The sequence below is a fragment of the Methanobrevibacter sp. UBA417 genome, assembly GCF_002508845.1.
Lineage (GTDB): Archaea > Methanobacteriota > Methanobacteria > Methanobacteriales > Methanobacteriaceae > Methanobrevibacter_A > Methanobrevibacter_A acididurans.
Window position 1 is genome coordinate 57672 of the sequence record NZ_DAZC01000027.1, and the last position, 57671, is coordinate 115342.

The 57671-nt window shown below is 26.1% G+C and carries 59 protein-coding genes (2 of these 59 cut by a window edge); 34 read left to right on the forward strand and 25 right to left on the reverse strand.

All coding sequences use genetic code 11. The features are described 5' to 3' along the window. The 5 genes from BP769_RS04845 to tes form a co-directional block, all read right to left on the reverse strand. Nucleotides 1-314 carry the 5' end (the start) of a tRNA (N(6)-L-threonylcarbamoyladenosine(37)-C(2))-methylthiotransferase gene (locus tag BP769_RS04845; protein WP_413825060.1) on the reverse strand. Its footprint begins 964 nt before the window's first position, so 314 of the gene's 1278 nt are visible here — the first part of the coding sequence; its start codon is at nt 312-314; its stop codon lies off the left edge, out of view. A gap of 38 nt (nt 315-352) precedes the next feature. Next, nucleotides 353-979 carry an HVO_0476 family zinc finger protein gene (locus tag BP769_RS04850; RefSeq protein ID WP_413825063.1) on the reverse strand — a complete coding sequence of 209 codons (627 nt, stop codon included), beginning with the start codon at nt 977-979 and terminating at the stop codon, nt 353-355. A gap of 135 nt (nt 980-1114) precedes the next feature. Continuing rightward, nucleotides 1115-1603 (reverse strand): homoaconitase small subunit, encoded by a 489-nt coding sequence (hacB, locus tag BP769_RS04855; RefSeq protein ID WP_413825065.1) that lies wholly within the window; start codon nt 1601-1603, stop codon nt 1115-1117. Between the two features lie 37 nt (nt 1604-1640). Further along, on the reverse strand, nt 1641-2627 hold the full coding sequence (locus tag BP769_RS04860) for a beta-ribofuranosylaminobenzene 5'-phosphate synthase (protein ID WP_413825068.1): 987 nt from the start codon (nt 2625-2627) through the stop codon (nt 1641-1643). 65 nt (nt 2628-2692) lie between these two features. Then, nucleotides 2693-4210, reverse strand: coding sequence for a tetraether lipid synthase Tes (gene tes / locus BP769_RS04865; protein WP_413825070.1), 1518 nt, complete (start codon nt 4208-4210; stop codon nt 2693-2695). A 429-nt stretch (nt 4211-4639) separates the two neighbouring features. Between tes and BP769_RS04870 the strand changes: the two genes are divergently transcribed. Continuing rightward, entirely contained in the window at nt 4640-5206 is a 567-nt protein-coding gene (locus BP769_RS04870) for a CDP-2,3-bis-(O-geranylgeranyl)-sn-glycerol synthase (protein WP_413825073.1), read from the forward strand. 380 nt (nt 5207-5586) lie between these two features. Here the strand turns inward: BP769_RS04870 and BP769_RS04875 are convergent, their stop codons facing one another. The 4 genes from BP769_RS04875 to wecB all read right to left on the reverse strand — a co-directional run bounded on the left by BP769_RS04875 (nt 5587) and on the right by wecB (nt 9838). Beyond that, nucleotides 5587-6282, reverse strand: a complete 696-nt coding sequence (locus BP769_RS04875) for a hypothetical protein (protein WP_413825076.1) — start codon at nt 6280-6282, stop codon at nt 5587-5589. A 28-nt stretch (nt 6283-6310) separates the two neighbouring features. Beyond that, the gene (locus BP769_RS04880; RefSeq protein ID WP_413825078.1) at nt 6311-7333 is read right to left on the reverse strand and encodes a hydantoinase/oxoprolinase family protein; all 1023 of its coding nucleotides are present in this window, start codon (nt 7331-7333) and stop codon (nt 6311-6313) included. A 28-nt stretch (nt 7334-7361) separates the two neighbouring features. Further along, nucleotides 7362-8441 (reverse strand): ATP-grasp domain-containing protein, encoded by a 1080-nt coding sequence (locus tag BP769_RS04885; RefSeq protein ID WP_413825080.1) that lies wholly within the window; start codon nt 8439-8441, stop codon nt 7362-7364. A 71-nt stretch (nt 8442-8512) separates the two neighbouring features. Beyond that, nucleotides 8513-9838, reverse strand: a complete 1326-nt coding sequence (wecB, locus tag BP769_RS04890; protein WP_413825082.1) for a non-hydrolyzing UDP-N-acetylglucosamine 2-epimerase — start codon at nt 9836-9838, stop codon at nt 8513-8515. Nucleotides 9839-10170: 332 nt separating this feature from the next. Here wecB and BP769_RS04895 point away from each other — a divergent pair, with 332 nt between their 5' ends. Beyond that, nucleotides 10171-11292, forward strand: a complete 1122-nt coding sequence (locus BP769_RS04895; RefSeq protein ID WP_413825084.1) for an acyltransferase — start codon at nt 10171-10173, stop codon at nt 11290-11292. Nucleotides 11293-11347: 55 nt separating this feature from the next. Here the strand turns inward: BP769_RS04895 and truA are convergent, their stop codons facing one another. After that, nucleotides 11348-12217: a tRNA pseudouridine(38-40) synthase TruA gene (gene truA, locus BP769_RS04900; RefSeq protein WP_413825086.1), complete on the reverse strand. Its 870-nt coding sequence runs from the start codon at nt 12215-12217 to the stop codon at nt 11348-11350. Between the two features lie 133 nt (nt 12218-12350). Here truA and hisA point away from each other — a divergent pair, with 133 nt between their 5' ends. From hisA to pyrI, 7 genes are all read left to right on the forward strand, one after another. Next, nucleotides 12351-13097, forward strand: coding sequence for a 1-(5-phosphoribosyl)-5-[(5-phosphoribosylamino)methylideneamino]imidazole-4-carboxamide isomerase (gene hisA, locus BP769_RS04905; RefSeq protein WP_413825088.1), 747 nt, complete (start codon nt 12351-12353; stop codon nt 13095-13097). A 10-nt stretch (nt 13098-13107) separates the two neighbouring features. Next, complete coding sequence (locus BP769_RS04910) at nt 13108-13551, forward strand: adenylyltransferase/cytidyltransferase family protein (RefSeq protein WP_413825293.1); 444 nt, start codon at nt 13108-13110, stop codon at nt 13549-13551. A 141-nt stretch (nt 13552-13692) separates the two neighbouring features. Then, a complete protein-coding gene (gene argC / locus BP769_RS04915) occupies nt 13693-14712 on the forward strand; it encodes an N-acetyl-gamma-glutamyl-phosphate reductase (RefSeq protein ID WP_413825091.1) in 1020 nt (339 codons plus the stop codon). 51 nt (nt 14713-14763) lie between these two features. Next, a complete protein-coding gene (locus BP769_RS04920; protein WP_413825296.1) occupies nt 14764-15255 on the forward strand; it encodes a flavodoxin family protein in 492 nt (163 codons plus the stop codon). Nucleotides 15256-15584: 329 nt separating this feature from the next. Then, on the forward strand, nt 15585-16427 hold the full coding sequence (locus BP769_RS04925; RefSeq protein WP_413825094.1) for a protein translocase subunit SecF: 843 nt from the start codon (nt 15585-15587) through the stop codon (nt 16425-16427). After that, the gene (locus BP769_RS04930) at nt 16424-17653 is read left to right on the forward strand and encodes a preprotein translocase subunit SecD (RefSeq protein ID WP_413862175.1); all 1230 of its coding nucleotides are present in this window, start codon (nt 16424-16426) and stop codon (nt 17651-17653) included. Before BP769_RS04925 ends, BP769_RS04930 begins: the two co-directional genes overlap by 4 nt. 114 nt (nt 17654-17767) lie before the next feature. After that, nucleotides 17768-18229, forward strand: a complete 462-nt coding sequence (gene pyrI, locus BP769_RS04935) for an aspartate carbamoyltransferase regulatory subunit (RefSeq protein ID WP_413825099.1) — start codon at nt 17768-17770, stop codon at nt 18227-18229. A 22-nt stretch (nt 18230-18251) separates the two neighbouring features. Here pyrI and BP769_RS04940 read toward each other — a convergent pair whose 3' ends face one another. Beyond that, the gene (locus tag BP769_RS04940) at nt 18252-19466 is read right to left on the reverse strand and encodes a GMC family oxidoreductase N-terminal domain-containing protein (RefSeq protein ID WP_413825102.1); all 1215 of its coding nucleotides are present in this window, start codon (nt 19464-19466) and stop codon (nt 18252-18254) included. A gap of 337 nt (nt 19467-19803) precedes the next feature. Here BP769_RS04940 and BP769_RS04945 point away from each other — a divergent pair, with 337 nt between their 5' ends. The 4 genes from BP769_RS04945 to BP769_RS04960 all read left to right on the forward strand — a co-directional run bounded on the left by BP769_RS04945 (nt 19804) and on the right by BP769_RS04960 (nt 23670). Then, nucleotides 19804-21174: a TldD/PmbA family protein gene (locus BP769_RS04945; RefSeq protein WP_413825105.1), complete on the forward strand. Its 1371-nt coding sequence runs from the start codon at nt 19804-19806 to the stop codon at nt 21172-21174. Between the two features lie 25 nt (nt 21175-21199). After that, the gene (locus BP769_RS04950) at nt 21200-21766 is read left to right on the forward strand and encodes a TIGR00296 family protein (protein WP_413825108.1); all 567 of its coding nucleotides are present in this window, start codon (nt 21200-21202) and stop codon (nt 21764-21766) included. 165 nt (nt 21767-21931) lie between these two features. Next, entirely contained in the window at nt 21932-22954 is a 1023-nt protein-coding gene (locus BP769_RS04955; protein WP_413825110.1) for an NOG1 family protein, read from the forward strand. A gap of 146 nt (nt 22955-23100) precedes the next feature. Then, complete coding sequence (locus tag BP769_RS04960) at nt 23101-23670, forward strand: Hsp20/alpha crystallin family protein (RefSeq protein ID WP_413825113.1); 570 nt, start codon at nt 23101-23103, stop codon at nt 23668-23670. A gap of 124 nt (nt 23671-23794) precedes the next feature. Here BP769_RS04960 and BP769_RS04965 read toward each other — a convergent pair whose 3' ends face one another. Further along, nucleotides 23795-24802: an SIS domain-containing protein gene (locus BP769_RS04965; protein ID WP_413825115.1), complete on the reverse strand. Its 1008-nt coding sequence runs from the start codon at nt 24800-24802 to the stop codon at nt 23795-23797. A gap of 200 nt (nt 24803-25002) precedes the next feature. Between BP769_RS04965 and BP769_RS04970 the strand changes: the two genes are divergently transcribed. After that, nucleotides 25003-25635, forward strand: a complete 633-nt coding sequence (locus BP769_RS04970; RefSeq protein ID WP_413825118.1) for a DUF447 domain-containing protein — start codon at nt 25003-25005, stop codon at nt 25633-25635. An 8-nt stretch (nt 25636-25643) separates the two neighbouring features. On the opposite strand, the gene ade is transcribed toward BP769_RS04970, so the two are convergent. Beyond that, nucleotides 25644-27362 (reverse strand): adenine deaminase, encoded by a 1719-nt coding sequence (gene ade, locus BP769_RS04975; protein WP_413825121.1) that lies wholly within the window; start codon nt 27360-27362, stop codon nt 25644-25646. Nucleotides 27363-27420: 58 nt separating this feature from the next. After that, nucleotides 27421-28668: a TIGR00300 family protein gene (locus BP769_RS04980; protein WP_413825124.1), complete on the reverse strand. Its 1248-nt coding sequence runs from the start codon at nt 28666-28668 to the stop codon at nt 27421-27423. 153 nt (nt 28669-28821) lie between these two features. On the opposite strand from BP769_RS04980, the gene BP769_RS04985 reads away from it, so the two are divergent. Then, complete coding sequence (locus tag BP769_RS04985) at nt 28822-29349, forward strand: nitroreductase family protein (RefSeq protein ID WP_413825127.1); 528 nt, start codon at nt 28822-28824, stop codon at nt 29347-29349. A 19-nt stretch (nt 29350-29368) separates the two neighbouring features. Here the strand turns inward: BP769_RS04985 and speB are convergent, their stop codons facing one another. Continuing rightward, the gene (gene speB, locus BP769_RS04990; protein ID WP_413825130.1) at nt 29369-30280 is read right to left on the reverse strand and encodes an agmatinase; all 912 of its coding nucleotides are present in this window, start codon (nt 30278-30280) and stop codon (nt 29369-29371) included. A 121-nt stretch (nt 30281-30401) separates the two neighbouring features. Next, nucleotides 30402-30809 carry a translation initiation factor IF-5A gene (locus BP769_RS04995; protein ID WP_409198658.1) on the reverse strand — a complete coding sequence of 136 codons (408 nt, stop codon included), beginning with the start codon at nt 30807-30809 and terminating at the stop codon, nt 30402-30404. A gap of 343 nt (nt 30810-31152) precedes the next feature. Here BP769_RS04995 and BP769_RS05000 point away from each other — a divergent pair, with 343 nt between their 5' ends. The 6 genes from BP769_RS05000 (at nt 31153) to BP769_RS05025 (ending at nt 37785) form a co-directional block, all read left to right on the forward strand. After that, entirely contained in the window at nt 31153-31611 is a 459-nt protein-coding gene (locus BP769_RS05000) for a pyruvoyl-dependent arginine decarboxylase (protein WP_413825133.1), read from the forward strand. Between the two features lie 33 nt (nt 31612-31644). Further along, complete coding sequence (locus tag BP769_RS05005) at nt 31645-33519, forward strand: bifunctional NADP phosphatase/NAD kinase (RefSeq protein ID WP_409198656.1); 1875 nt, start codon at nt 31645-31647, stop codon at nt 33517-33519. Nucleotides 33520-33551: 32 nt separating this feature from the next. Then, nucleotides 33552-35042, forward strand: coding sequence for a coenzyme F430 synthase (gene cfbE, locus BP769_RS05010; RefSeq protein WP_409198655.1), 1491 nt, complete (start codon nt 33552-33554; stop codon nt 35040-35042). 56 nt (nt 35043-35098) lie between these two features. Continuing rightward, a complete protein-coding gene (gene hemC / locus BP769_RS05015; RefSeq protein WP_409198654.1) occupies nt 35099-35968 on the forward strand; it encodes a hydroxymethylbilane synthase in 870 nt (289 codons plus the stop codon). Between the two features lie 216 nt (nt 35969-36184). Then, entirely contained in the window at nt 36185-37135 is a 951-nt protein-coding gene (locus BP769_RS05020; RefSeq protein ID WP_409198653.1) for a Gfo/Idh/MocA family protein, read from the forward strand. Nucleotides 37136-37170: 35 nt separating this feature from the next. Continuing rightward, the gene (locus tag BP769_RS05025; protein ID WP_409198652.1) at nt 37171-37785 is read left to right on the forward strand and encodes an orotate phosphoribosyltransferase-like protein; all 615 of its coding nucleotides are present in this window, start codon (nt 37171-37173) and stop codon (nt 37783-37785) included. 61 nt (nt 37786-37846) lie between these two features. On the opposite strand, the gene BP769_RS05030 is transcribed toward BP769_RS05025, so the two are convergent. After that, the gene (locus BP769_RS05030) at nt 37847-38152 is read right to left on the reverse strand and encodes a hypothetical protein (protein ID WP_409198651.1); all 306 of its coding nucleotides are present in this window, start codon (nt 38150-38152) and stop codon (nt 37847-37849) included. A gap of 1105 nt (nt 38153-39257) precedes the next feature. Between BP769_RS05030 and BP769_RS05035 the strand changes: the two genes are divergently transcribed. The 3 genes from BP769_RS05035 (at nt 39258) to BP769_RS05045 (ending at nt 43640) form a co-directional block, all read left to right on the forward strand. Then, nucleotides 39258-39611, forward strand: coding sequence for a hypothetical protein (locus tag BP769_RS05035; protein ID WP_413862177.1), 354 nt, complete (start codon nt 39258-39260; stop codon nt 39609-39611). Nucleotides 39612-39722: 111 nt separating this feature from the next. Continuing rightward, nucleotides 39723-42140 carry a DUF5906 domain-containing protein gene (locus BP769_RS05040; RefSeq protein ID WP_413862179.1) on the forward strand — a complete coding sequence of 806 codons (2418 nt, stop codon included), beginning with the start codon at nt 39723-39725 and terminating at the stop codon, nt 42138-42140. A 315-nt stretch (nt 42141-42455) separates the two neighbouring features. Continuing rightward, entirely contained in the window at nt 42456-43640 is a 1185-nt protein-coding gene (locus BP769_RS05045) for a hypothetical protein (RefSeq protein WP_413862181.1), read from the forward strand. 410 nt (nt 43641-44050) lie between these two features. On the opposite strand, the gene BP769_RS05050 is transcribed toward BP769_RS05045, so the two are convergent. Beyond that, nucleotides 44051-44233 carry a hypothetical protein gene (locus BP769_RS05050; protein ID WP_413862183.1) on the reverse strand — a complete coding sequence of 61 codons (183 nt, stop codon included), beginning with the start codon at nt 44231-44233 and terminating at the stop codon, nt 44051-44053. A gap of 97 nt (nt 44234-44330) precedes the next feature. Between BP769_RS05050 and BP769_RS05055 the strand changes: the two genes are divergently transcribed. Next, on the forward strand, nt 44331-45077 hold the full coding sequence (locus BP769_RS05055) for a hypothetical protein (protein WP_413862185.1): 747 nt from the start codon (nt 44331-44333) through the stop codon (nt 45075-45077). Between the two features lie 2 nt (nt 45078-45079). Beyond that, nucleotides 45080-45853, forward strand: a complete 774-nt coding sequence (locus tag BP769_RS05060) for a hypothetical protein (RefSeq protein WP_413862187.1) — start codon at nt 45080-45082, stop codon at nt 45851-45853. On the opposite strand, the gene BP769_RS05065 is transcribed toward BP769_RS05060, so the two are convergent. After that, nucleotides 45854-46867 carry a DNA cytosine methyltransferase gene (locus tag BP769_RS05065; protein WP_413862189.1) on the reverse strand — a complete coding sequence of 338 codons (1014 nt, stop codon included), beginning with the start codon at nt 46865-46867 and terminating at the stop codon, nt 45854-45856. It lies immediately after the preceding gene. 5 nt (nt 46868-46872) lie between these two features. Beyond that, nucleotides 46873-47970: a DNA cytosine methyltransferase gene (locus BP769_RS05070; RefSeq protein ID WP_413862191.1), complete on the reverse strand. Its 1098-nt coding sequence runs from the start codon at nt 47968-47970 to the stop codon at nt 46873-46875. Between the two features lie 450 nt (nt 47971-48420). Here BP769_RS05070 and BP769_RS05075 point away from each other — a divergent pair, with 450 nt between their 5' ends. From BP769_RS05075 to BP769_RS05090, 4 genes are all read left to right on the forward strand, one after another. Further along, complete coding sequence (locus BP769_RS05075; RefSeq protein ID WP_413862193.1) at nt 48421-48573, forward strand: CopG family transcriptional regulator; 153 nt, start codon at nt 48421-48423, stop codon at nt 48571-48573. Between the two features lie 18 nt (nt 48574-48591). Further along, nucleotides 48592-49521, forward strand: a complete 930-nt coding sequence (locus BP769_RS05080; protein WP_413862195.1) for a restriction endonuclease — start codon at nt 48592-48594, stop codon at nt 49519-49521. Between the two features lie 91 nt (nt 49522-49612). Further along, nucleotides 49613-49837, forward strand: coding sequence for a hypothetical protein (locus BP769_RS05085; RefSeq protein ID WP_413862196.1), 225 nt, complete (start codon nt 49613-49615; stop codon nt 49835-49837). A gap of 10 nt (nt 49838-49847) precedes the next feature. Next, nucleotides 49848-50009: a CopG family transcriptional regulator gene (locus BP769_RS05090; RefSeq protein WP_413862197.1), complete on the forward strand. Its 162-nt coding sequence runs from the start codon at nt 49848-49850 to the stop codon at nt 50007-50009. A gap of 13 nt (nt 50010-50022) precedes the next feature. On the opposite strand, the gene BP769_RS05095 is transcribed toward BP769_RS05090, so the two are convergent. The 4 genes from BP769_RS05095 to prf1 all read right to left on the reverse strand — a co-directional run bounded on the left by BP769_RS05095 (nt 50023) and on the right by prf1 (nt 54818). Then, entirely contained in the window at nt 50023-51624 is a 1602-nt protein-coding gene (locus BP769_RS05095; RefSeq protein WP_413862199.1) for a hypothetical protein, read from the reverse strand. Between the two features lie 41 nt (nt 51625-51665). Further along, entirely contained in the window at nt 51666-53000 is a 1335-nt protein-coding gene (gdhA, locus tag BP769_RS05100; protein WP_409198650.1) for an NADP-specific glutamate dehydrogenase, read from the reverse strand. A gap of 310 nt (nt 53001-53310) precedes the next feature. Continuing rightward, on the reverse strand, nt 53311-53532 hold the full coding sequence (locus tag BP769_RS05105) for a hypothetical protein (protein WP_409198649.1): 222 nt from the start codon (nt 53530-53532) through the stop codon (nt 53311-53313). A gap of 56 nt (nt 53533-53588) precedes the next feature. Further along, nucleotides 53589-54818: a peptide chain release factor aRF-1 gene (gene prf1, locus BP769_RS05110; RefSeq protein WP_409198648.1), complete on the reverse strand. Its 1230-nt coding sequence runs from the start codon at nt 54816-54818 to the stop codon at nt 53589-53591. A gap of 271 nt (nt 54819-55089) precedes the next feature. Here prf1 and pyrH point away from each other — a divergent pair, with 271 nt between their 5' ends. The 4 genes from pyrH to BP769_RS05130 all read left to right on the forward strand — a co-directional run bounded on the left by pyrH (nt 55090) and on the right by BP769_RS05130 (nt 57295). Then, nucleotides 55090-55767, forward strand: a complete 678-nt coding sequence (pyrH, locus tag BP769_RS05115) for a UMP kinase (RefSeq protein ID WP_413825136.1) — start codon at nt 55090-55092, stop codon at nt 55765-55767. 29 nt (nt 55768-55796) lie between these two features. Further along, entirely contained in the window at nt 55797-55988 is a 192-nt protein-coding gene (locus tag BP769_RS05120) for a DUF2116 family Zn-ribbon domain-containing protein (RefSeq protein WP_409198646.1), read from the forward strand. Between the two features lie 92 nt (nt 55989-56080). Then, nucleotides 56081-56404, forward strand: a complete 324-nt coding sequence (locus BP769_RS05125; protein ID WP_413825139.1) for a YbjQ family protein — start codon at nt 56081-56083, stop codon at nt 56402-56404. Between the two features lie 24 nt (nt 56405-56428). After that, nucleotides 56429-57295, forward strand: a complete 867-nt coding sequence (locus tag BP769_RS05130) for a heavy metal-binding domain-containing protein (RefSeq protein WP_413825142.1) — start codon at nt 56429-56431, stop codon at nt 57293-57295. On the opposite strand, the gene BP769_RS05135 is transcribed toward BP769_RS05130, so the two are convergent. Continuing rightward, nucleotides 57292-57671 carry the final stretch of a sulfite exporter TauE/SafE family protein gene (locus tag BP769_RS05135; RefSeq protein ID WP_413825299.1) on the reverse strand. It continues 427 nt past the right edge of the window, so only the last 380 of its 807 coding nucleotides appear in the window; the start codon falls outside the window, past its right edge; the stop codon is at nt 57292-57294. The two genes, BP769_RS05130 and BP769_RS05135, sit on opposite strands and share 4 nt — an antisense overlap.

Below are 57671 nucleotides of genomic sequence, written 5' to 3' on the forward strand. Positions count from 1 at the left end.
ACTGTTTTATTTAATTGATGGGGTCCAATCCATGAACAGTTAGGACCTATATCGTTTAATTTTTTTGGATCTACCTCAACCATACATCCACTAATAATAATTTTTTTATTAGGGAACTTTGTTTGATAATTTTTTATTTTGTTAATTACTTTACTTTCTGTAGGTAATTTCACATAACAAGTATTGATTATAATGACATCTGCTTTTTCAGCGGAGTTTACAATATCAATATTACCTTCTATCAAATTTCCTGCCATAATTTGAGAATCAGCTTGATTAAATGTACATCCATAAGTTTCAATATATACTTTCATTAAGATTCAAACCTCTAAAAAAAGTTTTAAAAATATTTTTATTCTAATGCTTTTTTACTTACAATACTCTCTGTTAAATCATAATCATAACGTTTTAAATTAACTGGCCGACCATAAACACGTTTAATAACTCTTGCCTTAGCAAATCCTTTACTAGTCTTACGATCTTCAGTTTTAATCATATAAACATTTATAATATAATTGTCAATTTTAAATACATCATCAACACTAATTTTAAAGTCACGTACAGTTTCAACTTTAAATGATGCTACTTTACCATGTAAATCAACACTAATTCCAAATCTTGCAGGAATCTCTTTTGAATTCGCCCAAATAGTTTTAACATCCCGAGCTTTAACATGACTTTCTCTTCTTTGAGTAGTTTCTAAAGAAGTAATTTCAACTTTTCCAAAATTTGTTTGTAAATAATCTCCTACATTTAATTCTTGATCAGGGAATAATTCCACTGAAGTTTTAAAAGAATCTTCATGTTCACTTATAACTAACCTATAAGTTTGAGGTTTTTCTTCTATGATTGATTCATTGTATACTTGACCACAATTTTCACATTTTAATAATAATTCACGTCGAGAATTTTTTTTAGAGTTAATTTTTTTAGTTTTTAGTATTGTAGCGGTTTTAGAACCACAAATTGGACACTCCATAATTGGCACCTCCTATTAAATTTTTTTATTATTTATTAATTAATCAATTTATATTCAATTATATTAAAAAAAGAAATTTCTATTTTTTAAGATTTTATAAAAGAATAAGTTAATATTTTCAGAAAAAAGATAAAGTTATTCATTTTTTTCTTTTAAATAATGATTAACAATACCACCATCAGATAATATTTTTAACATGAACTCTTCGAAAGGTTCTATATTAAAGCTTTCATTGGTAGTTTCATTTATTACTTGACCTTTTTCTAGATTTATAGATAAAATATCTTGATCTTTTGCAATTACATTAGCTTTAATAACTGGTAAACCTATATTAATTGCATTACGATAGAATATTCTCGCAAATGATTTAGCTATTATAGCTGTAACACCTGCAGTTTTTATTGCTAAAGGTGCTTGTTCCCTACTGGAACCACAACCAAAATTTTCATTAGCTACAATAATATCTCCTTTTTTAACATTAGCCGTGAATTCAGGTCTTTCACCTTCAAGTACATGTTCTGCTAAATCTTTTGGATTGAATGTTCTAAGATATCTTCCAGGGATAATTACATCAGTATCAATATTATCCCCAAATTCCCAAACTTTACCTTTTAATTCTTTCATAATTTTTCACTTTTTTTGTAAGAAAAAATATTTTATCTTATTTTGTTAACTCATAACCATGATTTTGTGCTTTAGTTGTTATAACTATACCGTCACCATCAAGATATTCTTCAGTTGCTTTAACTATATCTTTATTACTTTTATCATAAATAGTATAAGTTACAGGTCCAAATGAACTCATTCCAACACCATAAGCACCATTATCACGCATAAAATTCATTAAATTTACAAGTTTAGGAGGTTGAAGACTCACTTCTATTTTTTTGAAACCTCTTGTTTGAATCATGTCAATACTAGCACCAAAATTTTCAATATCATGTTCTAATAAATATGGTATAAGATTCATGAAAACAACATGAGAGATTTGTTCCACTTCATTTTTAGGTACAGGACAATAATGTTGAAAAATATTAACTTCTTTATTTCCAGTAACACTATTATCTGCACTAGGAAGGGCTATCAAAATATTCCAATCTTCTGGAAAATCATATTGTCCAATAAGATGTGGAGGTCTAGCTCCAGAAGCGGAAGAAGGTAAAAATGTTGATTTTTCTTTAGAACTATGCCCTCCATCAGCAATGAAACCACCTAAGTCAAAAGAGAAAGTACCAATACCTGAAGTTCCCCCTCTTCCAACAATAGCTCCTAAATTAGGAGATAAAATATTTTGACCAATATGTTCACATATTAATTTTCCAGTAGCAAGAGAAATTTGTGTTCCAGAACCTAAACCAGAATGAGGGAAATATGCTTGTTTAACCTGAAAATGGAAACCAGATTCAATATTAAAATGATTTATAACTCTTTCTGCAGAGTTAGAAATTTTTGTAATACATTCATCTAATATTTCAGGATTTGTTATGTTATCATCAAAGCCTATAGTGATACCTTTTTCAGTTTCCTCACTTTTTAATATAAAATGAGGATTAGCTAGAGTTAATCCTACTCCACCATCAAATCGGCCATATGATCCATTTAAATCTATTAATGTCATATGTAATCTAGAAGGGGTTTTTATCATCATTGAAATCATCAAGTTTTTATTTTTTGTTAAAATATTGAAAAAAATTAAAATTTAAACTTAAAAGATTATTCTTCTTTTGAAGTTTTATCATTATATTGGAGTAATTTTGATTTAAGAGGGGTTGAAAATTCTTTTTCTATTTCTGATCTGTAAATAGAGTTCATTGTACAAAATGGTATTATTCTACCATCAGGAACTGCATAATGAATTATACATTTTCTTACTCTATCTGCATCGAAATTAAATGGATCCATAAAGTGCATACATGAAACAAGTAATGCGTGTTTATGGAATTCTCCAACAGATTCATAAGATCTTTCTTTAAAAATATCTAGTAATATTTTTTTCATATTTAAAATATCAGGTGTCTTATCAGAATCTACTACATTAGGGACATTTTTAATAGCTTTGGCAATAACTCTTTTTTGTTTTCCAAAACCTCCTTCTTCTAGTTCATCAGTATATTTGTTTAATAAATCCATTAATTTTTCTACATCTATAAACCGAGTTACTGGAATAACTTCATCCCCTTGTAAGAATGCATATGTTCCAACACCACAATGTTCATGACAATTTAAGTAAACTGGAGGTTCTGATCCTTGTAATGCTCCTGCAAAACGTGAAATTGGTTGAACAAATGAAGGAGGGTAGAAATCATCAGGTATAATATCATGATTTGTTTGTTCATCCACTAAATTAATGAAATCTGGGATGGTGATTCTTTGTTTTTCTACTTCTTCATGAGGAGTTCTTCCTGAAAATGATACTGGTTGGAAATTAACTCCATGTATGATATCTATATTTTTCATTGCAAATCTTAGGATATCTCCAACTTGATCATCGTTTATGCCTTTAACTAAAGTAGGTACTAGAACTATTCCTAAACCTGCTTCTCTACATTTTTCAATTGCTTCTAATTTAACAGATAATAAGTTTTTGTTTCTAGCAACGAGATAAGGTTCTTCTGTAACACCATCAAATTGTAAGTAAACTGTATTTAAACCAGTTTCACGTAATTCTTTAGCATAACCTTCTTTTTTAGCTAATCGTATACCATTTGTAGCAATTTGAGTATGGGAAAATCCTAAATCAATAGCTAATTTAATTAATTCAGGTAAATCTTTTCTTACAGTTGGTTCTCCACCTGCGAATTGTATAGCTGGACATCCTCTTGGTTCAATGTTTCTTAAATTTTGAAGCATTTCTTTAATTTCATCAAAAGTAGGTTCATATAATGATTTAGAAGCTGCTGCATTTGCAAAGCATATTGGACATCTTAAATTACATCTATTTGTAACATCAATTAATCCTAAAACTGTTGTTGATTCGTGTTGTTCACAAATTCCACAATTATTCGGACAGCCACCTTTTTTTTCGACTTGAGGATTATCTGCTGGTTTTATTAGAGGAGTATATTTTTCTAATTTTCCATAAAGATCAGAAGATCCCCAATAAGTATTATTAAATTCTCCATGTTCTGGACATGTTTTTTTAATAAATATTTTTCCATCTTTTTCATAAACTTCTGCAGGAACAGGTTTAAGACATGTTGGGCATAAACTAACAGTTTGTTTTATTTCCATTTTATCACCGAATAATTTTAAAAATCCTTCTTTTTAAATGTTTTTGTTAAAATTTTTATAAAAAATAGGAATAATTAATTATAATGAGTAATTTTATTATTAACCCTACTATTTTTTAAGTAATGAAAAAATTAAAAGTATTTTTTATAAAAAATGTTAATTAATTAAATAATAATGATTATTGTATTAAATTATAAATTATATTGCATAATTTTTACATTTAAATTAATTTAAGTTTAGACATATCATTTATATAGTAAATGATTAACATAAATACATCTTAACTTTATTATATATTACTATTCCTACTATTTAAACTTAAATATTAATAAAAAATTTTGTTTTACTTATATTACAATCTAATTTAAATAGTTTGTAGAGAATAATTCTAATATAACAAAAATATATTTTTATTATGGAAAATCAATTATGGTAATTAATTTAGTTAATTTTTTAATTAGTTGTGCAATCGCAATTTATTTTATGTTACCTGCTTATGTTTCTAACCTTAGTGGTCTTGCTTTTGGTGGAGGAACACCTATGGATAAAGGTAAAACTCTTTCAGATGGTTATAGAATTATAGGTAACGGAGTAACTTGGAAAGGATTTATTTCCGGGACAATTTTAGGAACTTTAGTTGGAGGTATTCAGGGTTTTTTAAGTATTAATTTAACCCAAATAAGTGGAGGAATAATAACTCTAAACGTTTTTCAAAGCATACCTAATGGATTAATTTTAGGATTTATTCTTGCTTTTGGTGCATTATTAGGAGATGCTGTGGGAAGTTTCATTAAAAGACGTTTAGGAATTTCTAGTGGTAAACCTGCACCTTTCTTAGATCAATTAGACTTCGTAATAATGTCACTTCTTTTAATATCATTCATAGTGCCTTTAAGTATAGATTTCGTTTTAATCATAGCATTTATCACTTTAATTTTACATTTAAGTTCCAATACAATAGCTTATTTACTTGGAATAAAAGATGTTTGGTATTAAATATTAAACATTTAAAACTAATATTTTTTCAAAATATAACATTAAAAATCGCTTAAGATATTAATAATTAAAAAAATGATTAAACTAATAAAAATATTCATTTATAAGAATAATAATTGAATATTTAATCGATAAAATAAAAAATTAAAAAACAAGCCATAAAATTAAATAGAAAATATTAAATAATATAAATTAAAAACTTCTAATTAGAAAAATAGCAACTACTATAAAAAGTCTATTTTTCTAGAGGAAATCTTAAAGTTTTTAAATCATCCCCTTCTTAAGCTTTAACAAGGATAAAACAGTTAAAGACCTAACTAACTTTAAGATTTACTCTTCAAAAAATAAAGATTTAACTATTTTTAAAAGCTACCTAGTGTTTATGAAGCTAAAACATTATAAGATTCTGATATTAACCTATATGAATTAATAAAAGCAAATAATATAAAATCATCTTCAGGTATTTCATAAACAAACAAATTAGTACCAGTAGCTACAATTGGATTATCAACTGATGTAATACTAGAACTTTTTGCAGAATTGTCTGAATTTCGTTTATAATAATTAAAATCTGACAACTTTTCCATCACTGCAGAAGCTAAATCAACAGAGGAAGAATCCATACTTGGTGTTGCAATATAATAACCATCACCATAACCTTCTTCATGATCATGACCAATTATCACTAAATCATAATCTGAATCAGCTACATCATCAACAACATAATCATGAACCAAAGATTCACCATTAGCCCGACCAATATCAAAATCTTGAGGATTTGAAGTAACAGTGACTTTATAATTATCAACTTCAACATTATTAAATAGTGTTAAAAATTTACAAACTTCAGGTAAAACCCATTGATGTAGGGATTCACGTGAATGCATACCAGAAACAACAGCAATTTTAACATCAGGATTTGAATAATGAGAATAATTATATTTGACAACTTGCCCTAAATCATTATAACCTACAGTAGTAGTTTGACAATTATTAATAAAAGAAAAAACAACTAGTATTATTACTGTTAAAATCAATAACCATTTTAAAAGATTTGATTTTTTCTTTTTTCCCATATCAAATCACCACCTCAAAAAAATAAATTTAACTGATGAATTTTTCCATCATTATAGCAGTTCCTATAGCTGGAGCAACAACACATTCTTCATCAGACAATAACATATCCATAGGTTTAACTCTTAAATCTAAACTTAAAGCCGCTTCATTACATAGAATATCTTTACCTAAACCAGTTGTTATAACAATGTCTAAATTTTCTCTTGAAGCAACTTCATCTAAAGCAGTAGCAATCTGTGCAACTTGTGCTTGATGAATATATTGTGCAATTTCAACAATATCCTCAGGAGATAAAATATCTAAATCTGCACATAAGACTCTAGAAATTCTTCTCATTGCTTCTTCTTTAGATTTACCTTGACCATCACAAGTATCACAAACATAATCATTAGGGGAAATTAAATCTAAAACTGTATAAACATCTGCTGTAATTGCAAATAACTCTGATGCTACTCTATACTCCATACCATCAAATGGTATTTTATCTAAGAAACTGGATAAATTTGTTCTAAGTGTTCCAGTATAAACTAATTCACCAGTTGCTAATCTTTCAAAATCAGAACGTCCCTTAGCACATTCTGAACCATTTTTAACTGGTATTATATCAGTAGTTGTACTTCCAGTATCAACAAACACACAGTCTTCTTCCATAATACCTGCAATTTCTGCAGTAGCCACCCAATTAGCAGCTGCAGCTTTAATCGGTTGTTTTTTAATATCAGAAGAGCTTAACATCCCATCAATACCAACAATACCTACAGGAACATTGAATTCTTTTTCTGATTTGTTAATAACATCTAAAACTCCTTCTTTTTTAGTTGAATATGCATCAACTAATTCAGCAGTCATAGATATACCAACAGCATCAATTTCATCCAAAGGACAAATATTTTCAATTAATCTTACAAGAGTTTCGCCTAACTCTTGGCTTTTACGCCACATAGGAAGGTATTCAAAATCTGTTTGTACCTCTTTAATTTCATTGTCTTTAAAATCTATTATTGCTAAATCTGTATTGGCTCCACCAATATCAAAACCTGCTACTTTCATAAATAATAATCCTCGTATTTTAAAAATATTAATTAAATTCTTCAATTTTTAATTCATTTTCTTCTTTAGTAAATTTTACTTTACCATTTAATAAGATATTTTCTTTTAATTTTTGAATATTAATTTTATTATCTAATAAATTAATTATTGTTTCTCCTATATTAAAATTTACTAGTTTTTTTAATCCAACATAAGGTGTAGTGAATCGTGAATTTATTTCTAAAAAGGTTACTTCTTCCCCTAAAATTAAATCCACACCAACAAAACCTTTAAGGCCTTTAACGGTTTCAACAGCATCAGTTGCAAGTTTAAAAGCTTGATTTTTTAATGGATGATTAAATGGAAGCTCCCCACCATTATAAGAAATATCTTTTTTACCGAATAAGATATTCTGCTTATTTAAACTTAAAGGAATTGCATGATCCCCATCAGTTAAGAGACTTACACTACAAGAGTACCCTTCTATATATTTTTGAATAAGAACAGTTGTCCCTTTAGGGTAAATATTATTAAAATTAATTAAATCATCTTTTTTCGAAATTAAAGATACTCTTTCACAATCCACACCATTAATAGGCTTAATAATTAATTTAGTATCCTTATATTTATTGAATTCATTATAAATACTTAAAATTTCATTTTTGAAATTGGAATATGAATCAATTTTAATTTTATAAGTTAATGGTTGATTTACAAGATTTTTTAACAATTCATGAGTTAAATATTTATTTGTACAAGTAATGATACTTTCTGAATTAGAACAATATAATTTAAGATGATTATCCTCAAGAATTTTTGTTATGTTAAATAGATGTTCATCTTCTTCATCTGCTATAAAAATCGATTTTTTAAATTTACAAGCATTCTTTTCTAACCAATGAATTAATGGTTCGTTAATAAATATTATTTTAACGTCTAGATCTTCAAATAAATTTTTAAATTTTTTAGAAACTATAAGGTAAATATCTAAATGTTTTAAGTCATCAGCTAATTCTTTAATCATACCAGTAGCTTCAGATATAATTGACATATCATTTATTCCATTTGCGGTAAAATATTCAAAAAGTAGAATTGAATTCTCATCACAATTACTTAAATTACTCACCATAAAAATTACTCTTTTATATAATATTCTTAAAAAAAATAGGTAAAAATAATTGAGTTAAATAATAAAATTACTTAACTATAAATTTTATATAATATGAATTTATTTTTAATATTTAAATCATCACTTGGGAAAATTGCATTTTCACTGAAAACAAATTGTATTAATGCATTATATTTATCTTCAAATTCTTTAACTGTAACATCTTCAGTGATTAATTTCATTTCCCTATTAAATGTTGACATGACTTTATCAGGTGAAACTAGTGCTAATTTATTATTTTTATAAAATTTTTCTATACAAGTTAAAATTTCATTAGCTGTGTTTCCTTTTCCATATGGATTTTTAGCATTTTTCATTTTATTTGCAAAATCTGGATTATTTAAAATTTTAGAAGCATTATCTAAAATTACATCTTTATCAGAACCTACAAGAATATTACCTCCTGCAGAAACTGTTTCAGGTCTTTCAGTATTATATCTTAAGGTTAATGCTGGAATATTTAAAGTTATAGCTTCTTCTTGTAATCCCCCAGAATCAGTTAAGATTAAAGTTGATTTAGATAATAGAACAAGGAAATCTAAATAACCAACAGGCTTTATAATATGAATATGATCATATTTATTAAGTTTTTCTAATAATCCAAAGTTTTCAAGTGTTTTTCGAGTTCTAGGATGGATTGGGAAAATTATATTCATATCTTTTAATTCGATTAGTGCATCTATTATACTGTTCAATCGTTGTTTCACATCAACATTTTCTGCTCTATGCATTGTTAATGTGAGAATATTATCCATATTATCAATATCTAAATCTGCTAATTCTTTTTCATACTCAGAAATGTCCCTATTCTCTGCAATCTGCAAGTTTCTATAACATGCATCAACTACTGTATTCCCTGTTATGAATACTCGTTTACGAGAAATATCTTCACTAATTAAATTAATTGCAGATTCTTCTGTAGGAACAAAGTATAATTTAGATGAAACATCCGCTGCTTTACGATTAATCTCTTCAGGCATTGTTTCATCAAATGATCTAAGACCTGCTTCTACATGGCCTACAGGTATATGTAATTTAACTGCTACTAATGCTCCTGCAAGTACTGCATTAGTATCTCCTTGAACAAGTAAAATATCAGGTTTTTCTTTAATTAAAACCTTTTCAATTCCTTCCATCATTTTACCTGTTTGTTTACCATGAGATCCAGATCCTACATGAATATTATAATTTGGTAAAGGTAATTTTAAATCTTTAAAAAATGTTTCAGACATTTCTTTATCATAATGTTGGCCTGTATGAATTAAAAGTAATTCATGACCTCGATCTATTATTTCATCCATAACAGAAGCCATTTTAATTATTTCAGGTCTTGTTCCAAGTACAATAGATATCTTCATAAATTATCTCCAATGAAAAAAAATATTATTAATTTATAAATTTTTTATAATATTTTTTATTAATTATTGATTAATTTTAATTTTAAATCATTTAAATATAATGAATTTAACATTTTTAGTGAATTTAAAATATTAATAAATTATGTTAAAAATAAAAATAAGATTCAAACTAAAATCATCCTAATTTTTTGACAAAAATTGTAAAAAAGAGCAAAAAAGTTATAAATAAGTTTGATAAAAAAATTATATAATAACTATTTTTAATAAATTAACTAAAAATATTAATTTTTAAATAATACTCTAATTTTAATTTTAGAATGAGTTGATACAGCATGGAAAAAGTAAAGGAACCACTATTATCAAACAATTTTTTTAAAATTTTACCCCCTATTGCTATAATATCTTTAATTTTTTCACATGTATGCATATACCCTCCAGTGATGACAGCAACACCTAATTTTGCAAATATTAATTGGTTACTTGCAGATATTGGAAATTCTTCATTTAATTTTGGAGTTCCACTTTTTTTAATGTTAGTTGGAAGTTTTTTGCAAGAAAATTGGAGAATAAGAGAATTTTTAGAAGATAGATTTTGGGGTATGGCTACTCCTTTAATATTTTTTTCAATACTACTTACAGTACTTGTTATAATAATATGTGGATTCCACCCTGAACTAATGAATTTTTTCGGTATAAAATCTTTTACTGTTCTCGGTTTTTATGATCTTTTTAAAAGTGTATTCTTTGCACAATCTTGGTTTTCAACTCAATATAGTTATATGTGGTTAATTTTTGGGGTTTACCTTTTCTTACCTATACTTAAATCTTGGGTTCAGAATACTCCTCTTAGAGAGGCAGAATATTTTTTAGTTATTTGGTTAATAGTTTGCTTATTAAAAAGTACATTCAATATAGATTTAGCATTATATATTAATTATTTTATGGGACCTATTGGATTTGTTATATTAGGTTACTATTTAATGAATACTAGATGGAAGATATTTAACAATAAAAATTTTGGATTAGTTTTATTTATATTGATGAGCATATTATTACCAATTTTATCACCTGCAATTAGTCCCGGTAATGATATAACTATATTCAATCGTTATAGTGTTTATATGATTTTACAATCCGCTGGTTTATTCATATTCTTGAAAAATGCAACAAGTATCTATAAAAAGGAAAATAAAAACAGATTATATTATAAATTTTTAATGCATTTATCTAAGATAACTATAGGAATATTTCTTATGTATGAATTTATAATTGGAATAATAATGAAAGTATATTTTACTCCAAGTAATTTTTATTACATGTCTTGGATATGTTTCTTTATAGCTTTCATAATTCCGTATCTTATCATGTTAATTTTTAGTAAAACTCCCTATTTAAAAAATTTAGTGGGAGTAGTTAGAAAAAATCCATTAGTTTATATTAACGATTATATTTAATGTAACTATAATAATTTATTAATTATTTTAATATATTTAAAGAAGCTTGAATTTGTTAAATATCATTTAATGAATTAATTATACTTTCAGTTAAAGAATAGTTCCGTTGATAATTTAGTAGATTTTTTGTTAATATTCTTTTAAATCTTTCAATAGCATAATCATCATTTGAAAAATTTATATTATCATATTGAATATTCATTAAGATTAATTGATCAGCATCCATAACTTTAATACATGCTTTTTCTTCATTGATTTTTGGATTTAATAATCTTTCAACTTGTTCTAATGATAATTTTTCTTTACCTACTAAAACAAAGATTCTCATCATTTTACGTACCATATTCCACAGAAAACTTTCTCCAAATATATCGATAAATATGGGGGAACAAGAATTATTTAAATTAGTTAAATTATTATTTTTAAATTTTAATTCTTCATTGAATAATGGTGTTGAAATCTTTATATCTTCTATAGTTCTTATAGGTGTTTTTTGTTCTCTTTTTGAAAAATTTATAAAATTATGTGTTCCTTTAAAAATATCTGCACATTGATGTAATAAATCCATATTTAAATCTGAATCAAATAAAACATACCGGTATTGTCTCATTTGAGCATAACGAGGTTTAAAACCAAAACGTACAGGAGCTTTTCCTAATATTTGAATATCATCTGGAAGATTTGTATTGATTTGATTTACAAGTACTTCTTTTTCACTTTGAAAACTAATCACATTACCTAAACTGTGAACACCCTTGTCTGTTCGACCTGCAATACGGAATCTTGCTTTTTTTAAATCATCAAAATATTCTAATCTTTGCAAAGTATTAATAAGTTCTTCCTCTATTGTCCTAAGATTAGGTTGTCTTTGGAATCCATGAAAATTTGTACCAATATAACCAATTTTTAATGCTGTTCTCTTCATTTTTATTAAATCCTTTGCAAAATTTTTTTGTAATTATAAATATATATCATACCTTTTAAATATTAAAGTAGTATATATTATTTAAAAATTAAAATTTTTTTATTAAAATTTTCTTAAATAAATGGTTTTTAATATGTTTAAAAAAGATGAAATGTTAATAATGCCTGCAGTGGATATTAAAGGTGGAAAATGTGTTCAATTAGTTCAGGGCGAACCTGGAACCGAACAAGTAGTGATTAATAATCCTGAGAAAGTTGCAAAGTATTGGGAAGATAAAGGTGCTAATACTGTTCATGTAATTGATTTAGATGGGACTTTAAATGGTGAAACTAATATTGAAACTATTAAAAAAATATTAAATGAAGTAAATGTTCCTATTCAATTAGGTGGAGGTATAAGAAGTATTGAATATGCTGAAAATTTACTTAATTTAGATATTGAAAGATTAATTATTGGCACAATGGGAATCAAACACCCCGAAACAATAACCAAATTATCTGAAGAATATGGTGCAGATAGGATAATGATTTCTTTAGATAGTAAAAATTCTAAAGTTGTTATAAAAGGATGGCAAGAAAAGATTAATAAAACCGCTACAGAAATTAGTAAAGAATTTGAAGAATATGGTGCTGGAAGTATATTATTCACAAATGTGGATGTAGAAGGTTTACTTAATGGTTTTAACATAGACCCTATATTAAAATTAGTAAAATCTGTAAATATTCCAATTGTTTACTCTGGAGGGATAACTACAATAGAAGATGTTAAAAAATTATCTAAAACTGGAGTTAAGGGTATTGTAATAGGTTCAGCATTGTATAAAGATAAAATCAAAATAGATGATGCATTAAAATATCAAAGTTTAAAAGGTGAATTCTAAAATGAAAGTAATGGCAAGTGGTACTTTTGACATAATCCACCCAGGTCATGGTTTATATTTAGAAAAAGCTAAAGAGTTAGGTGGCGAGAATGCTGAATTAGTAGTTGTAGTAGCTAAAGATTCAACAGTTAAAAAACGAAAAAGAATACCTATTATAAATGAGAAACAACGATTAGAAATGGTGAAATATTTAAAACCCGTAGATGAAGCTTACCTTGGGCATGATGGAGATATGTTTAAAATAGTTGAAGAAATAAAACCTGACATAATAGCTATAGGTGCAGATCAAGATTTTGATTTAGATAAACTTCGAAAAAGTTTGAAGGATAGGAATTTAAATATTGAAGTTAAAAAAGTAAAAAGTTACCATAAAGCAGATTTAGATAGTAGTTGTAAAATTATAAAAAAGATTAAAGAAACAAATTATGGTAAAGAAAATTTAAAAGATTGTTAACTCTGAAAAAGAATCTATTAAAATTAATTAAATTTTAAATTATGATACAAAAACATTGCGATATATTAATTTAATCAAAAGAAAAAGAGTTTATATAAAATAAAACATAATATAAATTATTATTTTATTGGTGTAAAAAAAATGATAGACGTAGCTATTATAGGGGCAAGTGGATATACTGGTGGAGAATTAATTAGATTTTTATTAAACCATCCAGAAGTGAAAATAACAGATATTACTTCTAGAAAATATGATAACATCCCTCTACATAAAGTTCATCCTAATCTTAGGGATACTGGTTTAAAATTTAGTAATAAAAAATTAAGTGATATTAATGCTGATATTGTTTTTACAGCAACCCCCCATGGAGCTTCAATGAAGATTGTTCCAGAACTTTTAGATACTGGTGCTAAAGTCATTGATTTAAGTGGAGATTACAGATTTAATGATTATGATATTTATGAAAAATGGTATGGTTTTAAACATACTGGTAAAATAAATGCTGTATATGGTCTTCCAGAAATTCATAGAAAAGAGATTAAAAAAGCTAAACTTGTTGCTAATCCAGGATGTTTCACAACTGGATCCATATTATCTGCTTTTCCTTTATCAAAAGCAAAAATGTTAAGTAGATGTATTTTTGATAGTAAATCTGGAGTTAGTGGATCTGGTATTAAACCTACAGAATCAAGTCATTATCCGAATATTGGAGATAATATTAACCCTTATAAAGTAACTAGTCATAGACATATGCCTGAAATTCAGCAAGAATTAGGATTATTTTCTGATGTTAAAGTATCTTTTACTCCTCATTTAGTTCCTGTGATTCGAGGCATTTTAACTACAAATCATAGTTTTTTAAAAGATGAATATAATGATATTAGTAGTGAAGAAATACGTGATATTTATATTAACCAGTATAAAGATGAACCTTTCGTGAAAATTATGGACGAAGGAGAAATGCCACGTTTAAGTTCTGTTCGTGGATCTAATTATATTCATATAGGATGTTTTGAGATTGATGAAACTGGCAGATTAGTAATTGTATCTGCTATTGATAATTTAGTTAAAGGGGCTTCTGGTCAAGCTATCCATAATATGAATCTTTTATGTGGATTTGATGAAACTGAAGGTTTAGAAACTTATGGTATGCACCCTTAAATATTTGATGTTTATTATTGAAAATTTAGAAAAAAAATGGAACATGAAAGCATGAAAACTTTAATTATATATTATTCAAAAAGTGAAAATACTAAAATAGTTGCTGAAACTTTAGCACATGAATTATCTAGTGATATTATTAGAGTTAAAGATATTAAGAAACGAAGTGGATTTTTTAGTAAATTTAGTTCTAGTATAGATGCTTTTAGGGAAAGTAAAACTGAAATTACTCCTTCTAATATTAATATTTCTGATTATGATTTGATTTATATTGGAACTCCTACATGGGCTAGTAATCCAGTTCCTGCAATAATTACTTTAATAGATAAATTAGATTTGAAAGGAAAAGATGTTGTTTTATTCGCTACTATGTCCAATTCTGGCGGCAAAAATGCTATTAAAAGAATGAGTGAAAAGGTAGAAGTTAGAGGTGGGCGTGTAATAGAAACTTTTACTCTTAAAACTAAAGATAAAAATTTAAATCAAATTGCAGATGATAGTTTTAATATTGCAAGATTATTGGATTTAAGTATTTACAGTTAAAATTTATATATACTAATTTTTTATATTTTAAAAATTATCTATTTTTATTATTTTTTAAGTTTTATACAAAACTTTAAATCTTTATTCATATAATATATTTATAATCTAACTTTAAACATATATGAAAGATTTTCATTATAATTAATTTATTTTAAATTACAGCTAGATTATTACATTATAAAACAATTTAAAATTAATAATTGATTTTTAATAAGATTAAACACTTTATTTTATTATAATTATTGAATTATTAATTTTAAATTAAAATATATTAACTATTTTTTTATTAGAAAAAATTAGTTTTAAAAATTATATGGTTATGAATAGAAATGTTTGAAAAATTTATGGAATCTTACAAAAAAGTAATTTTCGTTCCAATAATTATAACTATTATAGCATTAGCACTTATTGCTTTTGTAGGTGTTGATCAAGGTATTGAATTAAAAGGAGGTTCCACTGCAGAAGTTCAATTAACTAGTAATATTAGTCCAAGTGCTTTGCAATCTCAATTATCCGATAGTTTAAATACCTCTGATATTAGTGTTTATAGTAATGGAGCCGATTCAAAGAAAGTTACTGTTGATATAAGTAATGGTATTAACGATACGGCATTTACTTCAGCTTTAGGAGATAATGGAAAAGTTGCGAGTTTTAATGCAATTGGGCCAGTATTAAGTCAAGAAGCAATGGGTCAAGTTTATTGGGCATTATTATTTGCATTTATATTTATGGCAATAACTGTATTTATTGTATTTAGAGAGCCTGTGCCTTCTGTTGCGGTTATTCTTGCAGCATTATGCGATATTGTAATTGCTATTGGAGGAATGGCTTTATTCAAAATACCTTTAAGTATAGCATCTGTTGGTGCATTATTAATGCTTATTGGTTACAGTGTTGACACAGATATTTTACTTACTACTCGATTACTGAAAAGACATGACGGAACTGTAGTTAAAAGAGCAAGTGATGCTATGGAAACTGGTTTAACAATGTCAATATCAGCTATATCTGCTATGGTTGTATTATATATTGTTACAGCATTTTTAATACCTGAAGCTTCTACATTAACTAGTATTTCATCTGTACTTATTTTAGGCCTATGTGCTGATATACTTACAACTTGGTGTATGAATTTAACAATTTTAAGAGTTTATCTGGAGAGATCAGAATGAAAAACAAGAAGAAAATTAAAGAGTTTTTGAGAGATAAACAAGTAATTCTGTTAATTGCATTTATTTTAATTAGTATAATTAGTGTAGCGGCTTTAGGAATTGATGAAGGTTTAGATTTAAAAGGTGGATCTTCCATCCAGTTACAATTAGATGAACCAGTTAATAGTAGTACTATGAAAACTGTCACAACTGTTCTTGATAAACGTCTTAATTTATATGGAGTTTCAGATGTAAAAGTTCGTGAAAGTGGAGATCAAAGAGTAATTATTGAAATGGCTGGTAAGTCTCCTTCTGAAGTTGAGCGTTTGATTGGTAATCCTGGAGTATTTACTGCTAAAATTGATAATCAAACAGCTTTAACTGGAAATGATGTTGCGAGTGTTGATAGTTATAAAGTACAAGGAGAAACTTCTTGGATTGTGCCATTTACTTTGACAACAGATGGAGCTAAACATTTTGCTGATGTGGCTAAAGGTAAATCTGGGCAAAAGGTAGTAATGTACTTAGATGGTAAACCTATAGATAATGATCCTCCAAGTTTATCTGCAGAATTAGCTACTGGTGAACCTGTTACCGATTTAGAGGTTACGGGTAGTGAAGATACTGTTCAAGAAACCCAATCTAAAGCAAATACGGTTTATACTGTACTTAAAACAGGATCATTACCAGTCAAAGTTCATGTTGTTGGTTCAAATACGATTTCCGCTGAATTAGGTCAGGAATTTTTAGAAGGTACATGTATTGCAGGGTTATTAGCAATATTAGTAATTAGTGGAATTGTGTATATTCGGTATAGAAAACCAATATTAGTTGTTCCTATAATGATAACAAGTTTATCAGAAGTGCTGATTGTTTTAGGTGTTGCATCATTAATTAGTTGGAATATTGATTTGGCTGCAATAGCGGGTTTAATTGCAAGTGTTGGTACGGGTATTGACGATCAAATTATTATCACGGATGAAGTACTTACACATCAATCTGATAAATCAAAACATAAACATGTTCGAGCAAGAATGAATGTTAAAAATGCATTATTCATTATATTTGCTTCTGCAGGTACTTTAATTGCAGCTATGTTACCTTTAACATATATTGGATTTGCTAGAGGTAGTAGTGGTATAGGTACTATTGCTGGTTTTGCATTTACCACAATATTAGGTGTACTTATTGGAGTATTCATTACAAGACCTGCATATGCTAAATTTATAGAATCTTTCATAGCTTAAGGATATTTATTATCCTTAACTTCTTTTTTTTTAAATATTTTTTTAAAACTAATCTTATTAGATTAATACTTTTTTTCATAAATTTTAAATAAATTATTTTATATAGATGTTATTATGATAAAACCTGAGCTTAAAGTTAAACCTATTAAAGATGGTACTGTAATTGATCACATTACAGCAAATAAATCATTATATGTAATGAGAATTTTAGGACTTCCTGATGGAGAATCTAATGTTTCTTTAGCAATAAATGTTTCTTCTGGTGATGGAGGTAAAAAAGATATTGTTAAGATAGAAAATAGAGAATTAGATAATGATGAATTAGATCAAATTGCGTTAATTTCACCTAATGCAACTATAAATATTATAAGAGATTATGAAATTATTTCTAAAGCTCAAGTTACTCTTAGAAATGAATTAGAATCTATCATTAAATGTATTAATCCTAAATGTATTAGTAACACTCCAGAACCAATAAAAAGTAAGTTTTATGTTATAAAAAAAGACCCTTTACTTCTTAGATGCCATTATTGTGAAAGAATAATAAATGAAGAAGAGATAAATAAACTATTTTAAAAAAAATAAAGAAAAAATTTTATTATGAATATTCTTCAATTAAATGATTTGCTAATCTTAATGCTAAAGCTAATATGAGTAATATAGGGGGTTTTCCAGGGGACCAAGGTATAACACTTGCATCCGCTACATATAAACCAGTTATATTGGTTTGAAGATTTTTATCAACAACCTCACCAATTGCAGCAGTACCTCCAGGATGTGCTCCTCTAAAAACGGTTGAAGTAATTGTTGTTGGATCTACTCCTGCTGTAGTTAATATTGCACCCGCAGCAGCTGAACCTTCAGCTAAACGCTTTATATCATTTATAGAATTATATTTGATTACTTTCCCATTTTCTATTTTTCCAAGTCCATCATCTGGAATTTTAACCATTATACTTAATATATCTTTATTCTCAATATCATAACCATTTTCTTTAAGGAATGATGCAGCATATGTAGAAAAGTGTGGGGATAAAATATAATCATTTCCTATGGCTAAAGCATTCATTTGAACTTCTGTATTATAATGAATATCTTTTAATAATCCTCCTACAGTTACAAATGGATCTATGAATAATTTTCTTCCTGCGTTTATTCCTGAATTTTGAAGTATTATTGCAGAATTTATAGCTCCAGCTGCGAGTATTATTTCTTTAGATTTTATGATTCTTGTTTTATTATCTTTTTTAATTTCTACTCCTTTTAATTGTCCATTTTCTATTATTATTTTTGTGGCTTCGGTATTTGTTAATAATTCTGCATTATTTTTAATAGCTATATCAATAAAATCTTTTGAACTCCATTTAGCATCTTGCGGACACCCAAATGAACATTTTCCACAAATTTTACATTCTGAATCTCTTATAAATTTAGGCATTTTTTGTGTTTTAAAACCATATTGTTTTGAGATATCGATGAATTTTTGAGTTCCTTTGCCTATATGGTCATCATCCATTTCATGGATGTTAAGAAGTTTTTCAACTTGATTATATTCATTTGATAAATCAATTCCAATATTTTTGAATTCTTTTTCTAAGATTCTTACTCCATTTCCTGCTGAGACTATTGTGGATCCTCCAACACATGTTGTTTTTAATAAATCCATATTTTCATATGATTTATCATAGTAATTGATTGCATCTTTAGTTTTTATGTATGGTCCTTTTTCTATTATTGTGACTGGTATATTGGATTTTGCTAATTCCATTGCAATTATAGCTCCTCCAGCCCCAGATCCAATTATTATAACCATTTTTTCACTCCAAGTTTTTATATTTAATAATATTTTTTTATATGTTTAAAAAAATCTCTATATAACTATTGTTATTAATTATGTTTATAAACATTTCTAAAAAAAACAAACTCAAAATTAACAAAACAAATAATTAGAAAAATTAAAATCTTTTTTTATAATATATAAAATTTTATTTACATATAAAATTAAATTAATAATATATATAATCTTAAGAGAATACTATTTGTAAATGAAAAAATTAAATTAATAAAAAACTTAAGAAAAAATAAGAAATAAAAGAAAAAACAAAAATTAAAGTTATAAATAATAATAAAAATTAAAAAGTGGGTAGAAAATGGAAACAAAAATAGACATTTTTGAAAAAATAATAGCTAAAATTCAAGATAAAGTAGATTATGCAGATATTCGTGCAGGAACTGGGAATAATACTAATATTATAATGAAAGATAATAAAATTCAAGAAATTAATACTGGAATATCTAATGGTGCAAGAATAAGAGTACTAAATAATGGAGCTTGGGGATTTGCTTATACAAATGATTTAAACAAATTAGATGACATTACACAAACAGCTATAAAAATTTCAAAATCTTTAAAAGGAGATGTTGAATTATCTGAAGCAGATATTGTTAAAGATAAAGTTAAAACTCCTAGAAAAATATCAGTAAACGATGTAGATATTGAAGAAAAAAAAGAATTAATGGCAGATGCAAATAAAAGCGCATCAGTAGGTAAAGTCATAAGTACTACCGTAAATTATCAAGATAGTGAATCTGAAACTGCAATTGTAACAAGTGAAGGTACTGAAATTATACAAGATGAAACTAGAATTGGATTATGGTTAAACACAGTAGCATCATCTGGAGATTTAATACAATTTGGACATGGAAGTTTAGGAGGAGCAAAAGGTTATGAAATACTAAAAAATGCTGATATTGAAAGTTTTGGAAGAAAAATAGGGGAAAAAGCTACAAATCTTTTAAATGCAAGTACTGCGCCTTCTGGAAAATTTCCAATAATTACGGATAATGAGTTAACTGGTGTATTTATCCATGAAGCTTTAGGTCATGCAAGTGAAGCAGATTTAATTTTACAAGATGATTCTGTTTTAAAAGGAAAATTAGGGGATAAAATTGGATCTGATATAATCAATATTTATGATGATCCATCAAATAAGGATGGTTTTGGATATTATGAATATGATGTAGAAGGTGTGAAAACTCATAAAAATCAACTAGTTAAAGATGGAGAATTAGTTTCATTACTTTCTTCAAGAGAATCTGCTTCAAAATTAGGAATGAAATCTAGTGGTAATGCAAGAAGTTCAATTAATGATCAACCTATTGTAAGAATGAGTAATACTTATTTGGAACCTGGAGATCATTCATTTGAAGAATTGATTGAAGATATACCTGAAGGAATTTATTTAAAAGGTTCTAGAGGAGGTCAAGTAGATACAGGAAAAGGAATATTCCAGTTCAATGCTGTAGAATCATATAAAATAGAAAATGGGGAAATTGGTCAAGAATTAAGAGATGTATCATTATCAGGAAATATTTTAGAAACCTTAAAAAATGTTGATGCAATAGGTAATGATTTTAAATTTAGTGTTGGATTCTGTGGAAAGAATGGTCAAATTGCTCCTGTTGGAGATGGTGGTCCTAACACTAGAATATTGAATGCTATGGTTGGAGGCAGTAATTAAAAAAATTATAAGGGGCTTGATAAAAATGACAATAAGTGAAAATGATGGAAAATATTTATTAAAAATTGCTCGAAAAGCTATTGAAGATAAGATAAATAATAATGTAAAAATGGATATGCCTCAAGATTGTCCCGAACATTTAAAAGAAGATTTAGGAGTTTTTTGTACAATAAATGAAAATTCAGAGCTAAGAGGATGTATCGGTTATCCTGAACCAATTAAGCCATTAATTTCAGCACTTATTGATGTAGCTATATCTGCAGCAACAGCAGACCCTAGATTTCCTGTGCTTAAAAAAGAAGAATTAGAAAAGATTGATTTAGAAATTACAGTTTTAACAAAACCTGAACTAATAAATGTTTTAAAAAGTTCAGAATATCCTGAAAAAATTAATTTAGGTGAAGATGGGTTAATTATTAAAAAAGGTTTTAATAGTGGATTACTTTTACCACAAGTAGCAACAGAATTTAATATGGGGAAAGAAGAATTTTTATCACATACTTGCCTTAAAGCAGGTTTGTATCCAGATACTTGGAAAAAAGACGTTAATATTAAAATATTTAAATTTCAAGGAGAAATTTTTAAAGAATAAAAAATTTTTAAAATTTTTTTAAAATTCTATTTTTTTATATTAATTTTATATATATTTAAAACATAATTAAATATTAAGCACTATTTTTTATTATTTTAAATTATGAAATAAAAAATTTTTACAAAATTTAATAAATATTTACAGAAAAGATTATTAGTGATAATTATGATGATACCAACAATCCCTACTCCAGATGAACTTTTAGATAAAGGATTTAGAAGAGGGAAAAAGGCTGCTGATGAAGTTAGATCATCAAAAATGCCTAGAAGATTAAAACCTAAACGAATTGAAGAAGTTAGAGTAGTAACTGCATGCCAAGTAATTAAAGATCGATTAAAAATGATAAATGATCGAACACCAACTGTTGAAGAGTTACCTATATTTTACCAAGATTATATTGATATAACTGTAGGTATTGATGATTTGAAAAAATCATTAGGTGCTTTAAATTGGGCATATGGCATTATAACTCAATTAGAAAAGGATTATGCTAAAAAAATTAGAAGATACCCTCCAGAGAAGGCTTCACAACTTAGAAGTCAAGCTTATGGTCGTGTTGCTAGTGTAGCTAAAAAAATTAGTAAAGATTTAGATTTCTTAGATTTTGCTAAAAGCCAATTACGTAATATGCCAACTATCGATTTTGATGCTACAACTATTGTAATTGCAGGTTTCCCAAATGTAGGAAAATCAACTTTACTTCGCCAATTAACAGATGCAGAACCTGAAATTGCTGATTACCCATTTACTACAAAAGGAATTCAAATTGGACATATTGAAAGAAATTGGAAACATATCCAAATTATTGACACTCCTGGATTATTAGATCGTCCTATTAGTGATATGAATGATATTGAAATGAATGCTATGGTTGCTCTTGAAGATTTAGCTGATGCTATTTTATTCATCTTTGATGCATCTGAAACCTGTGGTTATACTTTAGAACATCAAAATAATTTATTAACAGAAATTCAAAAAGTTTTCAGTGCCCCAATAATTGTTTTATTTAATAAAATTGATATTGCTGAATATGAAACTGGTTCTGATAGATTTGATTATATTGATAAATTTATAAAAATGAATGAAAATCCATTATTAATATCTGCATCCGAAGGAGAAGGTATTGATAAAATATTAAAAGTTTTTGATTCTGTCAAAAAAATTAATCGAAACAATGATGATTACTAAATAAATTTATTAAATTATGAAAATTAATAAAACAAAAGTTTTAAATATAATAAAGTAACTTAAAGTTACTTAATATAATGCAAAAAAATTTAATAGATAAAAATATAAAATAAAATTATAATAAAATTTTAAAGGAGTTGAATTTAATGGTTGAAAACAAACAACAAAACGAAGAAAAACCACATCTTCACAGAGAAAAAGTAAAAGAAGATATTAATACTGGAAAAGAAAGAGCAGAAAAAAGAGCTGAAAAAGGTAAAAATGTTGTTGATAGAGTATCTACAGACCTTGGAAAATCCATGGAAGATTTAATGGTAAGTATTAGAGGAGTTCAAAAAACTATGGATGGAAAAATCCAAGATTATAAAGAAACAACCCCTTCCAAACTTGATTTAGATTTAATAGATGTAAGTGATTGTTATTACTTAAAAGTAGATTTACCTGGTGTTGAAAAAGACCAAATTGAAATAGAAGCATCTGAAAATGAAATTACAATTAAAGCAAATTTCCCATCAACACTTGAAGACATTGAAAAACCATCTGATGTTCAACCTGAATTTTTAATTAAAGGTAGAAAAACTGGTGAAGCTAAAAGATCAGTTAGATTACCTGCAAAAATAAAAATAAAAGAAATTTCTGCAAAAACAAATGCAGGTACAATCTTCTTAGAAATTCCTAAAGTTCAAGAAGAAAAATATACTGTTGATTTAGAATAAACAAATATAAAATTAAATTTTTTTTAACTATTTTTTTAATTAAAAAATAGTTCTTATTTTTTTAATTGTAAACTATTAATTTTTATTTAAAAAAAGATTTTAAAAATAAAAAGTTTAAAACTTTTTATTCATAACGAACTTTACCTATATGTCTAGTACTTCCAGGATTTTCACCATTAAAGTGAGCAAGGTAATATACAAACCATTCTAAAGGAACTACTAAAATAAGAGGTGCAAGTAAATCATTAATATTTGCATAATCCTTTAATTTATATGTGATAGTTTTACATTCCAATTTATTTGAAAAATTTATTGCCTTTTCAGTTAAAGCATCTACTGGATAATTAGCTTCCAAAAATATCATAGGAACATCTTTTTCTGCTCTTTCAATTAAACCATGACGAAATTCCGCAGCATATAAAGGACAAGCATGTTTAATAGCTCCTTCCATAAGCATAGTCATAGCTAATTTATAAGCTAAACCAAAATTAGGTCCGCCACCTAAGCAGTAAAAGATATCTTCATCTTTATATTTTTCAGCTAATATTTTATTTTCTTCTTCAGTTGTTTTTAATAGTTCTTCAATTAGATCAGGTAATCTATTTAAATCATTTAATATTTCATTTTTTTTCTCATAATTAGATGATGCAAATAAAAGGTAATAAAGACAAGCTAATTGTGTAACATATGTTTTAGTCCCTAATATAGCTTCTTCTTTATCTCCTCTAGTTAAAATAGGATTTTTAGCTTCTTTTAACATAGAACTATTTTGTTCATTTGAAATTGAAATAGTATTGAAACCTAATTCATTAGCTTTTTTCAAACCAGCTAAAGTATCAGCAGTTTCTCCTGACTGTGATGCGAAAATTGCAGCGGCATTTTGATCGCCTAAATTTTTACTATAAGTAAATTCATAACCTGTAGCAACAACTACAGGGAAATCTGAAACCATACCTAAAGCATCACGAACTGAATAAAGTGTAGATAATGAACTTCCACAACCAACTAAATATATTTTATCCACATCTTCTAACTCTTTTGAAATTCTTTTCATGTTAGAAGATTCTTCTTTAAAAGTTTTTCTTAAAGCGTTGGGTTGTTCTAACAGTTCTGTACGCATTTTATAAACCATAAATATTCCTTCAGTATAATTAATTTTTAAAAATTTGTAATGGTGGTATTTTTAAATATATTTTAATAATATTATAATCTATTTTTGTAGTAACTAATATAAAAAAGTAATTAAATTATATAAGTTTTAAAAAATTATAAAAGTATTATTAATCAAAATATTAATTATATTTTATGAAAATTTTATAGGTTTGAAAAAATATGGTAATGACTCTTAAAGATATTGGAATGAATCATGGGCAACAATACGAAGTAATCTTAACTAGTAAAAATAATGATGGTAGTCAAAATGCTGCACCTTTTGGGACAATAGTTAAAGGAACAAACCAAATTGTTAATCATATCTTTCAAGGAAGTACAACTTTAAATAATATTCTAAAAAATAAAGAGTTTATGGTTAATATTACATCAAATCCTATTTATTTTACTTTAGCTATTATAGACAATATTCCATCTGAATATTATGTTAATAAGGATTCATTAATATTGAAAGATGTTGATGCGTATTTTAAAGCTAGTGTTGATAATACAAAAAATTTTATTAAAAAAGATGATCCTATAAAACCGGTTGAATCAACATATATTTGTTCTAATGTGAGTGATATTACTAAAAACAAAAGTGATGTTGTTGCAATTAATCGTGGTATTCATTGTATTATTGAATCACTTGTAAATTATAGTAGAGTTGATAAAGTAAAAGATGAAAAATTAGACTATTTTTTAGGACGTTTTAATGAGAATAGTAGAGTTATAAATAAAGTTGGTAGTAAACAGGATAAAGAAGCTATGAAAATGATTAAAAAAAGTTTAAAAAATAAAGGATATGAAATATAAACTTAAGTTTAATTTTGTATTACATTTACGAATCCGAATTCATTTAGGCTGAATAAACCTTTATCTGATAATTTTAAATCAGGGATAACAAGTAATGCCATGAAAGATAATGTCATGAAAGGGTCATCTAATTTTGAACCTAATTTTCGAACTAAATTTTTCATATTTTCAAAATTTGTAGATACTATTTCTATACTTTCATCACTCATTAATCCTGCAATTGGCAATTTTAAACTTTTTTTAGTATTATTATAAGAAACTGTTAATCCTCCTTGATTTTGGATTAATTCATTTACAGCTTTTGCCATGTCTATTGAATTAGTACCAATAGTTATTATATTATGGGAATCATGAGATATTGATGTTGCAACTGCTCCTTTTTTAATACCAAATCCTTTTATAAAACCGTTTGACACAATATTATGACCGTAACGTTCTACTACACTTATTTTTAATATGTCTTTTTTAGTGTCAGATTGTATTATATTGTTTTCAATTTTTAAGGTATCAATAATTGAGTTTGTAATTAATTCCCCATTAAAAGCTTCAATTATTTTTACATTTACATTATTATCTTTTTTTGTTTTTATATCAAAATCTTCAGGTTTTTTAAGATTTACATTAAAAGTATTTGATACTTTTGGTTTTTTTACTTTGAAAAGTGATTTCCCATCTTTAGCAACTATTTCACCGTTTACTATAGTTAATTTAATGTTTAAGTCTTTTAAATTATTTACTAAAGTAAAATTTGCTTTTTTACCAACAGATATTTCACCGGAATTTAAATGATAATGATTTGCAGGATTTAATGTTACCATTTTTATTGCTTCAATCGGTTCTATATCATAGTTAATTGCTTTTTTTATTAGTTGGTTTAAATGGCCATTTTTTAAGTCTATAGGATTTTTATCATCACTTACTAAAAAATCAAATATTGGATGTTTTAATAATTTTTCATAATCATCTACAGAAATGTTTCCAAACTTGGATTCATTTGTCCAATACTTTATACGATTATTAATATTAAAAAGAGCATCCATATTTTTGGCAGAAGAACCTTCACGAACCATGATTTTCATGCCTAAATGTTTTTTTTCTATAGTTTCATCAAAACTACTACATTCATGATCAGTACTTATACCTTTAGACACATATTTTATCAAATCTTCACCATTTAATAAAGGGGCATGACCATCAATAGGAACACCTAATTTGTTAGCTAAATCTAATTTCAAGTTAACATTTAAATCATCATTAATTACTCCTGGAAAATTCATCATTTCACCAAGACAAATAACATTAGGAAGTTCAAATAAATTTTTAATCGTTTCAACATCAATATTAGCACCATTAGTTTCAAAATTAGTAGCAGGAACACAAGAAGGTGCTGAAAAATAAAAATCAAAAGGAACATTTTCTCCATTTGAAATCATGAAGTCAATACCTTTAACACCCAAAACATTAGCTATTTCATGAGGATCAGCTACTACAGAAGTAGTTCCGAAAGGTAAAACAGCACTTGCAAAATTAGCTGGAGATAACATTGTAGATTCAATATGAATATGACTATCTATAAATCCTGGAAGAAGAATTCCTTCATAATCTAAAGGTTCATTGGAATCTAATTTAGAAATATTAAAAATAAGACCATCTTTAATAAGAATTTCAGCAGGATAAATATCATCTAAATTAAAATCTAAAATATTAACTTTAATCTTAGAAACCATAAAACAAATAACCTCTTTAAATAAAAATGGAAAGATAAAAAAAATGAATTAAATTAATTTATTTTGGTAAATTTTCAGAAATAAAACTGTCTTCATGTAAACATTCATAAAGAACTGGTAAAAATGCTCCAATATCAGTTACAACACGCATGACTTGAGCACTTCCACGATCAGCAAGTTTTGTAACTGTTGAAGGATTAATATCTATACAGATACTTTTTACTCTAGCAGATAACATATTACCTGTAGCTATAGAATGTAACATTGTAGAGACCATTAAACACATATCAATTTTTTGACAATAATATCTCATTTTAGCTTGAGATTCTGCTGTATCAGTTATAACATCAGGTAAAGGTCCATCATCACGTATAGAACCTGCTAAAACATAAGGAACATTATTTTTAACACATTCATACATGATTCCACTTTTCAAAGTACCATCTTTAACTGCTGCTTCAATTGATCCAGATTTATTTATCCTATTAATAGCTCTCATATGATGAGTATGTCCATGAGACACAATTTCACCTGTTTCAACATTAATCCCTAAAGAAGTTCCAAATTGATCAGATTCAATATCATGAGTAGCTAATGCATTTCCTGCAAAAACCACGTCAATTATTCCTTCTCGGATTAATGCAGCTATAAACTTAGCAGAACCTGTATGAACAATAGCTGGACCACCTACAAGAGCAATTTTTCCACCTTTACTTTTAACTTCTTTAATTTCAGATGCAATATCTTTAGCAATGGATAATAATGGTTTTTCTGAAGACACATCACTATTCATGAATTCAAATCCACCTTGTTTACCTCTTACTCTTTCAGGAGGAGCCACTTTTATCCCATCTCTACCTACAACAATTTTATCTCCTTTTTTTAAATCATTTAAAGGTTTACAATAAGCTTTTCCTTTTGTTTCATCTATTAAAATCATACAATCCATTTCAGTGTTATTAACAAGCAACCAATTACCTTTATATAAAACATGAGTAACATAATTAGTAGTTGAATAAAATCCCTCAGGAGCTACTTTATCTTTAGGAGAAGCTACTAAATTAGCTTCTTTAATCTCAGCTATTGAAACACCAAGAACAGATAATTCATCTAATATACCGTCTAAAACATCAGGAGATTCTGCTGAAACCATCATTTTAGCTCTACTTATATCTGATTTTCTTTTTCCAACATCAAATTTGATAATATCAAAATCTCCACCTTTATCCATTATAATATCCATAGTTTTAGGTAAAGCTAAAGAATCAATTATATGGCCTGAAAGTTCAATTTGTCGTTCGTACATTGATTTCTCTCCTTAAATTAAATCATTACATTATTTATTAAAATAAAAATTATTATATGTTATTTTATAAAAAAATAAATTATAATTAAATATTATACAAAGTATTATATAAAATTTTATCTTTTGATAAAACTTTTAAGGTTAGTGAGATAAATGAATGAAAAAGATATTATATTAAACAATATACTTAATCGAAAAAGTGTTAGACAATATAGTGAAGAACAAATCGAAAAAGAGGATTTAATAACAATATTAAAAGCAGGTATGGCAGCACCATCAACATGTAATTTCCAACCATGGAATTTTATTATAATTCAAAATAGAATTACACTTAACGATATGGCAGACATACATGAATATGCAAAAATGTTCAAAAATGCAAAAGCTGGAATCATTGTTACTGGAGATATGAAAAAAACATTAAAAGATTCTGAAGATTATTGGATAGAAGATTGTTCTGCTGCAACAGAAAATATACTTTTAGCAATAGAAGCTTTAGGTTTAGGTGGCGTATGGACCGGAATTTATCCCTCTGAAGAGAGAGTGAATAAATTAAAAAATTATTTTAATTTACCTAAAAACATAATCCCTTTTAATTTAATAGCTATAGGCCATCCAAAAGGAAAACAGAATATTAAAAATAAGTGGGATGAAACTAAAATTCATTGGGAAAAATGGTAAAAAATTGTTTTTAAAAATTTTATGGAAGTAATGTTAAAAAGTCTAATATAAATTTAGCTGCTAAAACTGCAGTAATATCTCCTAATTTATTTGTTGCTACTTCCATTAAATCAAAACCTATAATTTCTTTTTTTGAAATAATTTTCATAACTTCAGATATATCTTGTGATTTTAAACCATTAGGAGTGGGGTTTCCAACACTAGGTGCAATAGATGGGTCTAATCCATCCATATCTATAGTTAAATATATTGGACCTTTTATTGATTTTAAATAATTTATTAATTTATTAAAATCTGTTTGTAAATCAGTAGGTGTGAAAGTTTTAATATTTTTCTGATTTTTTACATAGTCATTTTCTTCTTTTGAAGCAGATCTAATACCAATTTGAATTATTTCCTTAGGATTCAATTCATGGATTCTTCTCAAAATTGTGGCATGAGAGTATTTCTCATTTTGATAAGATTCTATAATATCTCTATGTGCATCAATATGTATAACTGTAATTTCAGAAATATTATAATATTTTGTTAATGCTTTTATTGAACCTAAAGTAAGACTATGTTCTCCTCCAATAATAAGAGGATATATATTATTGGTTAATAAATCAGTGACATTTTCTTCCACTATTTCACATGTTTTTTTACAATTTCCATTTATGATATTACTATCCCCAAAATCATAGAAAATAGTACTTAAATTTTTTTGAAAGTTAGTGTTAAATCTTTCAAAACCATAAGATGCTTCTCTTATGACAAGAGGCGCATATCTAGAACCATTATGATAGGAGCATGTACTATCAAATGGAACACCTATTATTCCCCATTGTTTTGATTTAGATAAATTATGAAAATTTAGATTTTTTATGTCTTCTAAATTAGAAGTTTCTTGTGCAAATGCAAATTTCCAAGGTTCATAAGTGTTAAATAACATGTTTTTTTAATATCCTATATTTTAAATTATTTTTTTAAAAAGAGTAAATATTAAAAATTAAAAAAAAAGAAAATTTAATTTTTATAAAATTTTTTATAAAAATTTTTATTATTTTAAAAATTTATCGAGAACTTCCTTTAGTTCTCATGATTTTCATATTACCCATTGCGAGAATATATTCTACTTCTCCACCTTCAACAAGACGTTCTTTTAAGTCTTCTTCATCTGGAACTGGAAGGTCTAATGTTTCATAATTTTCCATATCCATTAATTGAATAGTTGTAGGTTGGATAGAGAGTATTTGTCCTACTCTTTTATCAATTATAGGTATATCTACTTTAGTGTTAACTGGTTTAACTATACTTCTTTTTTGATGATCAAAAACACCAACTGCTTCAAGTCTTGCTTTTGCAGCTCCGTGTTTTCCTGGAGATGATGTTGTTAAACTAGTAATTTTAGATGCTTCTCCACCTAATACAATATATTTACCTACTTTTAATGTTTTAATTTCTACGACTTTAGTTGCCATTATTTTAACCTCATTATAATAATTTTTTTTGAATTAAATTAGTATCATAAATAATCTTTTTAGGTTAAATAAAATTATAACTACGTAATGATACTTTTTCTCTGAATCAATCTTAAAATAAGAATTTAATTTATAGTTACTTTAACCTAAATCTATAATAATTAGACAATAATATATTAGGTTAACTTTTTATATAAACTATTCGGAAGTTATGTATATTAATTAAATAAATGATTATAAATTTTAATAATAAGTTATAAAGATTAAATCAATATAAAATATAATTAGATTATATTGAAAAAATATTATTTAAAATTATACATGACAAAAATTGTTGATAAAAATGAAAATAGCTATTGTATCAGGAAAAGCAGAAGGCCCAACAAAATTAAATGCATTTGATAATGCATTAAGTGAAGCAGGTATTGGTGATGTTAACTTAATAAAAGTATCAAGCATGTTAGGACCAAATACTGAACTAATACCATTACCTAAATTAAAACCTGGAGCAATGGTAAATTGTGTGTTATCTGAAGTAACTAGTAAAAAAAAAGGTAATATTATAAATGCATGTGTTGCTGTGGCTATAGGTGATCGTTTAGGTTGTGTAGTTGAAACAACTGGAATAAATGATAAAGAAGATGGAATAAAAGAAGAAGCAATCAATATGGTTAAATATATGATGAATAAACGTAATGTGGAAATTAAAGATTTAATTGTGGAAACCAGTACACATACAGTAGAAAACAAAGGTTCAGTTATTGCTTCAGTAGTTTACATAAATGATGATATTATTGAATAAATTATTTGTAACAAAAAAAGGAGGATTACAAAAATGGATGATGATGAAATAAAAATGTGTGAAAACATATCAAAACAAATTATCACTAATGTTGAAAAATTATTAAAAGTATATGTTGGAAATCCTAAATCTGCAGAATTTGTTAAAATAGGAGCTGATGGAACACCAACTTCATATATTGATATAGTAGCTGAAAACGAAGTTATAAAAATTTTAAAAAATGCCAATTTTTATTCTTATTTAATAAGTGAAGAAATTGGAGAATTAAAATTAGGAAAAGGGACACAAAGACCAGCACATATTACTGAAGAATTAAATCCAGATACTCCTACAGTTGAATCTGATTTAGAATCTGAAGAAACTAAACCTAAATATATTTTCTTAATTGATCCTCTTGATGGAACTAACAATGCCATAAAAAACATTCCAGCATTTGGTATATCCGTAGCAGTTGCTGAAGTCCCTGAAGGTAGAGTTGCAACTCTTGAAGATGTTCAAGCAGGATTTGTTAAAAATTATTCTAGTGGTAACACATATGAAGCAGTTAAAGGAAAAGGAGCTTTAATGAATGGGGAAAAAATGGAACCCACCACAGAAACTGATTTAACTAATATCACATTAGGAGGATTTACAAAAACAAAAACTTTTTCAGCAAGTAAATTAATAGACACTGCAAGAAGAATGAGAGTTTTAGGTTCTGTAGTTTTAGAATTAACATATATTGCTAGCGGAAAATATGATGTTTTCTTAGATTTAAGAGGTAGTAGAATAATCGACATCGCTGCAAGTAAATTAATCGTTGAAGAATCTGGAGCAATAGTAACCAATAAATATGGGGAAAAATTAACAAACGAATTAAGCATTTATGAAAGAACTGTGATTATTGCAGCAAGTAATCAAGAATTACATAATAAAATCATTAATATCATTAATAATGATGAAACTAAACTCATTAAATGCATAGGAATAGTAAGTAGAGTAGATGAATATAAATCCATGTTATTTTCAGTGAAAATAATTGAATACTTACTTAATAAAGGTATTAATGTTGTTATTGAAGAAAGTTTAGCTAACAAATTAGAAGAGATTAAAATAAATCCTAATCTAAAAGGAATAATAGAAGAAACCATTGAAGAATCTCCTGAGATAAGTGAACATTTAAAAAATCTTGACTTTGATATAAACTTCGAAAAGTTATCTCAACCTCTTAAAAACTTCAAAACAGATATGGCCGTAATATTAGGTGGGGACGGAACTTTACTTAGAACACAAAACCAACTTACTAGAGAAATACCAATATTCGGTATTAACATGGGGACCGTTGGATTTTTAACTGAAATTGAAGTTAATAAAACATTTGAAACTTTAGACCATATTTTAAATGGAGATTATTATAAAGAAAACCGTACTCAATTAACAGTATCACATGAAAACCAAAGATTCCCTGCATTAAATGAAGTAGTAATTATGACAGCTAAACCTGCAAAAATGTTACACTTCGAAATCAGTGTTGATGGTGAAATGGTTGAAGAATTCAGAGCTGATGGATTAATAATATCTACACCTAGTGGTTCAACAGCATATTCCATGTCTGCAGGAGGCCCAATAGTAGATCCTAAAGTTGGAGGATTTATAATTATACCAATATGCCCATATAAATTAGGATTAAGACCATTTTTAGTTTCAGACAATAGTGAAATACGAGTAAAACTTTTAAAGAAAGGTAAAAAAGCAGTTTATGTGATGGACGGACAAATCCATAAAGAAATCAATTATATGGAAGAATTAATATTTAAAAAATCTGAAAAAGATGTTGTTTTCATTAGAACTAATAACAAATATTTTTATAAAAAAGTTAAAGATAAATTAAATGAAGGTGGAATTAGTGCAAATAGTAGAAGCCTTTAAACATTACATACTTTAAATTTGGTTGAATTATAATGAAAGCACTAGTAATAGATTTAACACATGGTGGAATTACAATTAGCATAGAATTGTCTAATCTAGGCTTTAGTGAAATTTATGCTTATGATATTTATAATACATTAAATGAAAATGAAAAATTTCAAATTGAATCTAATAATATAATATTACTAAAAAATTTAGAAGAATTTAAAAAAATTAACAAAAATATTGACTCAAATGAAAAATTTTTCATTATTTCCCCAATACATTGCCCATTAAATAAAACTGAAATTATCGGTGAAAATAATAGTAATAATAATTATATTTTTTTAACTCATCATCAAGCAGTGAAATTAATTTTAGAAAATTGGAATAAAAAACGGAAAAAAGAAAAAATTCCACTTATTGAGATTACTGGAGTGAAAGGAAAAACTAGTACTGCTTTCATTCTTAAAGAAATTTTAACAGAATATAAACAAAAATTATTATTACTTTCTAGTCTTGGAGCATTCATATTTAATGGTGATAAGAAAGTTATTCTAAAAAACGATATTAGTATAACTCCTGCAAGTATGATTGAAACAATAAAATTAAGTAAAAAAATAGTTAATCCTCCATGTAATTTTGAATTTGATGAAAAAAACGATCTAAAATTTAATTATGAATCTGTTATTATTGAAAGTTCATTGGGTGTTTCTGGATTAGGAGATATTGGTATATTAACAAATTTAGTGGAAAATTATTCTATTGCTAAAAATACATCTAACGCTAGAGAAGCTAAAAAACAAGTATTTGATTGTAAATTAATTACTATTGAATATGAAACTTTAAAAAAATATTATCCTGAAGAATTAGAAAAATTTAGTGAAAAGATTAATTCCTTTTCAACTAATCCAAAAAATGATAATGCCACAGTTAAAATAAAAAATATAAAATATTCTTTAGACAATACCATAATAAACATCGAATTTAAAGATTTGAAAACAATTAGTGGAAACCAAATTGATGGAAATTTAGAAGTTCAAACATTTGCACCAGGAAAACATAATGTTTCAAATGTTTTATGTGCCATAACATCTTGTTTATCTTTAGATATTAAATATGAAGATATTAAAAATGGTTTAAAAAAATTTAATGGAATACCTGGAAGAACTTCAAAAAGGGAGATTAATAATCAAGTGATTATTGAGGAAGTTAATCCTGGGTTAAATGTTGAATCTATAAAAATTTCTATGGATATGATTAAAAATATGGATAATTATGTAGTTATCCTTGGTGGAAAATATGGTATAACTTGTGAGGAAATTAATGAAACAGAATTAATAAAATTATTAAAAGTTAAAATTGATAAAGATAGTATTGATTTAATCTTAACTGATGAATTAGGATGGAATTTAAAAAATGAGATGGAAGTTGAAATTCCTTATTTTGAAAATTTTAAAGATGCTATTGATTTAGTTGTTAAGAATAAAAAGAATATTTTGTTAATTTATCGTTCAAAATATTCTGATTTAAATAAAAGATAAATATTATATGATTAATTAAAAAAAAAAAAAAAAAATAAAAATTTAGGCGAAATTAGATGATAATTGGAACTAGAGGAAGCAAATTAGCTCTTGCACAAACTGAAGAAATTAATAACTCATTATCTAAGATAAGTAATGAAGAAATTAAAATTAAAATTATAAAAACTAAGGGAGATAAAATTACTAATTCTCAATTGTATAATATGGATTCTAAAGGTTTATTCACTAAAGAGTTAGACAAAGTAGTATTAGAAGAAGAAGTAGATTTTGCAGTCCATAGTCTTAAAGATGTCCCTACTGAATTAGATGAGGATCTTGAAATAATTGCCATACCCTCAAGAGAATCTCCTAATGAAGTTTTAATTTCTCAGTATAATTGGGAAGATTTATCAGATGGTTGCACATTAGGAAGTAGTAGTTTAAGAAGAGAAGCTTTCTGTAACCATTATAATAAAGGTTTTAAATTAAAACCTCTTCGAGGTAATATTGAAACTCGTATTCAAAAAGTATTAAAAGGAGAAGTTAATGCTACAATAATGGCTGAAGCTGGATTAAAACGTTTAGGTTTAACTAAATATATTAAAAAGGTATTTCCAACAGATTACATTTATCCTGCAGCAGGACAAGGAGCAATTGCTATTATTGCAAGAAAAGATTCAGACAAAAAGGAAATAATTCAAAAGTTAAATGATTATATTAGTTTCCAACAAGTGTTATCTGAAAAAACTATCCTTGAAGAAGTAGGTGTAGGATGTCAATGGCCATTAGGAGCTATAGCTTCAATGAAAAATAATGAATTAGTACTTAATTCTATATTATTAGATAAAAAAGGGGATACATTATATAAATCTTCTGTTAGTGGTTCTATTAAAGATGCGAAAGAAATAGGGGTTAAAATTGGTCGAGAAATGATAGAATACATTTAATTTTTTTAAATATAGGGATAATGTTAAAAAAACTTAGTATAAACTGAACATATTAAATTATTTAAATAAATAAAAAGTATAATGGATGAATGGTTAATTTAATATAGAACATATATTTATATATTAATATAATATTTAAGTTAAAAATTTTAGTCAAAGATACTTAAAAATTTTATTATTCAAAATTTTTTAAAAAAAAATTTGGAGGAAATGATTGTGAGAACTGTTAATGTAGGAGTTATTGGTGTTGGAGCAATGGGTTATAACCATGCCCGTGTATATTACAGACTAGAAAATGCAAATCTTGTAGCTGTATCAGATGTTAGTGAACGAACCTTAAAGAAAGTGTGTAAAAAATATGATACCAAAGGTTATAATGATATTGAAGACTTATTAAATGATCCTGAAATTGAAGTTGTTAGTGTTTGTGTACCAACCACACATCATTATAATGTGGTTATGAAAGCTATAGAACATGGAAAACATGTTTTAGTAGAAAAACCAATTGCATTCACTGAAGAAGAAGCAGAAGGAATGATTAAAGCTGCAAAAGAAAAAGGGGTTATATTAAGTACTGGACATGTTGAAAGATTTAATCCAGCAGTACAAAAAGCTAAAGAATTAATTGAAAATGATGTAATTGGAGATGTAGTATCTGCATCTGCTAAAAGAGTAGGACCATTCCCACCAAGAATAAAAGATGTAGGAGTAGCAATAGACTTAGCTATACATGATTTAGATGTAATGTATTACTTATTTGATGAAGAAGTATCACAAGTTTATGCAACTATGGGAAGTATTCTTGATAAATGTGAATATGAAGACCATGCTGAAATCATGGTAAATTTTGAAGATGTAACTGGAATATTAGAAGTAAATTGGTTAACACCTTACAAACGTCGACAAATTGAAATTACAGGAACTGATGGTATTATCTCAGTAGATTATATCGATCAAAGTATTGATGTTCATGGTAAATTTGCTCAAGACATCCAAATAAAACACGAAGAACCCTTAAAAGAGGAATTAAGTTCCTTTTTAGAATGTGTTGTTAATAATGAAAAACCAGTAATAACTGGTGAAGATGGTCTTAACGCACTTAGAATGGTTTTAGCTGCAAATAAATCTTCTAAAGAACACATACCAATACCATTAGATAAAATTTAAATTTATCATAAATAAAAGTTTAACTTAGTGATTCGATGAATACAAAACTTATAAAAAGAGCTAGTGAACTTAGAAGCCATGGATTCACTACTGGGGAAATTGCAGATGAACTTAATGTTTCTATGGATACTGCAAGATGGTTGACTCTCCAAAAAGCTGACGAAAAAAAAGAAATAAAACAACCAGCAGATTTTGCTATAAATTGGAAAAGCTTAGGTGCAAGTTCATCACGACTTAAATATATATCTGCAGCATTAGGTGATATGGCAATGACTCATGGTGAAATTGATACTGTTATTGGAGTAGCTATTAGTGGTATACCATTTTCAGTTTTAATGGCAGATTTTATAGAAGATATGGCATGTAAAAAAACATCATTAGCAGTATATCATCCAAATAAACACAAAAAAGTAGATAACAACGGAGACGGTGAAGGAGCTATAAGTAACAATTTCGGATCTGTTGAAGGAAAAAAGGTTGTTATAGTTGATGATGTCATCACTAGTGGTAAAACTATGAGAGAAGTGATTAATTCAGTTAGAGACCATGGTGCTGAACCAATTGCTTGTACTGTATTAATTGATAAAGCAGGCCTTTCAGAAGTAGAAGGAGTTCCTGTAGAATCCTTAATAAAAGTAAGTAAATTATAAATTTAATAATTTTTTACTTACTATTTTTTACTTTTTTTTATTTCTTGAAATTTATTTATTTTTAATATTTTTTGTTAAAATTGGACGGATTATAATAATTAGGTTTTTGATTCATTCCCATTTTAGAATCCATTAATTTAATGGCTTTTTTATTAATAGATACTCTTTTATTTATTCCTAATTCTTGATTAATATCTTCGATTATATTTATAAAAGTAAATCGATCAATATTGTATTTTCGATAATATTTTTTAAATAGTAAAGATTTGGTTTCTTTTCCATTTATGTAATCTTGTTTTATTTCATTTATCATATTTGGGTTAATTTTAAAAGTTTCATTTCCAGTAAAGTAATATCCTTGCTTCATTTTATTCTTCCTTTTATTTTTTCAAAATTTTTAAACTAACAATGAATTAAAGTTTTTATTTAACTTTGTATATACATAAGGAAAAAGTAGTATATAAAGTAATGTAATACGATTTAAAAATTAAACAACATAATAATTATGTTTAATTTTTATTGTATTTTTTTAATAAACTAAAGCACGTGGGGAACTATATTGAACGTTAAAAATTTAAAATTATACAAATTCTTTTTTTAAAATTAATGAAATTTTTAACGAACAATACAAAAATTCAAAAAATACTAACTTTATAATAAAATATTTGTTAAAAATAAAAATTAAGTAATTTTGTTCTACAAATCATAAAAAAGAACATAGAAAAAAGCTAAACATTAATGTTAATTAAATTATATAATTATTTTAATTTTGAAAATATTAAATTTTTTAAATTTAATCTATCTAATAAAAAATTGTTTCATTAATATAAGTAATGAATTATTAAAGTTAAAACAATTTTTTTAATAAAAAAAGTGAGTGGTGAACAAAAGATTATATGTTCACCTAAATATAAATTGTGTTTAAACGATTCCTTGTGCAAGAATTATACTAAACCATGCAACTTTTTGAGCAAAAATAATATTATATATTAAATAAGTAATATTTAAATTAAATTATATTGAAAGTCAAAATAGCAATCTAGAATAAAATTCCTAAAAATTATCTCTTCTTTTTTTATTTAAAAAAATAGAAAATTAATTAATTTTATTTTCAATGCAAAAACTTTTTTAGATTAGATTGATGTTTAGGAAGAGCTAAAAAAACACATTTACATAAACATGATAAAAATTATAAAAATAACAGTTGATTAAAATCATAGTTTATATTATAACATATAAAATAATTTATCAATACTTTAATATAAAGCAATGATATTTTATTTTTGATTTAGATTTATTGCAACTTAAAAAATAACTTAGATTCATAAATAATTCTGAGTTGTTTTGAAAACTGGATCAATGATTTATTAATTTATTTTTTGTCTCAGCATGAGATTTTAATTGTTATTTTAATCATTAATAAGTTTAAAAAATTCTGTTCTTTATATACTACAAAATTTATACACACATGTATGACTAAAATAAAAGATAATTACTTTAATAATAATTTAACTACTCGCATAACTGCAAGTGAAGATAAACAATTATTAAAATTAATGAAAGAAAATAAATGCAATAAAAGTGAAGTTGTTCGTGATTTGATTTTTAATTATTATTTAGCGAATAATGAAACTATAGATTTTATACAACCATTACCATTGACGAGTAACTATGTACAAATCACATTTGGTGTCAGTTTGGAACAATTAGATATAATTAATGAATTAACTTATAATAATTTATCCATAAGTAAATCTGCAATTATTCGCATACTTATTCAAAAAGCACTTAATGATTTAAATGAAAGAGGTGAGTTAAATGAATAATGAAAAATTAGTTGAAGAACAAAATGAATTACTAAAAAAAATAATTGAACAATTAAAAGCCATAGATGATACTATATTTTTAGTTGGACGCGAATACTTAGGTGATAAATAATGTCACCTAATAATATTCCTTTTGATAAAGTATTACAAGTAGCATCAACAGTTGCACTTGCGTCACCAGAAGAAATTAACAAAAGTGAGACGCGATTTAATAATTGGAATAAAAAAACAGATCATGAAAAAGAAAATTATAAAAATCAATTAAAAAAACAAAATAAGAAATTTTATGAACCTACTATAAAAAATGGCAAAGTACCTGCAATTTCTTGGAACAAACAACCTAAGGGATATAAAAGTTATAATGATAAATATTATGGTTCTGGAGTTATTTGCAGTTATATACCCTCATTGAAATATTATTTAGCTGTTATAGATTTAGATATGCCAAAAAATGATGATGATATTCCAATGAAAGCTATGTTAGATGCTACTAAAGATTTAATACCACAAACTGTAACACACCAAACACCTAGTGGGGGTTATCATATTTATTTGTTATCTGAGGAAAAACCACAAGCAACACAACCACATTTTAATTTAGATTATCAAACAAATACAAACCTTGATAAAAAAGGTAAGTATGTAGTTGCAAATTTTAGATATTCCAAAAATAATGATGATGAATATATAAAAGAATATTATAAAAAATGCCCAAAATCACCAGACAATATTATGATTGTTAAAAATTCTGATGATATACTAAATAAAATTATTAATCAAATAAAAGAATCAGGATTTTTAAAAACACCTATTAAAAAAGCTGAAAATGATGAGAATAAATTGATTAAGATTTTTCGTAAAAACTATCGTGAAGGCTCAAGAAACAATTTTGCCCTAGCAATAGCAGGTTACCTTTATAAAAATAATTACACACAAGCCCAAACATCAAGAATCATTAATAAAGTATTTGAAGATGATGAAGAATTAGATAGTAGAGCTATAAATGTTACACAAACATATAATAAATCTGTTAAGGAAGTTAGTGGATGGATAGCATTAAAAGAGCATTTAAATCCTCAAGACCATCAAAATGTACAAGATTTAGTAAAAAATAGTGAAAAAACTTTAAAAGATAAAATATTTTTAGCAATAGAAAATAACAAGCAGCCAAGTTATAATTTACTCGCTGATTATATTAATAGTAAAAAAAAGTTATTCTATGCTTATGAATCTTTAAAGTATTATGAACTTGATGATAAGGAATCATTAACTGAAATTGATGTTTATGAGATTATGAAATTTTGTAATCAAGAGTTTGAATATAACAATATTAGTAAAACAACCTGCCAACAAGTATTTCCACTAATAACACATTTAATTGAAAAAGATTATGAGCGTATAGAATTCACAAATGGTACACTATTTACAAACGATAATAAAATAAAGTTTAAAGAGAATTGGTATGGACAAGATAAAATACCTAAAATGAAAATACCATTTAACTGGGAACCTGATGCAGAGGGTGGAGAAATCCAAAAAATGATAGATGACAGATTAAAAACAGATAAAATTGGATTTGAAGATAATAAAGATACTTTTCTTAAATCTGTAGGTTGTGTATTCATGTCCACTAATGAAATTGAAAAAATGGTAATATTAGTTGGTCGTTCAGGAACTGGGAAAAGTACCATAATGACTTTATTAAAACATATATTTGAGTTTTCTGAATTATCATTACCCACAATAGTTAAAAGTGAAAGATTTGCTCTATATCCTGCCGTTGATAAAGATATAAATATAGATGATGATATTCAATCGGGAACACTAAAAAATATTGGAAACTTAAAAAGTTTTACTACGGGTAATGGTGGTGAAGTAGAAAAAAAAGGTGAAAACGAACGTATAAAACTAACATTATATAACACACCACGAATTTTTGGATGTGGTAACTCATTACCTATTATGAATGAAGAAGGTTTTGAAAGACGATTATTACTGATAATTGCAGATAATCCTATAAAAAATAATGAAAAACGTAAAAGTTTTCAAACAGACATAATAGTTGGTAAAATGGATAAGCAGATAGAATGGCTAATTTATACTGCAATAACAAAATACCAAGAAACAAGAGATAAACCCATAATTGACAATGCTACTGAAAATTTTATGCAAAATGAATGGAGTAAGAATTCAAACCCACTAAACACGGCCATAAAACAAATTTTTGATTTAACATTAGATGAAGATGTAAAAAATTTTAAATCTGAAAAATTTTTACCAGTAGATGAAGCTGAATTAGAATTAATGCATTGGTATGACTATGCACGAAATGAAAATATAATTTTGAATACTAACAGATTGCCTAGTAAAAAACAAATATCTGCAACTATGGATTATAATATGTTTCAAAAAGGTGAAAAACGGTATAAAGATAAAAATGGTGTAGAACAACGCACAACAGTATATAAACATATTAAAATCAATGAAGAATGGAAAAAAACATATAATAACTGGCAAGAAAATATGTGATCATATTATGAGACGCCGGAAAATCCGAGTAATATGAACTTTTTTTATTTGACCTGATTTTTTTTAAATTTTTTTTATTTAATTTTAATTAAACTCAATAAGTTAATGATTATCCGGATTATCCGGCATAAGATTTTTTGATCCAAAAAAAACATAGTTTTAACAAATACTAAACTATTAAAAAAACATTAATCCAAAAAACAGTAAAGCAACACCAAAAACCTTAAAATAGCTAAAATTTCCAAACTTCTAAATAAAACTAAAAATATATATTATATTAGAATATATTAACAAGAAAAATAATAAAGAATAAATATGTACGGTGAATTCAACATTTTTTCAGAGGGAAATTTAAGAGAATATCTAGAAAATCTTGAAACAGAATTAAAAGAAAAAGTAAAAAATGAAACGGAAAAATATATTCTAAACATTAATAAAAAAGAATATATTCAATATCTAGTAGGAACATACACATTAGACCCTATTCAACTACACTTTGAAAATAAAACAATAATAGATAATCAAGATACTTACAACCCTCAATATTATTTAAAAATACCAGTTACAGGAGATAAAAATTTACTAAAACAAAAACCTAATACTTCTAGATTAAACCCCCCTACAGGTTTTTTAAAAGAAGATAATCTTCAAATAACCTTATATAATGATTTGAATAATAAAAAATCCCTAGAAAATGAAATTCATAACACAGAAGAATATTTAAAATTCGTTTGTGAAAATTCATCTCAACAAGTAAATAAATATAATGAAGAAGTAAAAAAAAATACAGAAATATTTTTTGAGGCTAGAAAAAAGAATATCATTAATAGAAGAAATAAACTAGCAAAACTAAAAATACCCATAGAAAGAAATGAAGATTCTAACACATTTGCTATAATCCCCCCAAAAACTAGAAAAAAAATTACAGTAAAACCTAAAGCTTCTACCAAAACATATGAACCAGAACCAACAATAGATGACAAAACTTATAAAGAAATATTAAAAACAATAAATATAGCAGGGAAAACATTTGAAAAATATCCAAGCATATATATTGGAAAAGATGAAGAAGATTTAAGAGACTTTATTTTCTTAATATTAGTCCCTCAATATGAGTTATCAATTACAGGAGAAAGTTTTAACAAAACAGGAAAGACAGACATACTATTTAAATATGAAAACCATAACGTTTTTATTGCAGAATGTAAAATATGGCATGGTGAAAGAAAATATTTAGATGGGATAACGCAACTATTAAACTATTTAACTTGGAGAGATTCTAAAACTGCACTTATAATATTTGTTGAGACTAATGAAATTACAACTATTTTAAAGAAAATATCAGAAATTACAAAAAAACATCAAAACTTTGTAAGAGAAGAAAAAAAGACAACAGAATCATGGTTTAATTTTATATTCCATTTAAATGATGATGAATGTAGAGAAATTAAAACAGGAGTACTAGTATTCCATCTTCCTAAAATTAAGAATAAACATTAAATTTTTTATTTACTTTATAAATTATTTATTAAAAAAAATAAAATTAAAAATTAAAACTTACGCACTTTTTTCAATAAAATTTTCCTTATGATTTGGTGTTAAGTTATTACCCTTACTATTTTTTTTATTACTTTCCTTTTGATTTTCAGAATTTTTATTTTCCTTTTGCATAAAATTATATTACTAAATACAAAATAATAAAACCTAAGAAACATTAAACCATACAAAAACAGAAAAAACACCAACTAACCTACAAAATAGCTAAAATTTCAAAATAAAACTCAATTATCTAAAACTAACAGAATAAGCACGTGAAATAAAAAATAATCACAGTTTTTAGGTGCTGTAAATTTAATTTACAAATTTTTCAGGTGTCTCACTTTTAAATGAAAAAAATTAGTTATAATTTTTTATCGATTACTTTTATAAATTAATGAATATACTATTTTAGTTCCATTTTTTTCTTTTTTGGCAACAACTTTAAATAAATCTCCAGGTTTAATATCATATTTTTCGCTTATTTTTACAGGAATTGTAATATCCAAAGATTTAGTTCCATGTCTCCCTCTTACTTTTACTATATTGTCTTCCATAATAATATTATTTTTTATGTACATTTAACATTTAATGTATCTAATGTACATTAATTCTTATTAAATTAAATGTTTAACAGTTTAGTAAGATGATACTATGGGAAAAGATGGTTTTAAAAATGAGATTTTACTTATTGAGGAACTTAACAACAAAAAAGTTGTTGACTTAAATCAGAATTTACAAAATGTAATAAAATATATTGATCCAAAAAATATTACTCCAAAATCGACCATTAAAGCTTTTGGAAAAGCCGGAATAAATAAAACAGACATGATAATAAAAATCGAAAATAAGGAGTATAACATAAGTATAAAAAAAGGAACAGGAAATAGTGTACATCAAGAGAAACTTGAAGAATTTATAACATTTCTAAAAGAAAAATATGATATAAATGAAAAATTAGCAAATGATATCCGATTTTTTATTTGGGGAGACGAAACATTAAATGGTACTGGACAAATATCAGATAGATTAAGTTCTAAAGAATTCAAAAATAAATATCCTGAAAAAATATTAAATATTAAAAATTTTTTTCATAAAAACAAAAGAGATTTAATAAAAAGATTTTTAATTGATGGAGCAAAAAGTGAATCTTCTCCAGATTTTTTATATTATGGAACTCCTGAAAAAGGAATAATAGTTGAATCAAATGCAGCACTTGATTGGTTATCTAATGATGAAAATGAAAAAAGAACATCTCCACTTCCCGTTGGAAGATTAACTTTTCAAGCTTGGAATCGTAATATAAATGGAGGAAATAAATCAGAAAAGAAAAGAGGTGTTATCCAGTTAAAATGGAGCTCCGTTGGTTCTGATTTAAAAATAATATCTAAGATGTGTTAAAAATGAGGAATAGAGGAACAAAAGAAGGAACTCAAGAAGAAATTAATCTAGTTAAAACATTAAATAAAAAAGATAATCTTCAAATGTGGAATACATTAAATTTAAATCCTGAAAATCATTATGCTGTACATGTAAAATACCAAAAATTTGGAAAAATAAATCAAAAAAAAGTAATGCCTAAAGCAGATATTCATATAGCTAAAGGTAACATTTCTGAAGAAATTTTAAATGATAAAAATTTTTATTTAAATGAAGATGATATAAAACCTTTTAATTTAATTCCAAAACAGGAAACAGGAATTTCTGTAAAATTAAAAACTTCAAAAAAATATCAGATAACTAAAATGGGTCCGAATACATTTAAAAAAGTTTTTGGGGCATATGAATTAGGTGCTGGGGCTTCAATTTATTGTTTAAAAGAAAAAGATTTGATAAAAAATAATGCAATTATTCAGGGCTGGAATTCTAATACAAAAAGATTTAATGAATTTTTTGAGAATAAAGGTTTGGATTTACCAAATAATAGTCTTCTCGATTTGGAAACTACTAAAATAATAAAGAATTTTTCTAATAATTTAATTGAAGAAAAAATAATAAATAATAAAGAAATTTCCGATTTTATTTTTCAGGGAATTGGAAATTTTGAAGAACCTTTCACAGTGCATTATTTATATGAAAATGAAATATTGAAAGATTCATGTAAGATTCCTTTTAGAGTTACAACAGGATCGGGAAGAAGTAAAGGAACTTATACTATCGTTATAAAACCAAAATAATTAAATTAAATATTTAATCATTTCTTTAGCTATCAATCTAACTACAGGAACTGAAACACTATTCCCAATTTGTTTATAACTTTGTGAATAATTTTCTTTCATTTTAAATGACTCTGGAAATCCCTGAAGTCTTAAACACTCACGGACAGTTAACTTTCTATTTTCTCTAACTAAAACAGGAACATTATTACCTCCAGTACCCATTTTAGCAGTTAAACAAGGAGAATATCCATCATTTCGCATTGAACATCTAGACGGACGTATTTCTGTAGCAAATATTGGAAAATTTTTATTAACTTTATTTTTAGCCACATAATTAGCGTAATGTTTCTTTAAATGATTGGAAGCAATTTCAGATAAATCATAACCTTTTACTCCATTTTCAAGTAAATCATTAATATTACTTTTTGATAATATTGGTGCTGGAAAATCAAAAGAAGAAACTTTATTTTTAAATCCCACTATATAAATTCTTTCTCTGTTCTGAGGAATACCAAAATCTTTAGAATTTAAAACTTTATAAAAAATTGTGTAACCCAAATTTTTTAAAGAATTTTTAATAACTTTAAATGTTCTACCTTTATCATGATTAACTAACCCTTTAACATTTTCTAATAAAAATGCTTTTGGCATTTTAGACTTTAAAATTCTTTCAACTTCAAAAAATAAAGTTCCCCTAGTATCACAAAATCCTTTCCTATATCCTCCAATACTAAACGGTTGACATGGAAAACCTGCACATAAAATATCATGATCCGGAATATTTTCAGCTGGAATCTTAGTTATATCCCCCTTAGGATGCACATTAAAATTTAAAAAATATGTTTCATTAGCCCACTTATCAATATCTGAACTAAAAACACAAACACCACCTACAGATTCAAAAGCTAATCGAAATCCACCTATTCCAGAAAATAAATCAATAAATTTAAAAGGAACATTATCCATCTCCTTTTTATTTTTCATTTGAAAATCAGTCAAATTTAATTGACGTTCTACTTTGTCCAGAACCATTTTTTTTAACCTTCAATTTCTGTATTAAAATTATATAAATCTGCTTGTTTTACAGCTTTATTATGGGAAGGATTATTTAATCTAAATATAACACTTTTAGCTAATGCATAACCTAAAAGTGGAGGTACAGCATTTGCTAATTGTTGGTGTTGCTCTGTTTTATTTCCTTTAATAATAAAACTATCTGGAATAGATTGCAATCTAGCAACTTCACGCGCAGTAATTACTCTGTTAAACACGGGATGAATTATCATAGATTTAATAGCATGCTTAATTGTAATAGATGGTTTATTTGGGTTTAACCTCCTATAATTATTACTATGAGTTCCACCAACATCATAAATTTCTGGAGGAATATCTTTCCAATTACCTCCCTGTGGAACATTTTCTATTCTTCTTAAAACTTTTTTGTTATGCTTCATTGCATCATGATTATAAATTTTTGACTCACCCCCAGACATTAATACTTGAAAATCATTTTCAGGTTTTTTATAAAATTCAGCTGAAGTATCAGGTATGTTACTTAATGCATCCATCACAGTTACTTTATTTTTTAAAGGTAAAGGAAATTCCACATCACCAATTTTTGAACCTATAAAAAAAACTCTTTTTCTTTTTTGAGGAACACCATAATCAGAAGCATCTAATATTTTGTAGTTAACTGAATAACCTAATTCATTTAATTTAATATTAATTAAATCTTTAACGTTTTCTCCATTGGCATTTTTCATAGATAATAAACCAACTACATTTTCAATAATTACAATTTTAGGATTAATTATTCGAACTGCCCTAATAACCTCATTAAATAGTTCATTTCTTTTATCTCCAATCTTTCTTTGTCCACACATTGAAAATCCTTGACAAGGAGGTCCTGCAATAATAATATCAATTTTACCAGTATATTTTTCAAAAAATTTATCATCTAATTCAGTTAAATCAGCTAAAGTTCCATTAGTGTTTTTATGATTACTTTCAAAAGTTTCTATTGCAATGTCCCAAAAATCAATACCACAAACAATATTAAATCCAGCCATTTCAAAACCTTTACTAAATCCTCCTATCCCACAAAATAAATCAATAACATTTGGTTTTGAATCCATATTCATTTCTCCAATTAATTATAATTTTTAAATAAAAATAACATATATTAAAAAATATTTCTATTTTTTTATTATTATATATTTTATTAATTATTAATCTTACCCTAAGAATTGGAAAATAACATATTTTTTATATGCTAAATATAAGGAAATATTTATATGTAATATGTTACATATATGTAACATAATTGTAATATTTTTAAAGGAGTTTTAAAAATGAGTATTATCAAAGAATGGTTAACAAAAATTGAAGCTGAAGAAACAAACTAGAATACATTTTATATAGGTGAATCTGATATCCAAATTAATAATGAATGTGTTTTATGCAATATTTCTGAACTAATAATAGAAGATGAATATTTAATTGTTTTTAAAATGGACAATGGTTGGACAACTTCTACTTTTCTTGAAAGTGCTATAAATAAAATAGAATTAAATTAAGATGATAATATGTCAGAAAATAAAAGAGTTAATGTTTCACTATCTAATGAACAACTAGAAATTATTAGAAAATTTAAAGGAACATTAGGAAATACTGATTCTGAAATTATAAGAAATATTACTCTTGCATGGTTATGTGAGAAGAATATTATCACTAATTAATTTAAAGGAGTAAAATAAATGACAATTCCAATGTTTAAATACTTCTACTTACCTGTTCTTGAAGGTTGTAAAGATGGGAAAGAAAAAAAACTTGCAGACAGTGTAGAATATGTAATAAAATATTTAAATTTAACAGAAGAAGATAAAAAAGAAATGATAAAAAGTAATAGGCCCAAAGTTGTTGATAGAACAGATTGGGCGAGATTACATCTAAAAAGAGCAGGTTTATTATATCGTTCAGGTATAGGGTGTGTTAAAATAACTACTGAAGGTTTAAGAGTATTAAAATTAAATTTAGACCTTATTGATAATAAATTTTTAATGCAATATGATTCATTTAAAGAATTTAGCCAAGGAAAAAATAAATCTTCAAAAAAAGATATTAAAGTTAAAGAGGAGTTAATTGAAAAAAATTCAATTGAAGATAATACTCCAGAAGATATTATTAATCAACAAATAGAAGTAATTAATCAAGAGTTAGCTGATGAATTACATGAACAAATATTAAATAATTCCCCTGAATTTTTTGAAAGATTAGTAATGAATCTATTAAATAATATAGGCTATGGAGGTTTAGATGAAAATTCTAGTTCACTCACTCCACATTCTAACGATAAAGGTATAGATGGCATAATTAATGAAGATAAATTAGGTTTAAATAAAATTTATATCCAAGCAAAACGACATCAAAATAAGATTTCTCGACCTGAAATACATAGCTTTTCTGGTGCTTTAGATGAAAAAAAAGCGACCAAAGGAGTATTCATAACTACTTCAGATTTCACAACAGGTGCAAAAGAATTCGCAAAAAACAGTACCTACAACATAGTGCTAATTGATGGTAAAAAATTAACAAACTTAATGATACAATATGATGTAGGTGTTTCAACTACCCAAGAATTAAAATTAAAAAAAATAGATACAGATTACTTTATAGATCCTTTATAAAATAAATGAGTGTAATTTAAATAATTTTTAAACATAATATTTATATACTATATGTTACATATATGTAACATAAGTGTAACAGGTGATATGAATGAATATAATTAAAGAATGGTTAAGAAAAATTGAAGCAGAAAAAACCGGCGAAAACATTTATTATATTGGAGAAGCAGACATTCAAATTAATGAAGAATGTGTCTTGTGTAATATATCTACCATAGAAATACAAGATGATTACCTCATTGTCTTTAAAATGGAAAATGGTTGGGTTACAGCTACATATCTTGGCGATAATATAAACAAAATTGAATTAAATTAAAGATGATAAAATGTCTGAAAATAAAAGAGTAAATATATCATTAACTGGAGAGCAGTTAGATATTATTAGAAAATTCAAAGGAACATTAGGTAATAGTGATTCTGAAATTATTCGAAATATTGTTTTAGCATGGTTATGTGAGAAGAATATAATTACAAAAAATTTAGAATAAATGTTTATTATTTTTATATAATATCTTCATAATCCACATATACATCATTTAATATTACTTCAGATATAATTTCTTTAATAGATTTTTTATCCATTATTCCATTTTTTTTAGAGCTATTTGATAATAAAATTTCTATTTGGTCAATTGTCACATCTGATATATCAATATCTGATTCCAAAATAATTTCTTTCATTAATTCTAAATTTCGTTTTTTAATTTCTATATCTTGTTTAGATTTATTAATGTTTTTTTCCATTTGTTTATCATAGTTTATTTTAGCTTCAGGGTTAAGTTTTTGATAATTTCTCACTCTTGCTGCAATATCTGGAATTATCTCTTTAGAATATTTGCTCTTATTGTTTTCTTTAATACAAATATCATAGAGATTATTGATAAACCAAGTATCATCTGAACAATCATGTAAAAAACAATATGACAAAATATTACTATAAATTTCTTGTTTATCGAAATTTTCATTAGATATTTTAGATTCAACTTCTTTAATTTTTTTGTCTTGTTCTTCAAATCCTGTTTTTAATTGCTCTTGTAATTGAGTAATTTCATCATCTTTTTTTTGTAATTCAGATTTTAACTCATTCACCTGCTCGCTGTTAATTAGAACATCATAATTAGAATATATGACAAACTTAGCCATGTGTTTTTTATAACCCTCGCGAACAGTTTCCTTATTTTTCTTAAAATATATTTCTTTTATTTGATTCGGCTTTCTACCTTGAATATAGTTACCAAATTCAGTATCTTCAATAACACTGGCATTAAATTTTCGAACCCTATGAGGAGAAAAAAATCCATATTTACCTCTTCTTCCCCAATTAAATTTATTATTAATACTTTTAAAGGCACTACTAATTCCCCATGGAGTTAAATTAAAAAATCTATCTTCAGGTTTTAAATTTAAAGCAGTTTTTAAATAATTAATCATAAATTGAGTACATTCTGGAGTGATAACTGTATAATAAGAATAATTAGTTTTCTGTCTTTCCATTTTAAAAACAGGAATTAATTCTAATTCTTCACATTTACCATCAAATTCATCGATTATATCTTGAGGTGTTTTTAATCCATTAGAATAATAAGACAATCCATCTAAAAATTGTCCAAAAGTAAAGTTAGCTAATTCTGTTCTAGCAGAGCCACTACATGCTGCAAATAAAAAAAGAGCCTTATGTTTTGATGATTTAGTTGCCTCAATAGCTGTCCTAATAGCGTGCATGTCTGGGAGGTCTTTAAAATCAAGATTATCTTTATCATTATGTATTGAAACAGTAGGTATATCAGGAATACTTATACCAAATTGTTTATAAAAAGTTTTAACACAATTAAAATTAGTATCAATGGTTGATTTTGCTAATTCCCTATTAATACAATATTTTCTGAAACCGATAAGATATGTTCGAATTTTACGTTTATTGAGTCGAATATTTTGTTCTTCTTCTTCATCGGCTTCAGAAATTAAAGTTTCAAGGGTTTTGTTCATATAGCTAGTATAATTATTTAAAATAAAATAATATTTTTTTTTACTAGCTTCTGACAAATTTCGTTCATCTATAAATTGGATAAAATATTCTGAATTATAAACATTATAATCTTCCATGAACTACTTTTTATCCAATCAAATATAAAAGTTGCACGGTTCTATACGATTCCTTGTGCATTCATTGCATCAACAACACGTTTGAAACCTGTAATATTTGCACCTAATACATAGTTTCCTTCAGCATCATATTGTTTTGATGTAGAATCTAAGTCTGAGAATATATTAACCATTGTTCTTTTAAGTAAGTTGTCTACTTCTTCAAAACTCCAATGTAATTTTTCAGCATTTTGACTCATTTCAAGTGCGGATACAGCTACTCCACCTGCATTTGCAGCTTTTGCTGGTGCGAATAATATGTTATTATCTAGTAAATAATTTGTAGCATCTAAAGTAGTAGGCATGTTTGCACCTTCAGCTACAGCGAAAACACCATTATCAACTAAAGCTTTTGCATCATCAAGATTTAATTCATTTTGAGTAGCACATGGTAAAGCTACATCTGCTTTAATACTCCATACTCCTGTACCTTCGTGGTATTCAGCAGATTTTCTTTCTTCTGCATATTCTTTAACTCTTCCACGTCTAATTTCTTTAATTTCTCTTAATAATTTAAGATCAATTCCTTCCGGATCATAAATCCATCCAGATGAATCTGAAGCAGATACGACATTAGCTCCTAATTCTTGTGCTTTTTGTATTGCAAATGTTGCTACATTACCTGATCCTGATACGGATAATGTTTTACCATCTAAACTTTGACCATTTGCTTTTAACATTTCATTAGTTAAATATAATAATCCATATCCTGTAGCTTCTGTTCTAGCTAAAGAACCTCCGAATGATAATCCTTTTCCAGTTAATACTCCTTCAAATCTTTTTGTGATTCTTTTGTATTCACCGAATAAGAAACCTATTTCTCTTGCACCTACTCCAATATCTCCTGCAGGTACATCTTGAGTATCTCCGATATGACGGTATACTTCTGTCATGAAACTTTGACAAAATGCCATAACTTCTCTGTCGGATTTTCCTTTAGGATCAAAGTCAGATCCTCCTTTACCTCCACCTATTGGGAGGCGAGTTAATGCATTTTTAAATATTTGTTCAAATCCTAAAAATTTAATAATTCCTATGTTTACTGAAGGGTGGAAACGAAGTCCTCCTTTATAAGGTCCTAATGCACTGTTAAATTGTACACGATATCCAGTATTTACTTGTACTTGACCTTCATCATCTACCCAAGGGACTCTAAATTTTATTTGTCTTTCAGGGTTTACTAATCTTTCTAATACAGCATTTCTTCTGTATGCATCTTCATTTTCATCTACCACTACTTCAATTGATTTTAATACTTCATTTAAAGTTTGGTGGAATTCCACTTCACTAGGATTTTCTTTTATTGTACGGCTAATTACCTCATCAACGTATGACATAATATCCTCCATTTGAATTTATGTTATTAAAATTAATAATTAAAAAATATTCAGTATAATTTAATTATTTAATATTATGTATAGTTTCATAACTTTTATACTATTCTATTTTATACAAATTGACAAATTTTTAGAAAAATAAAAAAATCAATGGATAAAATACTCATTAAAAAATAAAAAAATAAAAAAATTCTTAGAAAAATAAAAAAAATATTGGAAAAAACTCATTTTCAAAAAATAGTAAAATATGATAAAAAAATAAAAATTAAAAAAATATTGAAAGTGGAATATTAAATTTTATAATAAAAAATTATTCACAAGATTCTTGCATTCTTAAATGAAAAGTAGCTTTATCACTTAACATTATAGTTCCAGGAATGAAAAATTCATCATATTCATCAACAATTTCTTTCATAGAACTTAATATTTCTTTACGAGTTGATCCTAATTTTGTACTATCCACATCAATAACTTTATTATTCACAAGAACTGAAAATCTTCCTTTAATAATTTCCTCTTCAACCAATTTCATATTTGTTGCTCCACTGTTTATTAATTTAATTTCAAACTATAAAAATATTTTCAATTTTATATATGATATCTTAAAATAGCGGCTATACCACCAAAAGCTCTAAATAATTGCATTCCTTCTTCAGTTTCAGTAGATATTATTTCTACATTTGAGGCTGTTTCATCTGCAAGTAAAACTAGTTCATCTATAATATCTTCAGATTTAATGATTTTCATTTTCTCATTACATTCTTTACAAACTAATTCTTCATCAGCTTCACCATTTTTTATGGTTTTACTTATTTGAAATTCACAAACAGGACATTGGTAAGTTTTTCTTTCAGAACGTAAATCTTCAGATAATAAAAGAGTATCTACCGCTCCAATTCGTAAATTTCTTCTAACTTCATCTTCCCCATAAGAAGCTAAACCTTTTTCATTAATTAATTCTTTTAAGAATCCTTGAACAATGTGTTTTTCCTTCATTACATCCATTTCATCTAAAATTCCCATGGATTTATCAATGATTTCACGAATTCCAAATTCTCCAGTATAAGAAGTATCAATAGTTGCTATTACTTTTTGTTTAATTTCATAATGAAGATATTCACCTTTTAAAAATTCTTCCTTAGTATTACCTGGTCCACCTAAAATAACACCCTTTAAATCTTCAATATCTAAAAAAGCTTGATTTACATGATCCCCAATTCTTTTTTTAAATTCATGTGCAGCTAAATCAATTACACGATCAAATCTTCTTTGTGATTGACCTCCTGCTTTATGTTTACCTGGAACACCACTAGTTAAATGTTTTAAAATTTCAATTTTTTTACCTTTTAAAGTAGCAATAGTAGATTCTTTTCTATCTAAAACTACGATACCATAAACCTCTTTTGTTTCAATCATTTCTTCTAAAGGTTCTAAATAGAAAACATTATCACAAATGTACCAATATGTTTGTATCGGTTCAGGTGGTTCAAAAACAAAGGTTTCCATTTTTTCTGTACCAGGTCCACCTTTTGGAATCATTCCAGTAAATAGTACTAAACCTTTTTCAGGAGGATGTTTAAATAATCTTATTCTTTGCATTATTACTTCAATCGCAGATTGAACATTTTTTCTAGTAGTTTTACTTTTAATATTAGAACTTTGTCCAAGTTCATCTCTCATTTGTTTTCCTACATCACTTAATTGTTTATCACGAGGGATATAAACAGATACTAATTCAGTACCTCTTCCTTTTTTTTCACCTAACTCTCGTAAAGTTCTTTTAAATTCATATAATTCTTTTGAAGATACGTCTGACAATTATTTCACTCCATATTTAAAATGATTAAAATGATTAATTTTTAATTAAAATGTTAAAAAAATATTTTTTTGAATATATTATTTAAAATCATATAATATTAATACTATTTGTACTTACTTAGATATATAATTTAATAAAAATTTCAATACTTTATTTTAATATTTAAATATCATGATTTAAATAAATATAATAGATTATTAAATTATTTAGATAAAAAAAATTTTATATTTAAATATAATTTATTAAAAAATTACGGGTGACTTGATTTAAATGAGAATAGTAGCGGCAATTGGAGGATCAATTTTAATACAAGAATTTGATTCAAAAAAATTTAAAGAATATGCTGAAATATTAAAATCACTAAGTGAAGAACATGAATTATTTATTGTTGTAGGTGGAGGTAAACCTGCAAGAGAATATATAAAAGTTGTTAGAGATTTAGAGTGTGGAGAAGCTAAATGTGATGATATAGGTATAGAAGTAACAAGAATCAATGCAAAACTTTTACTTTCTGCACTAGAAAATAAAGCATATCAAAAAGTCCCACACAACTTCCAAGAAGCTTTAGAATATTCCTCAAGTGGAAAAATAGTAGTTATGGGTGGAACAGAACCTGCTCATAGTACTGATGCAGTTGCAGCTATTTTAGCAGAATATGTTAAAGCAGACCTTTTAGTAAACTTAACTTCTGTAGATGGAATGTATAATAAAGATCCTAACAAATTTAGTGATGCAGAATTAATTAATGAAATTACTGCAAGTGATATGATGGAATTTATTAAAGGAAAAGATGTGAAAGCTGGAACTTATGAATTTTTTGACATGACAGCAATACAAATGATTAAACGTTCCTCACTAGAAACTGTAATCTGTAATGGTGATGATCCTAAAAACTTGATAAAAGCCATTAATGGCGAAAAAATTGGAACAAAAGTAATTTCAGAATAATTATATTAAAAAAAAGGAGAAAAGATAAAATGGCAGTAGAACCACATAAACATTGTCCAGTATGCGGAACCCCAATACCAATGAATGAAAAAACATGCTCCCCAGATTGTGATAAAGTTATTAAAATGAGACAAGAACAAGGAAGAAAATCTAGAGTTTTAATTTTTGTATTAATACTTGTCTTTGTTGGAATATGGGCATACATGACCTTTTTAAGATAAAAAAATCTTTTTTTTGTTTTAAAATGGTTTTAATTATTAAACTTTTTTATTTAAAAACTAAAAAATAATTCATTATTAGGTGAGAATAAAAAATGATTTTATCATCAACAAACACATTAGAGAATAAAAAGATTTTAAGATATCATGGTTTAGTTACTGGTGAATCTTTAATAGGATCTAATGTTTATAAAGACTTATTTTCCGGAGTTCGTGATGTAGTAGGTGGAAGAACCTCCAAATATGAAGAAGAAATTCAAAAAGCTAGAGAAATAGCATTAAGTAGTATGAAAGAAAAAGCTGCTGAAAAAGGAGCTAATGCTATAATTGGGCTTAAAATATCTTATAATAATCTTGGAGGAACTATGGGAAATACAATTTTAGTTACTGCTTACGGTACAGCAATATCATACAAATAACTTTTTTTAAATTGGGATTATAAAATGAAATTAAATACAGATTTGCAAAAAAGATTGGATAATTTTGGAGAGGCAACATTCTGTATAACACTTGGAACTATAGCTGGATTATTAACGTATGAATTCTGTTTAATGATTCATTTAGATATTTTTGGTTGGAATTTAGGATTAGTTTTCTCACCATTAGTAGCAGGTTATGTGGAAACTTATTTTGCACAAAAATATATGAAAGAAACCACTGGAGCTGTTAGTGCATTTATATTATTTGCTGTAACGGTAGTTTATGGATTTATTATCGCTAACCCTACTTTAGGATTTAATTTTATAACAATTGGAAGTGTGATTGTAATATTACAAGCTGCAATTCCTACTTTAATTAATTATTTTATAATAATTATAATTTTAGCTATGATATCTTATATTTCAGGGATATTTAAAAAGATAACAGGTTTTTTATATAAAATTTATATAAAAATCAAATCAAAAATAACTGGAGAAGAACTTCCAATTATAAAACCTGATAAAAATATAAACAATTTTGATGAAAATTTACAAATTGACATTAATGATTTAGGAATATTACTTTTAAGTACTACCCATTTATGGAATCAAGAAGTGATAAAGTATAATGGAATTTATGAAGGTAAAATTATTTATAAAGCTAAACGTCCTATGGGTTTTGATAAAGAAGAAGAGTTATTATTGAAAGATTTACGAAAAATTAAAGATCAAGCCATAGCGAATTTATGTAAAGAAGCAAAAAATGATGGGTGTAATGGGATTTTAGATTTAACATTAGAGTATGATATCTTAGATGGTAATGGAACAATTTGTAATGTTACTGCTCATGGTACTGGAGTAGTTATTGAAAAAAGCATAACTTGGTCTTAAATTATCATTTTAATTGCAAGAATAATTAGTAATATTGCAAATATTTCTTGTAACCTTCTTTCAGGTAATTTATGGGACAAATTTGCACCAATATATGCACATGGAATTGAAAACAAAATGATTACAAAAAAGTTTACTAAACTAACATAACCTAAGGAATAAGGTAAAGTATTTACTCCTAATCCTGTAATTATATATGAACTTACCCCACCAATGGCAGCTAATGAAATAAATACACTAGAAATACCTATTGATTCTATCATTGAAAATCCTAAAATTACAGACAGAATTGTTACAATAAATACCCCTCCACCAATTCCAAGTAAACCAGAAAGCACACCTACACTTACACCAATTAGTGCTGCAGATAATATAT

Excerpts from the sequence above, each read along its gene's own strand:
- BP769_RS04850 (WP_413825063.1), bottom strand. The coding sequence starts at position 979 with ATGGAGTGTCCAATTTGTGGTTCTAAAACCGCTACAATACTAAAAACT.
- hacB (WP_413825065.1), bottom strand. The coding sequence starts at position 1,603 with ATGAAAGAATTAAAAGGTAAAGTTTGGGAATTTGGGGATAATATTGAT.
- BP769_RS04860 (WP_413825068.1), bottom strand. The coding sequence starts at position 2,627 with ATGATGATAAAAACCCCTTCTAGATTACATATGACATTAATAGATTTA.
- tes (WP_413825070.1), bottom strand. The coding sequence starts at position 4,210 with ATGGAAATAAAACAAACTGTTAGTTTATGCCCAACATGTCTTAAACCT.
- BP769_RS04870 (WP_413825073.1), top strand. The coding sequence starts at position 4,640 with ATGGTAATTAATTTAGTTAATTTTTTAATTAGTTGTGCAATCGCAATT.
- BP769_RS04875 (WP_413825076.1), bottom strand. The coding sequence starts at position 6,282 with ATGGGAAAAAAGAAAAAATCAAATCTTTTAAAATGGTTATTGATTTTA.
- BP769_RS04880 (WP_413825078.1), bottom strand. The coding sequence starts at position 7,333 with ATGAAAGTAGCAGGTTTTGATATTGGTGGAGCCAATACAGATTTAGCA.
- BP769_RS04885 (WP_413825080.1), bottom strand. The coding sequence starts at position 8,441 with ATGGTGAGTAATTTAAGTAATTGTGATGAGAATTCAATTCTACTTTTT.
- wecB (WP_413825082.1), bottom strand. The coding sequence starts at position 9,838 with ATGAAGATATCTATTGTACTTGGAACAAGACCTGAAATAATTAAAATG.
- BP769_RS04895 (WP_413825084.1), top strand. The coding sequence starts at position 10,171 with ATGGAAAAAGTAAAGGAACCACTATTATCAAACAATTTTTTTAAAATT.
- truA (WP_413825086.1), bottom strand. The coding sequence starts at position 12,217 with ATGAAGAGAACAGCATTAAAAATTGGTTATATTGGTACAAATTTTCAT.
- hisA (WP_413825088.1), top strand. The coding sequence starts at position 12,351 with ATGTTTAAAAAAGATGAAATGTTAATAATGCCTGCAGTGGATATTAAA.
- BP769_RS04910 (WP_413825293.1), top strand. The coding sequence starts at position 13,108 with ATGGCAAGTGGTACTTTTGACATAATCCACCCAGGTCATGGTTTATAT.
- argC (WP_413825091.1), top strand. The coding sequence starts at position 13,693 with ATGATAGACGTAGCTATTATAGGGGCAAGTGGATATACTGGTGGAGAA.
- BP769_RS04920 (WP_413825296.1), top strand. The coding sequence starts at position 14,764 with ATGAAAACTTTAATTATATATTATTCAAAAAGTGAAAATACTAAAATA.
- BP769_RS04925 (WP_413825094.1), top strand. The coding sequence starts at position 15,585 with ATGTTTGAAAAATTTATGGAATCTTACAAAAAAGTAATTTTCGTTCCA.
- BP769_RS04930 (WP_413862175.1), top strand. The coding sequence starts at position 16,424 with ATGAAAAACAAGAAGAAAATTAAAGAGTTTTTGAGAGATAAACAAGTA.
- pyrI (WP_413825099.1), top strand. The coding sequence starts at position 17,768 with ATGATAAAACCTGAGCTTAAAGTTAAACCTATTAAAGATGGTACTGTA.
- BP769_RS04940 (WP_413825102.1), bottom strand. The coding sequence starts at position 19,466 with ATGGTTATAATAATTGGATCTGGGGCTGGAGGAGCTATAATTGCAATG.
- BP769_RS04945 (WP_413825105.1), top strand. The coding sequence starts at position 19,804 with ATGGAAACAAAAATAGACATTTTTGAAAAAATAATAGCTAAAATTCAA.
- BP769_RS04950 (WP_413825108.1), top strand. The coding sequence starts at position 21,200 with ATGACAATAAGTGAAAATGATGGAAAATATTTATTAAAAATTGCTCGA.
- BP769_RS04955 (WP_413825110.1), top strand. The coding sequence starts at position 21,932 with ATGATGATACCAACAATCCCTACTCCAGATGAACTTTTAGATAAAGGA.
- BP769_RS04960 (WP_413825113.1), top strand. The coding sequence starts at position 23,101 with ATGGTTGAAAACAAACAACAAAACGAAGAAAAACCACATCTTCACAGA.
- BP769_RS04965 (WP_413825115.1), bottom strand. The coding sequence starts at position 24,802 with ATGGTTTATAAAATGCGTACAGAACTGTTAGAACAACCCAACGCTTTA.
- BP769_RS04970 (WP_413825118.1), top strand. The coding sequence starts at position 25,003 with ATGGTAATGACTCTTAAAGATATTGGAATGAATCATGGGCAACAATAC.
- ade (WP_413825121.1), bottom strand. The coding sequence starts at position 27,362 with ATGGTTTCTAAGATTAAAGTTAATATTTTAGATTTTAATTTAGATGAT.
- BP769_RS04980 (WP_413825124.1), bottom strand. The coding sequence starts at position 28,668 with ATGTACGAACGACAAATTGAACTTTCAGGCCATATAATTGATTCTTTA.
- BP769_RS04985 (WP_413825127.1), top strand. The coding sequence starts at position 28,822 with ATGAATGAAAAAGATATTATATTAAACAATATACTTAATCGAAAAAGT.
- speB (WP_413825130.1), bottom strand. The coding sequence starts at position 30,280 with ATGTTATTTAACACTTATGAACCTTGGAAATTTGCATTTGCACAAGAA.
- BP769_RS04995 (WP_409198658.1), bottom strand. The coding sequence starts at position 30,809 with ATGGCAACTAAAGTCGTAGAAATTAAAACATTAAAAGTAGGTAAATAT.
- BP769_RS05000 (WP_413825133.1), top strand. The coding sequence starts at position 31,153 with ATGAAAATAGCTATTGTATCAGGAAAAGCAGAAGGCCCAACAAAATTA.
- BP769_RS05005 (WP_409198656.1), top strand. The coding sequence starts at position 31,645 with ATGGATGATGATGAAATAAAAATGTGTGAAAACATATCAAAACAAATT.
- cfbE (WP_409198655.1), top strand. The coding sequence starts at position 33,552 with ATGAAAGCACTAGTAATAGATTTAACACATGGTGGAATTACAATTAGC.
- hemC (WP_409198654.1), top strand. The coding sequence starts at position 35,099 with ATGATAATTGGAACTAGAGGAAGCAAATTAGCTCTTGCACAAACTGAA.
- BP769_RS05025 (WP_409198652.1), top strand. The coding sequence starts at position 37,171 with ATGAATACAAAACTTATAAAAAGAGCTAGTGAACTTAGAAGCCATGGA.
- BP769_RS05030 (WP_409198651.1), bottom strand. The coding sequence starts at position 38,152 with ATGAAGCAAGGATATTACTTTACTGGAAATGAAACTTTTAAAATTAAC.
- BP769_RS05035 (WP_413862177.1), top strand. The coding sequence starts at position 39,258 with ATGACTAAAATAAAAGATAATTACTTTAATAATAATTTAACTACTCGC.
- BP769_RS05040 (WP_413862179.1), top strand. The coding sequence starts at position 39,723 with ATGTCACCTAATAATATTCCTTTTGATAAAGTATTACAAGTAGCATCA.
- BP769_RS05045 (WP_413862181.1), top strand. The coding sequence starts at position 42,456 with ATGTACGGTGAATTCAACATTTTTTCAGAGGGAAATTTAAGAGAATAT.
- BP769_RS05050 (WP_413862183.1), bottom strand. The coding sequence starts at position 44,233 with ATGGAAGACAATATAGTAAAAGTAAGAGGGAGACATGGAACTAAATCT.
- BP769_RS05055 (WP_413862185.1), top strand. The coding sequence starts at position 44,331 with ATGGGAAAAGATGGTTTTAAAAATGAGATTTTACTTATTGAGGAACTT.
- BP769_RS05060 (WP_413862187.1), top strand. The coding sequence starts at position 45,080 with ATGAGGAATAGAGGAACAAAAGAAGGAACTCAAGAAGAAATTAATCTA.
- BP769_RS05065 (WP_413862189.1), bottom strand. The coding sequence starts at position 46,867 with ATGGTTCTGGACAAAGTAGAACGTCAATTAAATTTGACTGATTTTCAA.
- BP769_RS05070 (WP_413862191.1), bottom strand. The coding sequence starts at position 47,970 with ATGGATTCAAAACCAAATGTTATTGATTTATTTTGTGGGATAGGAGGA.
- BP769_RS05075 (WP_413862193.1), top strand. The coding sequence starts at position 48,421 with ATGTCAGAAAATAAAAGAGTTAATGTTTCACTATCTAATGAACAACTA.
- BP769_RS05080 (WP_413862195.1), top strand. The coding sequence starts at position 48,592 with ATGACAATTCCAATGTTTAAATACTTCTACTTACCTGTTCTTGAAGGT.
- BP769_RS05085 (WP_413862196.1), top strand. The coding sequence starts at position 49,613 with ATGAATATAATTAAAGAATGGTTAAGAAAAATTGAAGCAGAAAAAACC.
- BP769_RS05090 (WP_413862197.1), top strand. The coding sequence starts at position 49,848 with ATGTCTGAAAATAAAAGAGTAAATATATCATTAACTGGAGAGCAGTTA.
- BP769_RS05095 (WP_413862199.1), bottom strand. The coding sequence starts at position 51,624 with ATGGAAGATTATAATGTTTATAATTCAGAATATTTTATCCAATTTATA.
- gdhA (WP_409198650.1), bottom strand. The coding sequence starts at position 53,000 with ATGTCATACGTTGATGAGGTAATTAGCCGTACAATAAAAGAAAATCCT.
- BP769_RS05105 (WP_409198649.1), bottom strand. The coding sequence starts at position 53,532 with ATGAAATTGGTTGAAGAGGAAATTATTAAAGGAAGATTTTCAGTTCTT.
- pyrH (WP_413825136.1), top strand. The coding sequence starts at position 55,090 with ATGAGAATAGTAGCGGCAATTGGAGGATCAATTTTAATACAAGAATTT.
- BP769_RS05120 (WP_409198646.1), top strand. The coding sequence starts at position 55,797 with ATGGCAGTAGAACCACATAAACATTGTCCAGTATGCGGAACCCCAATA.
- BP769_RS05125 (WP_413825139.1), top strand. The coding sequence starts at position 56,081 with ATGATTTTATCATCAACAAACACATTAGAGAATAAAAAGATTTTAAGA.
- BP769_RS05130 (WP_413825142.1), top strand. The coding sequence starts at position 56,429 with ATGAAATTAAATACAGATTTGCAAAAAAGATTGGATAATTTTGGAGAG.